The organism is Microcoleus sp. S28C3 (genome assembly GCF_036700785.1).
Classification (GTDB): Bacteria; Cyanobacteriota; Cyanobacteriia; order Cyanobacteriales; family Microcoleaceae; genus Microcoleus; species Microcoleus asticus.
On sequence record NZ_JAUBPO010000057.1, the window covers coordinates 1 to 48,932 of the forward strand.

A 48,932-nucleotide genomic window follows, 5' to 3' on the forward strand; every position below is an offset into this window, starting at 1 on the left:
TCTCTCGTCCCCTCGCTATCTCTGAACTCCTCACCTTTCGGGGGTTTCAATATCTCACTCCTTAAGAGAACAGTGTCCGCCATCCTTAAAAAATTTGGCTGGGAGCGAGAGTTTCGATCGATATCCAGTAAACGAGTTCGAGTTTGGTGCAAAACTCAACCCGAACCCGTCCCCCTCCCCGTCCCCGTCCCCGAACCCGAACCCGTCCCTGAATTTGAGGTTGATTCAATCCCTGTTGAGGCTGCTGATCGACCTCACTTTTTAGAAATCGACCAAAAAAATGAGGTCGATCGTAAGGTTGATCACCCTGCTACAGAAGCATTTGATCAACCTGATCAACCCGATCATCCTATTTCTGAAAAAATACTAAATTCTGATCTGACCTCCGATCCAACCTCCGATCCAAGCTCCGATCAGACTTCAGCTCCGACCGTAGATTGGATATCTGCTCTGGCAGCGAAGTCGTTAGCGCAACGCTTGAAAAATTCCACGGCAGCGAAAGATTTTCCCAGTTTGGGTGAGAAAGTCGATCACGTTGATCGCGTCGATCAATCCCTTGCACAGCAGGGTGATCAACCTAGCGATCGACCTCAAAATTTGGAGCCATTTTCAAAAAATGAGGTCGATCGGCAGCCTCAACAAAACGCCGAAACAGGGGATCTTGTCGAATATATTCGGCTAGCGATCGAAGCCGGCGATCGAGAAACAGCTCTTGATATTCAGACCATGCTCAAGGAAGTTTGCAGCAAAGGCGCAGCCGATCGCCAGAAAGTCTGGAACTCCCTTACCGCTGATGAAAAAACCGCTTTTAATGGATTGATTTCCCCAGACCCGACACCAACTCCGACACCGGAATCGACAATGCCAACAGCAGAACCGACAGCGGAGACAGTGGAGACAGTAGAGACTGTGGAGACACCCACAGCAGTCCCAACACCGGAACCAGCAGCTACCGCCGGGGCAATAGCAGATCCCAATAAGAGTGAAGGAATAGATGAGAAGGATGCCGAAAAACTGAGAGAGATAGCAACTATTTGGTGGGATGAATACTACCCAGAACAATTGCAAAACCTACTCACTCAGATGTATGGATGGAAAGCGCCAGGGACGAAATACTGCGGAGAAATCATCAATCAGTGGCTGGAAAAAGAAGATGATTTAGTTCGCGATCGAATCAATCAATTGATATCAACCAAAACTCAAAATCTGACTGAGGAAACACATGAAAAATGAGACAAGCCTCACAGTTGAGCAACAGTTCAAGCTCAAAGTTTATGCCAACCAAACCCTATCACTTTCTGCGAAAGAATCGCGCATTTTACTTGTGGAAATGATGCGCCAGAACATGATCCAAGACAACGAAATCAAAAATTTACTCAATCCAAATCCAAATGAATAATTTCTGCGATGCTAAAACTGCTTGTAAAATCCTCAATTGTAGCGATCGAACCCTTCTGCGATACAGAAACCAAAACAAACTTATAGAAGGGATTCACTGGGGTAGAAATCCTGGCGGAAAAGTTCTCTACAATCAACAACTGATTGAACAATTGATAACTTGTGGTGGGGATATCACTCATCCGGACCATCAGAAATTTATGGAGAGGTATCTCACTGATTTACCTCAAAATCAACATCAGAAACCGGGTCGAAAACAGGGAACAAATCTGGTAGTTTTGGCGGGTTGACCAGTCCGGCATAATTTTCATAAAGTGTTCTCACATCGTGACCGGTGAGGGCTGCGATCGAAACAGGATTCATGCCAGATTCCAAGCCATGCGAAATTAGCGTATGTCGGGTATTGTAAGGTTTTCGATAATCAATTTCAAGGGATGCAAGCGCAGGTTTCCAGTAGCGGTTGCAGAAATTTTTGGAATCGATCGCTCTACCTTCGATGCTGGTGAAAATTAAATCATCAGGTTGGAAGTCAGTCGATCGCCGGCTCAGTAATAACTGTTGCAGCCGTGGAGTTAGCGGCACCGTGCGGTCTTTATTCCGCTTGGCTGCTTTCCGATCACCGTTACTCAAACTTTCTCCGATCCAGATGCGATCGCAGTTGTGGGAACAATGTCGCCAGACGAGAGCTGCTGCTTCGCCGGTGCGAAGGCCGACGCCGAATTTGAATTCCACATAGTCCGCATAATGTTTCAGATTCTCGTTTGAGCGGAATTTTTGGACGATCGCGCTTATTTCTGTAAGCGTGAACGGTTCTGGGCGTTGTTTGGGAGCTACGTTCACCTTGACTTCCTCCCAAGGATTTTCGAGAACTAGCTTCTTTTTTCTGGCCCACTCCCAGCAAGCATTAAGCATGATAATCCGTTCCCTTACGGTACCGGGTTCAAGTTTCTGTGCCAGCCAATCTCTAAATTTTTCTGCAACAGTTTCAGAAACAGAAATTGTGCTTTTGTTTTTGAAAAACGCAGAAACGTGTTTCTCAAGTCCAAGATATTTAGCGAAAGTAGAAGGCTCAACTTTCCGGCGCTTGTACTCGATAAATTGGTGAAACAGGTCAGAAACAGAGATGGATTCTTGTTTCTGGGGTTTGTATTTTGCCAGAGACGGGTCAAAATTGCCACTGGTCATATCGAGTTCGATCGTCCGCGCTTTGATGCTAGCCGCTTTACGGTTGACTATCGAGTCTGGCAAACCGAGATATAGCCAGAAACGTTTACCTTGCCACGACCAGGCAAGTCGCAGCCGATCTTTGAAAACTTCTATATTTACTGAGCCTTTTGGCATACCCCAGATTTATCGCAGATTTATCGCAGTGATTGTCTGAGTATGTCATATTCTGTCACCCCTTATTGAGAATGGGTAAGGAACGATTTATCTAGTAAAAATAATGGAACCCTTATAAAATAAGGATTCCATCTATCGGAGCGGCGGGATTTGAACCCACGACCCCTACTACCCCAAAGTAGTGCGCTACCAAGCTGCGCTACGCCCCGACAGCTTTAATAGCTTAGCATGGAATTCTATAGAAAGTCAAAAAACTTTTAAAACTTTTGCGGCCTGCACCAAACTCGGAACCGCAGCCGCCGGCCAAAAACCCTCGCACCTCCGACCAGCATTTAAGATCAATTGCACGCTGTAACTTTCGGGATAACCTTCCACCTGCACCCACAGCAAGTCACTTTCGGCTTCAATGGCGATTTTTTCCTCGTCCATTAACTCAGAGGCCATGTGACTCATTGTGCCGGCTAATTGCCCCAACAATCGGCAAAAATCGTTCAACTCAGCCTCCGTAAGTTCGATCGCCCAACCGTCGCCAGCCACCAAACCCTGAAACTCCTCCGCCTCCGGGTTCCATCCCAAACGCCACCCAACACCCGTTTTAATTACACGTTCCACCATTGAGGAATTTTAGATTTTAGATTTTGGATTTTAGATTTGTAGAACTTACCCATAAATACGAAAGAAACCGGGTTTTTTACCATTGTTAAAGGCCGGGATGCAGTATTTCCCTAAAAAACCCGGTTTTTGCATCCATGAGTATTAAGGTGCCAGCAACTTCGCATCTCCCGGCTGCGGCTGCGGTATCTCCGGGGAATTCGATCGCCCTTGTGGTTTTTCCCCCGCCGCCGGTGTGCGCCCGCCCCCGGAACTCTCCGTAAAAACATCAACCAAAGCTTGAACCAAAGCATCCCGCTGCGATCTATTTAACCTTTGAATAGCAGCACGATCCTGTTCCATGGGATTTGAGCGCAAAACGTCGTTTCCCGGATACACGCTTTCTACCAAATAATCTGGAGTCGCCCCCAAATAGTCAGCTAAACTCAACTTCCAATCAAATCGGTAATTGGGCGGGCGTCCTTTGACAAATACGTGATATCGAATCAACCGCCCGACTAAAGTATTGGTAGGATCGACTTTTCCTGTTTCCTTAGAAATGTAGTTATTTTCGATCGGCAAATCCGGCAATTTTTCATACACCAATTTCCACGCATCTTGCACCCTCACTTGCAACGGCGCAGATTGTTGAGCCACCTGCTGCACGGACGCAGGCTCAGAACTCCGCAGCAGCGAAGGTTCCAAAGCCGACATACTCAATTCGCCCGATTCCAATACCCAACTCAAAAGCGTGAAAATCGCCACACTCAAAGTAACGCACAGAAAACTTAAGCCCTGCTTTAATTTATTCACGGTTTTGACACTTTTAAACATAGAAAAATTTCATAATCTTACGACCAGCAAAGTCCTACTTTCTAAGTTTATGAATTAGGAAAAGAAACCCGGTTGGCAGCATCCTGATTTTGTAAAAAGCGTTTTTTAGCAGTGCGAGCTTCCGGCTCAGTTGCTTATATAAAATAAACCGAGTTTTTCGCCTAGGCGCGCCAGTCTAGTTTAAAAAAGTTTTGGGTTTTGAGTTGACAAAAATTGCTTGCAACTCACCACTAAAACCCAAAACTCCCGAAGTCTAGATATCTCCGATTATTTCCGGCTGAGTCAGTTCGTCCGACATCTCAAATATCGCCCGCATTACAGGTTTCATTTGATGGTCGTCCATATTGTCAAAATCTTCATAGCGACGGCGTTTTGCGCGGTTCGCCACCTGTACCGTAATCCGATAGCGGTTGGATGCAGCACCGATCAACTCTTCCGCCCGACGGGTTAGCTGAGTTGAATCGAAGGTTGGACGCTTAACCATGAGACTACCTACTTTATGTAATGTTACATTCTAGTCTAGTATGTCAAGATTCATAATTTATTAACTGAGTATCATTGCTTATGCAGGCAGCAACAGCCTATTCCTTTGGTCACTTGCATCGGGGAAATTCTCATCCCCTCAAATTGGTTGCTTTCGGTGACAGCTTAATCTACGGTTTCGGCGACGGTGTAGGCGGTGGCTGGGTAGAAAGACTGCGCCGACAGTGGATGTTACCGGAGAGTGCAGGACACGTTTTATACAATTTGGGCGTTCGGGGCGATCGCACCTATCAAGTCTCCCAGCGCCTGGAAAACGAGTTTCGCCACCGTGGCGAGCTCAGAAACCGCGTCCCGGATGCGATTATTCTTTCCGTCGGCCTCAACGATTCGGCGAGAGTGCAGTCGCCTACCGGGCGCAGCTACACTGAGTTTGAACATTTTAAAAATGTTTTGGATAATTTATTAGACACTTCCAAACAACTTTGTCCGGTGATATTTGTCGGGATGGTGCCCGTGGATGAAAGTAAAATGCCTTTTCAAGATTGTTTGTATTACAGTCATGCCGACCAATATCGGTATAAGGAAGCAACAAAATTAGCTTGTCAGTTGCGGGGAATTCCCTATTTAGATATTTTTGATAAATGGATAAATCGGGGCAGTGATTGGTGGCGATCGCGCCTGATTGCAGACGGGCTACATCCCAATGCAGCGGGGTATAAATCTTTATTTGAAGATGCAACGAGTTGGGAACCGCTAGCCGCTATTAGTCATTAGTCATTAATCAAGTCGAGCGAGGGCGGGCACTCTTGGCACTGCCCCTACATAATACAGGTTCTGCATCCAGGACTGTATAAATTTAAGGTAGATAAGGGAGATAAGCAACATAAGGATTTTAAGGAATTTAAGCCTTTTATAATCCACACTAAGAATAAAAATATTTATTTTAAAAGACCGTATCTTCCCCCCACGAAAAATTAAAAGATTCAACAATGAGTACATAAGTGAGGGAAAGAGCAAGTTCGGCAGGAATCAATCAGCCTATTAACAGCTTGCTTGTCCTCAATAAAAAACTTGTGTAAATTGGAGAATCAAAAATGTCTGTATTACATCGCATAAAATCCGGTACATCTGTTTTATTAACATTGGGAACTGTTGCCGCAACCGCAGCGCCGATGCTAGCTCCCGCGCCTTCTTTTGCTCAAACAGCTTTTTCGGATGTTAATAATAACTACTGGGCAAAAGATTTTATTCAAGATTTGTCAGAAAGAGGAATTATCAAAGGATTTCCAGATGGCAGTTTTCGCCCGGATGCACCGGTAACGCGGGCTGAATTCGCGGCAATGATCCGTTCTGTGAAAAAGGCAAAAACCCGCGCAGCCGTGGGGTTTGCCGATGTTCCGTCTAATTTTTGGGCAAGCGGGGCGATCGCAGAAGCTTACGAAATGGGATGGATGTCTGGCTATCCCGGCAATGTTTTCAGACCGGCACAGCAGATTCCTCGCGTTCAAGTTGTAGTCGCTTTAAATAACGGCATGGGCTATGAGCCTACGTGCGATTTTCAAGATGTTCTCAGCTACTATAGCGATGCGGGTGAGATTCAAAGTTATGCTGTCAAAAGCGTTGCTGCTGCTACTGAAAAACAGTTAGTTGTCAGCTATCCCAATCCTAAATCTCTCAAACCGAACAAATCAGCAACGCGAGCTGAAGTAGCTGCTTTTATCTATCAAACATTAGTGAGTACCAATCAAGCAAGGGCAATTAATTCTCCTTACATTGCCAAGATTGATGTTAGCGAGTCTGTTGCTGTGAAAATTCCCAGCGGGGCGACTATTCCAGTCGAGTACGCAAAAGGTAAGATTTTGCTCGGCCCCAATGACAAGTCTCCGATTACGCTGACTGTAGCTGCGGATATCGCGGGCAATAATGGCCAAGTGCTGATACCCGAAGGCTCGAAAATTAGCGGCGAATTGCGATCGACTGCTTCGGGCGTTCAGTTTGTGGCTCAAGAATTAAGTATCATCAACGGCAGCAGAGTGCCTCTCAAAGCCACTTCGCAACTGATTACTAGGAAAGAAACTGTTACCAAGGGCGTTAATGTTGGTAATCTGGTTAAGAATACGGCGTTGGGTGCAGCAGCAGCGGCGGCGATCGCAGGTGTTACGGGCGATCGGGCGATCGCGACTGAAGAGGTGCTCGGCGGCGCGGGAATCGGGACTTTGATCGGGGTGTTTTTGGGGAGAGATAAAGTCGATTTGTATGCTGTTAATCCCGACACCGATTTAGATTTGCAGTTGGATTCCGAGTTGGTAGTTGGTACTACCACCACAGGCATTTGTAGCGCTCGATAGAGCCGATACTTGGAAATTTCCTCAAACCCCTCGCCTTGCAGGAGAGGGGCTTTAATGTTTGTATTTTACCTCGCTACAAGTGCATCTAATCAAACAATTATTCAGAAAAATTTTAACTTGTTAATTTCTACGGACATCCCAAACTTTCTCGGGTAGAAACTCCCGTCACGGGATTGACACCATTTGCTTTCTCGCACAGGATATTCACTTGATAAGCGTCGATAATCGCGTCAGTAAAATCAGCACCGGAAATTGCAGCATCATAAAACCGAGTTCGAGTCATAATTGCCTCGGAAAAATTAGCATTCGTCAAATTAGCGCCGTCGAATGTAACTCTATCTACCAAAGCACCGGAGAGGTTTGCACCTGACAAGTTGGCCTTCAGCAAAACTCCCTTAGTCAAAATCGCATTAGTTAAATCAGCACCTTGAAAATTTGTTCCCCGCATTTGGGCCGCGACAAATGTTCCCCCCGCTAAATCCGAGTTGGAAAAATCGCGATCGGACAAATTAATATTTGTGTAATTAATATTTTTTTTAGGCAGCGCAAATGCCGGAGTAGCACTCAGCAGCACCCACCCACAAGCCAACACTAAACTTAAAATCAGGCTCAGGAAAATTCGGAAGACACTTTTCATGATGATGGGAATGGGGAATTGGGCATTGGGCATTGGGAATGGGGCATTGGGAATGGGGCATTGTTGACTGTTGACTGTTGACTGTTGACTGTTGACAACTAACAACTAACAACTAACAACTAACAACTAACAACTAACAACTAACAACTGACAACTGACAACTGACTAATTAAAATCGCTTTACCCAATCTTCGCCAACGCGAAGTGTCAAGTCAGAATTGATTTCACCCGTAGAAGATGCTTCAATTTTACCGCCGCCTAACTCTTTTTGCAGTAGATTCGCTGCCTCTAAATCGCCTTGCTGAACAATAATTTGACTTTGACGCTCCTTCTGGGGCGAATCCTGCACTACAGATACATTAAAAAAGCCCTTTTTTCTGAGAAATTCAGCAACAGTTTTTGCGGTTGCTGGTTTATTAGAAGCGTTTTGGACAGCTATTTTGAGGTTTTTGGGCAAAACAGACTCGGTTGGATTGCGAAATCGTCCTTGTGCAAAATCCGGCACGCTCTGGTTGAAATATTGTGTCATAATGCGATCGACCTTGAGCGCATCTAAAATCCAATAACTCCTCAAATCCCCTTGTTTTGAGCTAGAACTTCCAGGCAACATTACCATTTTAAAAGTATCTCGCTCTAATTGCAAACCGAAATTTGCCAGCGTCAATATTTCCTCATAATTGAGGTTTGTATCCACATATTTTTGCATCAATCGAACAATTTGTGGCAAGCGTACCAATACTGATGGACTTGTGAGGCGGTTCCGAATAACTTGAATTAAAGATTGCTGCCGCTGAATGCGACCAATATCTCCTAAACCGTCGTTGCGAAATCGAGCAAATTGTTCTGCTTGTTCTCCGTTGAGAGTTTGCCATCCCTGGGCTAAGTTTATTTTTAACTTTTGGGCAGTATCTGTATAGGACATCGCGCGAGGTACAAACACCTCAACTCCGCCCAACAAATCGACTAATTCCCGAAACGCACTGCTGCTGACTCGCACGTATCGTTCAATCCTCGTATTGTTCAGCATACTGCTAACCAATCGCGTCGCCAAAGCTGCTCCTCCCGTCGCATTGGCTTCGCTAATTTTGCTGAATCTAATTCCGGGAACATCGACTTTAGTATCTCGCGGAACAGACAGCAAACTAATAGATTTCTCTCTAGGATCGAGGTGCAATAAGAGTATTGTATCGCTGCGACCCTCAAAAATCTTAGGGCTATTGGCTGCAGCTTCCGGCACGCGGTCAATTCCCAATATCAAGATATTAACTGGGCGCGATAGGCGGTATCCAGAGTTTGATGATGTATAGTTAAAGCCCGTAGCCTCTAATACTCTACTGATAATTGGCGGTTCCACGGGGGCTAACAGGGCGGTAATTGCCCCGATTGTGGCGGAGATGGCGGCTGTGAAAACTAGGAAAAATAGCCCCACTATATACAGGAAGAATTTAGGCTTTTTTCGAGATTCTCGATCGACTGGTTTAACAAAGTTTCTTTTAAAGATTGACAAGTTTTTCATTGACTTGCTGTTGATTATTGCATTTTTTCAGCTTTGCAGTAAAACTTGGGCGGTGCTTCTCGAAAATATTTGAACAAAGCCGGACACAGCCAGCCTTCGAGATTTTTCGATTCCCACCGATACCAGTTACCGCCGTATTCTTCTTTCAACCACAGCATTTCTGCTTGATATCCGGGAAATGGATTGGCTGAAAATAAGAGTCGGAAACCTTGAGCGGCATTGGGAATGTCTGCGACAAGCGCGTTAATCATTTCCGGGACGCCCTGAACAAATGGTTCTCGGACAAGTCCGACTCGCTCGTCGTCAAAAACCCAGGTGTAGTGTTCGCGATAGGGATAAATTACCATCATGGCATTGGACATGGTATTTTCCTCTTTTCATTTCATTTCTTTTATCTGCGAAAATGTAAGTATTGATACATTATATTCTGTTGCGCGGAAGTTGTGCACTATCGGATTTTACCACCCTATTTTAACTTAGGAAATTTCGCTGGTTATTTACCAATTTTTTTCGTCTGTTGCGGGCGAACTCTAGATTTATCGGGATTTATAGCTGTTTTTTTTACTTGTTATTTCTAGATAAGTAATAACAACTTTCTTGAAAGTTAAAGAAAAATTATTGCATATTTTTTGTCGGGTTGTGCCTATTTTTATAACCAATATTACCTTGGTAAGAATGACGAATAGTCTTTATTCACCCAAACTATTAGAACCGAAACCCAAACTACAAACCTATAACTGTTTGTAGTTTGGTGTTATGTTTTTTTTGAAGATACCGTTCAAATTCTAGTCAGCTCAACCAGCGCCTTAGCCAAATATTGATACTGCGGCAAAGTATTGTATAACTGAGCCGAAATCCTCACCAACTGCTTACTAGCATCCGGCCAAGGAATCACCGGAACTTCTATTTTAAAAATCTCCCACAGCGCCTCTTGCAAAGGTGGAATTCCTCCTTTTGCAACCACATCAGACTGGGAGTCTGCCAGTGGCACAACTGCCATCGAACCCACCATTTCATCGGGACAAGGCAGTGGCAAACCTAATTTGTCCGCCAATATTTTTCTCCCCGCCAACGCCAAAGCATGATTTTTGGCCCTCAATTCCGGCCAGCCACCGCTCAATAAAGAACCCATAAAATCAATAGCTACAGGCACGCACAAATAGGGGCTAGGATCGACTGTTCCCATCCAGTCAAATTCTAGTTGAAAGCGCGATTTATCAGCGCGGGGCGAGTTAGCACCGTGACTGATCGTAGTTGGGCGAATAGCATCTTGCTTGTCGCGCCGCACGTATAAAAAGCCCGCACCTTTCGGCGCGCAGAGCCATTTGTGGCAATTTCCCGTATAGTAAGCCGCGCCAATTTCATCTAAATTCAGTGCTACCATTCCCGGCGCGTGAGCTCCGTCTACTAATACATCCACGCCACGGTTAGCTAACTCGCCAACTAACTGTTTGATGGGAAATATTAAACCTGTTTGGCTCACAACGTGGTCTAATAAGGCTAACTTTGTTTGCGGTGAAACGCGCTTAATTATTGCTTCAATAATTTGTTCGGGTGACTCAATTGGAAATGGGACTTCTGCTACTATTACTTTAGCGCCTGTACGCTCGGCTACAAAATTAAGTGTGTTGCGGCAAGCGTTGTATTCCTGATTTGTAGTTAGCAATTCGTCTCCTGGAGAAAAAAAGAGCGATCGCAAAACTGCATTTACTCCCGTCGTCGCATTCGGGACAAATGCCAAGTCATCCTCACTCGCACCTATAAATGCGGCTAACTGATTTCTCGCATTATCCAACAAAGGCTCAAATTCCCGCATTAAAAAGCGCAAAGGTTCTCTTTCCAGTTGTTCCCGAAAAGCGGTTTGCGCTTCCAGTACGGGAATCGGACAAGCCCCAAAAGAGCCGTGATTGAGGAAAGTTATATGGCGATCGAGCAACCAATATTCGTTAATCATTAGTAATTAGTCAGTAGTCATTAGTCAGTAGTCAGTAGTCATTAGTCAGTTAACTGTCAACTGTCAACCGTTAACCATTTTATCTTTTAAGTGCTCAAACTCTTCTAATGTATTGCAATTCGATAACATTACTGCTTCTCGTTCTCCGACAGGTAGAGGGATTGCGGGGATTTGATTTAGCCACACTTGAAAGGAACGTCCACCTCGGTCAATAAAACTTTGCAAACTGGGCAGAGCTTTTTGGCGGTAGAAGCCGCACAAAGGCTCCCAGCGCGAATTTTGATAAGGCACAACTGCTAAAGTTGATTGGGGAAACTCTGTTAACTGACTCGCCCACTTCTGAATAATCTGGGCATCCAACAAAGGCAAATCGCAAGCTAACAGTAAAATCCACTCGGCGGCAATTTCTGTCAATCCCTGAGTCAATGCAACCAAGGGCCCGGAGCCCGGATTGTACTCTACCAGAAATTGGGATGTTTCGGTTAAGGTCGATCGATAGCGATCGGGCCAAGCAGTCAGAACATAAACTGCTGGCGTTAGAACTGCGGCAACTTCCAACGCCCGCTGCAATAGGGATTTGCCCTCAATTTCCAGCAGAGCTTTATCCCTACCCATCCGCGAACTTTGACCGCCGGCAAGCACAATTACAGCAATTTTATGATTAGTCATTGGGAAGAAGGAAGAGGGAAGAAGGAAGAAGGAAGTTCGGCAACGGATTATGTAACGGATGTAACGGATGTCAGGAAGAAGGAATAGGGAAGAAGGAATAGGGAAGAAGGAAGAAAAATTTCTCTCGGTAGGGTGCTGTGTACAAAGCCTGCTCAATGTAGCGTACCCACTGCACACACAACCTGATTAATCATTCTCAACTCAAAACACTAACTGCTTTGCTAACTTCCTCAAGTTTTTGCACGACTTGACCGCTGCTCAATAAAGTTTCTGCCTCAATTAAACCCGAACTCATATCCAAACAAACTCCGCTGCGCCACAGATAAAAGCCGCCGTTCCAGATAGCGGACTGCATCAATTCCGATGGTTTACCCAGCAACACTTCCTGCATTTGTTTTAATAACTCAGAGGCTGATTCCAAGGCAGGATTTGTGCTGCTAAAACCGTAATCTCCGTGAGCTAAAAGCACTCGCTCGAATTCCGCATCCGGCTTAGCAATGCCAATAATCGCAGTCCGATCGCGCGGCAAATCGCAGCTTCCCTCCAATCCTTTGACTGTGGTATAATTTTTGATTCCGCGCAACTCAAAGGCTTTTTGAAACATACCTTCTGTCGGCGGGTGGACGTAGCCGGAGATGACGTTAACGTCGCCAACATAGGGACACCACATCAACTCCATTGTCGAAAAAGGCGGCCGTTTGCCGATTTCGCGGCGGTAGGGTACTAAAGCGGCGGCTTGAGGAAAATGCTTGGGAAGGTAAACAAAACCTAAACCCGTACTGTCAAAAACTTGCTGAACTTTTTCTAAACGGAGTTTCCTCCAGTCAACTCCCAAACCGCGCCAAATTTCAATCAAGGGAATGCCTTCCTTGGTTGGCATGGTATCGCCCCCGTGCATGATGGTTGGGACGCCAGAGGCGGCTAAAATTAGGGCTGTTAAAGGGCTAATTGGAGCCGTGCGCGATCGCCCGTCGTAAGCAACGCCAAACACGGCGACGGTAGAGACGGAAAACCCTTTTTCTCGGTTTGGGGGGGCAAGCATAGGCCCCAATTCTTCATAACCATCGAGCATTCCGGCTAATTCTTCGCCGGTGGGCCGTTTAATGCGGTGGGCAATCATAAAAGCTCCGATTTGAGCCGGTGTTGCTTCTCCCAGCAGCATCATCCGCGTGGCTGCTGCTGCTTCGGAGCGAGTTAAGTTTTCTCCTGTGTGTACTCCGCTGCCAATTTTTCGCAGCAATTCTCTAAATGCGTCACTCATAACTTTTGAAGTTGGTAATTGGTAGTTGGTAATTGGTAGTATTTAAACCGTTTTAAATTTAAATTTCAGAACTATCTATTCAAAATAATCGAATTATACCATTTTCCAAAAAGAAGGCAATTGTTGGAAATATCCAAACCCTTATTTCATCAGTCATTCCCAATCTAAAATCTAAAATATAAAATCTAAAATGGTATTAACTGCCTGATTTTTCTAGCTTTATGACATCAAAAGGCGGCACAAATTCGCGTACCAGATTCCAGAAATGGGCGATCGGCGGAATTTGCATTCGATCGTGTGTTGTCACCAACACCACTTCGCGAGTCCAGGGCGGATCGATCGCCGATTGACCGATCGCCGAAACCTTGGAATTTGGGCGCTCTTGGGCGATCGACCGAACTGCTAAAGTGCGATCGGTTTTCGCCTCCACCAAAGCTGAATGCGGCAGCAAAGCAATCAATTCTCCCTGTCGCACCACACCCCGAAAAGCATCAAGAGTGTTGAGTTCCAAAACAGCATGAAGTTTAGCACCGATGCGTCCAAATTGTTCTTGCACCATCCGCTGCATTCCGTACCCATCCTTAAACACCACTTGCGGGTAACAAATCAATTCCGGCCAAGGTACTCGATCGTACTGGGCCAAGGGATGACCCGCCGCCATCAACACCTCGATCGGCTCATTGTAGAGCACCTCAACCAACATTTCCGGGGCTTGAGTAAAATAGCGGTTGTTCATCACCACCGCTATGTCCACCAAACCGTCTTTGAGGACTTTTAGGGCTCGATCGCTCCCGAGGGAAGTCACCCGCAACTGCACCTCTGGATAGTCGCGGCAAAACTTTTGCAGCACAGGCGGCAAATAAGCAGCGCAAACCGAGTGAATCGCAGCCACGCAAAGTTCCGGCTGCTTTCCCGCCAGTAACTCTCCCAATTCTTCTGCTGCATTTCGCCAAGTCTGACAGATTTTGCGAGCGTGAGGCAGCAGGCGTTCCCCTCCCACAGTCAGCTTCGCGTGGGCCGTGCGGTGAAACAGCGACAAACCCACTTCTGCTTCGAGTCCCTGCACTTGACGGCTAATAGTCGATTGGGTAACGCCGCACTTCCGGGCAGCTTGCTGAAAGCTACCGGTTTCAGCAACTGAAAGAAATGCTTGAAGCTGCTCTAAGCGCATGGATGTTTAATTCGAGATGGTTTCAGAAATTTTACGGGAAGATAATCTGTGACATTAACCGATTTAGTAGAAGAATTTAGTAGACTTTGATACAGGTACAGATTAGTTTTGATTCCGGGGCTAGACGCGGGGATGCTTGGCTCTACGAATCAATTTCCTCGGGTAGGATTTATAAGTCCTCAAGTAGAGGTCGATTCTTCAATATAGAAGGGATTTCTGAATCTGCAAAATCATCAAAAAATGGATATAATAAAGATAAATTCATCGAATTTTGCAGGCTTGTAGCTCAAAGTTTTGAAGGAAATCCCCAGTCATAATCGCTTCATAAAATGCGCTAAATTGCTTGGTTTCTCCCTATGCTTTGGACTTTAAAACTCGCCTTGAATTTCTTACCTCCTCGGGCATTATAATACCTGACTGTCCCTAAATATCTCAATAAATGTACGAATATTGCAGGTCGGTTAAAACCAGCCGTGAACTTTGATCCCCGGACTAAAGCCACTGTTGTTTTCTGTTTTTTTTTGTATAAACTAGGAATTAGCGGGTCAGCAACACAAGTGCAAGTAGGATCGATCGCACAGGAAAGCAGAAATACTGCAATTTCTTAAGATTATGTCATTTAACCACAATTTTATTCCGCAAGGTGGATGTTGCCAGTGGCAACCCCAGTTGATGGGACTGCACGCGGTCAGCGATTTATTAATTGCCTTGGCTTATTATTCAATTCCAGCAATTCTGACATACTTTGCCCGGAAGCAGCGGGACGTGCCTTTGAGCAAGGGGTTACTCCTATTGGGAGCCTGGTTTTTCTGCGGCGGGACAACTCACTTGATGCAAGTTTGGATGCTGGTGCATCCCAGCTACTGGCTGTCAAGTTCGATCGCGGCCGTTACCGCTATCATCTCTCTGTGGGCTGTAGCGTCCCTGATACCCTCGGTTTCTCAAGTGTTGGCTTTGGTTGGGGCGGTCTCTTTAGCAGGAAATACGGTGCTGGGAACTGAAAAGGTCGATCGACGGCAAGCCGACTCTGCCATTAAAAATTCCGTCGCATTCCCCACAACCGAACTCCAGCAAATTAACCAGCAATTGCTCGCAGAAATAACGCAGCGCGAGCGAGTCGAGGAACTCCTGCTTGACGCTTTAGGCAAGCTGCAAGAAAGCGAAGAACGCTTCCGCGTTTTTCAGGAATTATCTCTAGACGGATTTAACGTGTTTCGCAGCATTCGCGACGAATCGACAATTGTGGATTTTGAATGGGAATACGTCAATCCCGCAGCGGCAAAAATTCAGCAGAGTACCGCTGAAGAATTAATCGGCAAGCGATTGCTAGAAGTGCGGCCCGGTCATAAAGATAGCGGTTTGTTCGATCGTTTCGTGCAAGTTGTAGAAACAGGAATTACCCTGGATACCGAGATTTATTACAACAGCGAAGGAATTGTCGGCTGGTTTCGGATGATGACTGTTAAATTGGGCGACGGCATTGCTATTTCTTTTAGCGATATTACTGGGCGCAAGCAAGTAGAAGCCTCCCTGCGCAACGCGCTGCAAAAACTCACTTCTCATTTTGAAAATACTCCTCTAGCGGTGATTGAGTGGGATGAAAACTTTCGGATCAGCGGCTGGTCGCCGGCGGCCCAGAAGATTTTTGGGTGGAAGGAAACAGAAGTTTTAGGCAAGCATTTTAGCGAATGGAAATTTATTCCTCAGGGTGATTTTGAAAAGGTTCAATCAGAAATTTATAGTTTAAAAAGCTCCGACCGTCGCTGCAATATTGTTCGCAACAGCAATTATAATAAGGGTGGTTCGTTGGTGCATTGCGAGTGGTACAATTCGGCTTTTTACAGCGATTCTGGACAGTTAATATCGGTGCTGTCTCTGGTTTTGGATGTGACGGAACGCTTTAATTTTCTGGAAGTGCTGCGACAGTCTGAAGAGCGGTTTCGGATTGCTGCAGAAAGTGCCAGCGATTTGATTTACGAATGGGATATCGAGACCGGCATCGTGCTGTGGTTCGGTCACGTAGACAAACATTTGGAGTACGAAAAAGGCGGATTTCCGAGGACAAGAGCAGCTTGGAATAATATCTTGCACCCGATCGACCGCGATCGAGTCCTGGCGGCGGTCGATCGGTATTTGAGTGCGCCAGACAGTTCTGCCGCCCCATTTTTTCAGGAATACCGCGTTCAGTCCCAGAGGGGCGGCGTGCTCCACTGGATCGATCGGGGCAAAGCAGTGCTTGACAAACAAGGCAATCCCTACAAATGGATCGGCGTGATTAGCGACATCAGCGATCGCAAACAGGCCGAAGAACAGCGGAATCTAGCTTTGGCGCGGGAAAAGGCCGCCCGCCGCGAAGCCGAAGCCAGCGAACTGCTTTACCGCGTCCTCGCTGAAGCCATCCCGCAAATCGTTTGGACTGCCAGACCCGACGGCTGGGTGGACTACTACAACCAGCGCTGGTTTGAATATACTGGCTTGACGCTGGAGGAAACTCAAGGCTGGGGGTGGCAGCTAACCCTGCATCCAGATGACGCGGAAGATTCTGTAGAACGCTGGAATAGCTCCGTACAGACGGGGATGACTTACGAGGTGGAATACCGCTTTAAACGGGCATCTGACGGGGCTTACCGCTGGCATCTGGGCAGGGCATTGCCCGTGCGGGACGCTGAGGGGAAAATTCTCAAATGGTTCGGGACTTGTACGGATATTGACGATCGCCAGCGATCGGCCCAAACAGCCTATTTTCGCGCTAGAGCTTTGGCTTTACTGTCGTCGGCTTCCCTGGATTACGAGGAGGCGCTGCAAGGTTTGGCAGATTTAACAGTACCGGCGCTGGGGGATTGGTGCTGCGTGCATTTGGTCGAGGCCGACGGCTCGATCCGCTTGCACGCAGTTGCTCACTCTGATCCGAGCAAAGTCGCTATGCTGTGGCAAATCGACCGGCGCTTGCCGCTAGACCCCCAGGGACGGCACGGAGTAGCAAAGGTGCTGCGGACTGGGGAGTCGAAGCTCTACGCAGAAATACCGGAATGGGTGATCGAGGCGATTGTGCCGGACAGGGAACTGCTGTCCGTGCTGCGATCGCAGGCGCTGTCGGCAATCTGCGTGCCGCTGATCGCTCGCGGGCGGACGCTGGGAGCGATTTCGCTGCTGTGCGGCGAGTCCGGCCGCCGCTGCGGGGAGGGGGATTTGCTGTTGCTGGAGGATTTGGCGCGGGATGCGGCGGTGGCGATCGACAATGCGCGGCTTTACCGGGAAGCAGCGGAGGCCAACCGGATTAAAGACCAGTTTTTGGGAACGCTTTCTCACGAGTTGCGGACGCCTCTGAACGCGATTTTGGGCTGGGCCCAAATGCTGCGGCAGCGCCAGATGAGTGCCGAAAAAACGGCTGTAGGTTTGGAGACTATTGAGCGAAACGCGCGGTTGCAGACTCAGATGATTGAGGATTTGCTGGACGTTTCCCGGATTGTGAGCGGCAAAGTGTGTTTGAAGCTGTTCCCGGTGGATTTGGTGCGGATTGTAGAAACGGCCGTGAAGGCGCTCAGCCCTGATGCTGAAGCTCGGGGAATTGAATTGGCGAGTTTTTGCGGCGAAGGGGTGGTGGGCTTGGTGAGGGGCGATGCTACTCGTTTGCAGCAGGTGGTGTCTAATTTGCTCTCGAATGCGATTAAGTTTACGCCGCCGTCGGGTCGCGTGGAAATAAGGCTCTCGCAGGATGGGGAACCGGGAGCAGGGGGTGGCGCTATGTTGTCTGGGCCGTCTCCGGTTCACTCTGTTTCGATCGTTGTCAGCGATACGGGAATTGGCATTAGCAAGGAGTTTTTGCCGTTTGTGTTCGATCGCTTCCGCCAAGCTGACAGCACTTCTACGCGCAATTACGGCGGGCTGGGACTGGGATTGGCGATCGTCCGCCATCTCGTGGAACTCCACGGCGGCAGTGTCTGGGCCGAAAGTCCTGGGGAAGGACTCGGCTCGACTTTCGGAGTGCGGCTGCCAATTGAGCAGAGGTAAAGTTTGGATTTTTAATAAGTTATTGAGTTCAAAATTCAATATTTAAGTTCTGCGTAAGGTGCTTATGGCGCACCCTAAAATAACAGCGGTTTCCGCTATTATGCAGTACAATTAATAACAATGAGATATCACTGGGTAGTCACAGCTAATGAAAGCATATTCGCTCGATAATAGCTGCTCTTAGTCAGGATGATGAAATTGTTCATGCTTTCACGACTTTTGCAGTGAATTTAGCATGGATTTTTTTAGCATACAGTTCAATGCTGACTATTTTTCGCCACGATTAAATGCTGTATTTGCTAACAATAACCAATTTGGGTATTGCGATTGGTGCTTTGTGGGAAGTTGCCGAATGGACGGCTGGTATTGTTCTCTCAACCGAAGTAATTGAGAGCCTGAATGATACGATTATTGATTTGATTATCGATAGTTTGGGAGCTGCAATAGCAGCCCTAACTAGCTTCTGGACGTTGCAAGAATGGATGCGCTCCAGTGCGGCAGTTGGGAATCAAGCATCTATCGCCAATGGTTCGAGCGATCGCACTTAACTGAAAGCATTATCATAAGTTTTTCCTCAATCATCTTCCATCAGGTGGATATTTTTTTATGGCATTAGACAGATGACAAGGTTGGGCGAGTTAGATTAAATTAAAATAGAAGGCAGATATTGAAATAATGTTGAAAAGGGCAAATAGACCTTTTACCTAACTCAAATTCTAAGATTTTCAATTCCCATTGTTGCAATTGTTGCAAGAAGTTGATGGTTCAGAACCGGGAGGATTTTAGGAAAATTAAATCAACCACAACGGCAGTTGCTGTGTTGAGTTCAACCTTTTATTTACCGGAGATTGCTCAAATCAGTTCCCAAACATCCGGCATCCTGCCTGTGCTGAACTGAGTTTTCTGGATAAGTCTCATAGCTAACCACAAGGCGATCGCTTGCGATAGGAAGACAAGCAGAACCTCTTTCTTACCTCGTTTATTTTGACGATCAATTCAGCAATAAGGTGTATATAATGAATCAACCAGAATCCTTGTCCCAACCGCTGACCCAAAGCGAATTCGTCGCAACTTTTCGCTTGTTCAGTCGATTTAGCTTCTGGATACAGTTATTCTTGGGTGCTGTTTCCGGCATTGTTTTATTATTTGCGATGTTGGGTCGCAACATGAGCGAACAAACCAATAATAATGCAGGTATTGGTTTCGGGGTATTTTTAGCGATACTTGGTCTTTTATTGCTGTGCTTTAGAATTTATTGGGATTTTCGCTACAGGCTTTTAGGCAGACTTTTGCACGCGGAAAATTCCGAGGTATATCCCAGCAAAGAACATATTACTCACACCTTACGGATAGGATTAATTTCTAGTTTGGTGGGGGTATTAATCGCGTTTGTCGCTTCAGAAGAAACAGTTGCTGTAGTCCTAGCGAAAACTCTCAGTCAACCGCAAGCGATGGCAGCTTATGCGCCAGAAAATGTGATTCGTTCCCTAGATATTTTTGTGACTATGGCAAACGTCAATCTGATTGGCGCTCACTTTTTTGGAGCTGTTACTTCTCTTGGGTTGCTCAATTGGGTAGAAGAGTAATTGGCAGCATTAGCGATCGCTAAAGGCCAACACAGCTCCTATGTTGTTAGGACTGACAAGGGCTGGCACATTTAACTAAGGTTTGTAGTTTTGCACAATCTTGGCGAAAGAGAGCGAAGACTGTGCAGCTACAAGCTAAACAAATTGGCTATTTGGATGAACATCTAATCTGGAATTGGTAGCGATCGCTCCTGCTAATGGTAATCGGCCCGCTCCACCGTTTTTAAATTTTAAAAATGTAATTATATTAATTATATTGAAAGATATTTCATCTACCTTGAAATAGATAGATTTTGAACCATACCAAACAGGACTTAGGCTCATATTCCGAAAGATCAGCTATATCCGTGGAATTCAGCTTCCTAAATCACCCTCCGCAAATCCTCTCGCTCTTAATTCTCCGGCCATTCTTGCAGGGCGATCGCAATTCCCTGTTTTAATCTTGGTTCCAGACTCTCTTGGTTAACTAAAATTTCTAATTGCTGTCTGGCCTCAATCGCATTTAGCTGCTTTAGCGCAGCCGTACAGTGCAGCCTGATGCTGTTATCGGCATCTGCTAACAGTTGAATCAGCACATCTAGCGCTCTAATATCTCCTAATTGCCCTAACCCTAAAGCTAAAGATTGTTTGATTGCCGCGGACTGCACGGCGGGATGATTGCTTTCGAGTAAATCGAGCATAATTTCAGCAGCTTTGGCTTTTAATTCCGGCTTTTCCACTCGCCCTAAAACAGTGATAATCTCTTGACAAATAGGAGAGTTTGTGTTAGTCAATTCGGCAATTAAGGTTTGCTGCAAATATTCTAAAGCGACTGCGGTTTCGCTCCAGCTTAGGGCGCGCACAGTTTCGATTTGCAATTCAACCGGAGTTGTGGGCGATCGCAGCAATTCAAATAAAGCAGCCGCAGCAGCATCGGTTTTCACTCGCCCGATCGCGATCGCCGCCAGCTTGCAAACTTCTAATCGGATGTCCGAAAGCAAAGGTTTGAGCAAGTTAACTAAATCTAATTCTGCATCTAAATAGGCGCGCGCGCCGAGAGCACGCACGGCTTCTTTTCTGACTGCTGTCGCCGGATCTTTGAGTGCTGCTACCAGTACCGGCGGGATGCGGGAGTCGCGAAAGCTGCTCAGGGCCTCGATTGCGGCGGCCCGCACCGCAACTTGAGAGTCTCCGACTACGCTCAACAGCGGTGGGATGGTTTCGGTGCGCCGAATTTGGGCGAGTGCTGCTGTTGCAAACTGTCGCGAGTCTTCTTGGAGTAGGAGAGTTGCGAGGGATTCTATGGCTGTCGGGCCGAAATTCCCTAGGGTTTCGGCGGCGATTTGGCTCAATTCTTCGTCGGAATTTTTGACCAATTCTACTAAAGCTTGAATCACTTCCGGGCGATCGAAGTTTCCGAGGATGCGGGCGGCAAACCACCGGGGCTCTGTGTCTGCGTCTGCGTCTTCGAGCACGGCAATTAAAGGTGCGATCGCGCCATTTCCCAGATTGGGCAATACTTTAGCAATTTCCCAACGGTCTTGAAAATCGCCCCATTCTAAGGCTTGTATTGCTAAACTGACAGCTCGATCTAAAATGTGTTGTTCCTGCGGCTTGCTGCCCTTGGCTGTCACTTGCTGCAAGCATTCGACTAACCCAGGCCAGTTTTGGCGATCGGCAGCGACTTGCCCTTGTTCTAAAAAATTAGACATAATTTTAGTTTTACTTCGATCCAGAAGCGAGATTGTTTGCTGCTAGCCCAGAGCCGGAGGTATTTTTTAGGAATCTTTGGCTACAATTATCCCTTTTTTGACATTTTTGTCAATCCATCATAATCGGTAAAATATAAATAAAGCATTAATTTCATAAAGTTAAGCTATCAAGCTATACTTTTTGTAATTAAAAATCCTCAACCAATTAAAAATCAACAAATGAAGAAAGCTCTACTTTTAGTAAACCAGCACTCCCGAAAAGGGCAAAAGTTATCATCTCAAGCCACTGTAGAATTGCAAGCACTGGGTTTTGAGTTAATTGTAGAATCTACCGACCACGCCAGCGAAATTCCCGACACAATTCGGCGCTACGAAAATCAAGTCGAATTAGTAATAATCGGCGGTGGCGACGGCACTCTCAACGCCGCCATAGAAGGTTTGATAGACACCAAGTTACCCTTGGGTATTTTGCCGATGGGAACTGCTAACGACCTAGCTCGCACTCTGGGCATTCCTACAGATTTATCCGCAGCTTGTCAAGTAATTGCCAGCCAGAAAGTTCGGTTAATAGACTTGGGTTGGGTGAACGGCAAGCATTTTTTAAATGTGGCGAGTTTGGGATTGAGCGTGCAAATTAGCCAGCGGCTGACTAAAGACGTAAAGCAGCGCTGGGGAGTTTTCGCGTATGCTTTTACTGCTTTGCAGACTATTTTGTCAGCGCGACCGTTCCGAGCAGAAATTAAGGTAAACGACCAATCTTTTAATGTTAAAACTATTCAAATTGCCATTGGCAATGGTCGCTATTACGGCGGCGGCATGACAGTTGCCGAAGATGCCACAATCGACGACAAGCGACTGGATTTGTACAGTTTGGAAATAAAAAACTGGTGGGAAATCATTGCTTTGCTGCCAGCTATGAGGCAAGGAAATCATACCAGTTGGCCTAACGTTCGTGCCTTGCACGCTCAAGAATTTGAGGTTAATACTAGCAAACGCCGTCCGATTAATACAGACGGTGAAATCACCACTCACACGCCTGCAACATTCCGAGTGATTCCCCAAGCTTTAGCAGTTATAGCTCCTTCATAACTCATAACTAATATATCACTTAACTGGTTCCCAGGCTGGAGCCGGGGAACCCATATCTAGAGGCTCTGCCTCGGTGCCGAAAATGGAGGCAGAGCCTCCGGATCTGCGTTACCAGGCTCCAGCCTGGTAACGAGTAATTTTCTTGTGCAACAGGTCGGAGAGCCTGTTCACTTAATAATCGCCTCCAGCGCCGTATTGCCACGCTTCAACTAATCGGTGAAAATAGTATTGCTGCTCCGGCGCTAAATTCTTCACCTGCGGTTCTACGGCTTTCCCCAAAGGCTGCAATCCCGTATAAAGACCTAAATTTATATAATGAACCATCCAATCGAGCAAATTAGCTATTCCAACCTGCGGGATAATTTTTATCACTAATCCGGGATGGCTAATTGCTGTTTTAAACAGGGTTTTTGACAAAGCCGGAAACAGCACGATATCCTGAAGAAACGGTTTGAGTACCGGTTCTCCCAACTCTTCCATTACCTGAAATACGGCAGCCAAAAGTTGATTGATTTGATTGGGGTCTATTCTTTGATTCATCGCAGCACTCATCGAACGCTGAAACAACCAGGTAACTGATAGATTCGGCTGATATGGTTGCAAAAGTGCGAGGGAATTGTTGCTGAGACTGTCGCTTGTCAAAGCTTCGTCAATTCCTAGAGTCAAGCGTTTGAGGTGGCGCACCATTGCCCCGAAACCGCCGAAGCTGAGGGGAGATTGGCTACCGCTGCTGTCTCCGACTGGGAGTATGCGATTCCAAGGCGTTTTTAGAGGACTTTGGCGATAGCAGGGGAAGAATCCGTAGAGTGCTCTTTGGAATTTTAACTGTTCGAGTTCGACGTTTTGATATTGGGGAAGCAACCGCAGATACTCTTCAAATAAGGTTTCTAAACTGAATCTTTCTGTGTCGGCGTCTATGTAGGTAAATAAGTAGGTGGTGCGGCCGTCTCTAGCTGGAAATGCTTCCCAAAAATATTGGCACTGATTTTGCATTGGGGTGAAGGATGCAAATATGTCGCCGGTGTCGTTTTTGGGGAATCCTTGAGCGCAACTGCCGACTACTAAACATACGGCGTCGGGTTTTTTGCCTTGTCTTGCTTGGCGGACAATGGGGGAGAAATGTCCCATTGCGTCTAATAATAATCGGCTTTTAAATAAGTTTTTAGCAGGTTTTGAAGCGGTATTTTCTGATTCAATAAGAACGCCATTTGGGTGAATTGTGGCTGTTTTAAATGGTGTATTTTCATATAAATTGCCTCCAGCTTCTAGGAATCGCTGCTTGAGGGTTTCTAGGAGGTAAACTGGGTCTATTCCGATGTTTAGTACGTCGCGCACCCAAATGTCTGGGGTGTTGGCAAAGCTGATGCGGGCTGGGTTGTATTCGGTGGCTATGGCCTTTTCAATCTCTTCAACAGATAGCAGATTTAGTTCTAAGAATGCGTCTAATTCTTTGCGAGAAATGTTCCATTCTTGATCGCGTCCTCGCAGGATGCCGCGTTCGAGCAGGGCTACTCGCCAACCCCGCACGGCTAAGGCTGTACCGATTAATATTCCTAGGGTTCCGCCGCCGATAACTATGTCGAAGTCCAGGGTATCCAGGGGTTGTTGGCTGTGTTTGATTACTTCGGGTGCTGGTGCGGTGTTTTGTTTGAGGTTTTCCCAGAGTCGATCGACTTTTCTCAGGCCTCCGAGGGCGTCTGCTGGCAGTTGGGAGAGGATTTGTTCGGTGAGGGACATCGGGTTTTAGTATTAAACAGTGGCTGATTTTTTATAATTTAGCTTAGATCAACGTTTCCGACAGTTTCAGGGTTTAAGCATGAGGTGGTGAGAAACCCGGTTTCTACGAATTTGGGGCTTATACCAATTCACTAGGAAGGTACACTAAATACAGGCTAAAAGTAGAGGAGGGCAAAGATCGCCAACAAACTTAAGGTAGAAAGCCCGGAAACAGTTGAGCAACTAGAGCATCGGCTCGATCGGGCTAGCACAGCCGCTAGTAAAGAAAAAATGCTGTTACTATACTGGATTGCTACCCAAAAAATATCGAAAGAAGTAATTCTTGCATGGAAAGGTGTAAAAGTATCGTTAAAATTTTTGAAAGAACTTTATCTCATGCTACAATAGAAATTAACCTTTGTTTTGTGAGGCTGATGCTGAAAAGATTAGTGGCGATCGCCTAAGCTCACTCTAGATCCCAAATGAGTCCTATAAGTCCTTACAACAATCCCAATATTTTCTATTCAATCTCAGGAATTGTAAGATCGGCAGTCTTAGCAATCTCTTGATATCGCTCCATCGCTGCACTTAATACTGAGCTGCTATAAAAGGAGGGTTTTGCGAGAATTCCTTCTAACAGTTTACGCCACATAGGATATTTCTCCTCTGGCATCACAATTTCTTGTAATAATTTATTCCAAGCCGCCTCTTCTTCATCTGTTTTGGGTTGCTTTAAGTTATCCCAGATTAGATTTCGGTAATTGACATCCTCAACCGGATAGTTTGACGACAAAGTAAGAAGAGTAATACCTATCAGACGAGGTTTGCTGTCGTCGTCATTAATAAAACTCATTCCTAAACTTGAATCTACCCGAATAGATTTTAACCCTTTAAATTGGTTTTTTATATGACCAGGATAGGGATTTATTGAGTCTATAAGAGCTTTCAAAAGAAGTGCGCTTCCTACACGAACAGCTTCTTCCGGGTGCTGCGTTAACGATTGCAGTACGGATAGATATTTGGGATAAGATTCACCGGAAATAGCACGAATAGGCCTAGGTATTCTAAATTCAAAAAGTTTAGTAAGTGGCAGAATTGTAAACAAACGAGGTGCTATTTCTTGTATATGAGTGTCATAAACCAACAACTTGAGGAAGAGAGTAGCACTTAGCTCGGTAATGGAAAATTCTGAAGATTCCGAGTAATTGTCAAGAATTACTTCTAAGAGTTGTCGTGCTTGTCCTATTACAGCTAAATCAGACGGCCAGGGAAATTCAAAGATAAACCACAACGATCTCTTTGGTTTATCACCCTGTTTTATGGCATCTGTGGCAGTAGTCAGTAACTTTTTAATTTGGTCAATGGTATATTTATTTTGCCGAGAACCTGGGTACCCATAGTCAGCGTAAACGGGAATGTATGCTCCTACCAACTCGTCAACAGTTAGATCCATAGGTTCGGCTAACTGCTTTAATCCAGGTAAGATTTCCTCTAATCCAACTTGCTCTCGTAGTGCCATGAAAAATAGTTGTTTTTGCGTCTCATCTGATTGTTTAAAATACTCTTGAATTGTATCTACTACTTGACCAGCAATAGATATCTGAGTCTCACCATCCAAGAAGGGTAGCAACCGATTAGCAGCATCCTGCCCTTTAACTTTTTGTCGCTCGACAGCGAGAGCTAAAAGAGGCCAGGTTTCTCTTAAGCCAGAATAGACCAAGAATTCTATTAAAAGTGCTACGCTTTGTTCAATTGAACGGATACTCTCAATAAAGCTAGATCCATTTGCTTGATTAGGCTTATTAATTAGCCATAAAATTGTTTCCAAACTTACTCGAAGTTCTGGTATTAAGTCCGAATGCTGCAACAGACGCTCCACAGTTCCACCAGTATCATCAGGAACAAAGAGAACAGATGATTGATGGTTTTCTCTTGTTCGCCTACGTATTGCCAATGAAAGGACAGCATCGCCCTCATCTATCCTGATGTCTAAGCGGTTACTACGTACTTTCATCCTAAGGAAGGGTATTATACGGAGACACCTCAACATTAGTATTAATTGATCCGAAAGTGTCTTTAGTTCTGGCCAATTCCATACAAGTTCCTTAGTAGAATGAAAAGGCTCATATCTCCAAAGACTATCAAAAATTGTTTGAGCTAGTTCTGTAGCTTCAGCTTTAGAAATATCCCAAGCATTCAACAATTTTTCAGCATATTTGTGTGAACGGAAAAATACCGAAGGTATGTCTTTTTTCCAGTATGACCAGTGACTTTGCAGTCGCTCCACCATCCATGAAGGCTCAGATTCATAGCGCAGCGCAAGGTTTAATGCAGAAAGCACAAAATTTTTCTGTTGAAGTTCAAGCAAAGCATCAATTTTATTCTGAAAGAATTGTGTAGACCCAAAATGCTGAGCATAGAGATTCAAAGAAACTTCCCAACAGGTTTCTGGTAAATCCTTCGAGCTAAGTTTACCTTCTAGAGAGGGGCGGAGAAGGTCGCGCTTGTCACTTTCAGACAGTTGCGCTGTCAAGGAACTTAGTTTACGCTGCTGTCCCTCTGTTAGCCCTGTTTCCAAAACCTCTAGACCATACTCAATAGCTTCACGCTGAAGGTCACGGTATTCCTTACTGAGAGACCCATCTGCTGCAACTTCCAGAGCAAATCCTGAGCCAGGTCGTAAGTAGTGATTTGCAACTTCTCCATCTCTAGGTTTATCTACTTCACGACAGACAGATCTAACAATACCATCTGCCTCCTCATCGCCCAATTCGCGAACAATGCGACCAGCTAGGAACAAAGCAACATAGCGCCAGTGTTGGGAACAAACAATAGACTTCAAATTTTCAAAACGTTTTGGTTTCTTAAATAAGTAAACGGCAGCAAAAAACTCTTGAAAAGAACGCAATTCAAATCCAAATAAGCCGGGTTGAGGTGAAACAATTAATACCAGTCTATCTTTGGCATCGGTGATAAACTGCTTTACTCTTAAATTAAGATCTTTTGGCGATGATTGACTATCTCTTTTTCGCAAAAACTTAAAGATTGATTCCTTGAATTCTTCTTCGGACAAAAGAGATTGAACGTTTTGATTAGAAGCACGACAGTGTAGTAAATAACCGAAGTAGGCATGAAGATTTAGCAAGGTATTCTCATCACTCTTGATAATATCCTTGTCCTTACTTTTTTCTCGTTTAAGTATGGTATCCCAATATTTATCGAATAAATATTCTCTTTCGCCTGGGGGACGACCACCATTTTTGATAATCAGTAAGATGATAGTTACTTGTAAGGGAGTTTTTAATAAGGTAGATATCCTTTCATCTTGCTGACATTCTGCTAGTGTACGAATTATCCTATCTCGTTCTTCTTTACGCAAATTTCTTGTCTCTACCCACTTTTCAGCATATTTTTTGACCTGCTTCGATGACAGAGGTAATAATTCCAAATGTAGAAAGCTTTTAGGGTCAAATTGGTCTTCGTATATATTGGGGCGGGAAGTCGTTACGACTTTTAGGTTAACATTTAAATTTTCGGCCCACTCGAGAAAACTATAAATGCGTTGAAGCATTCGCTCTTGTAAATTAGGATCTACAACCTCATCCAAGCCATCTAAAATCAGGAGGCATTCTTTACACTGAAAAATCTCTTGGATATCTTTAGGAGATATATCCCCTGGTTGCAAAGCCATATCGCCCATGTCCTTAGCTAGATAAGCTTCTAGGCTATCAAAATTAGGCTCAGAATCAGGTTTGTTAGCCAGCCACTGGGCAAAATACTTCAGTACAACTCTAAAAGGAATGCGTCCAACATTAATCTGATCCGCAAAATCATAAGATTTACCGAGCCATTTGGCACGATACACTTGAACAATTTGCTGTCCTAAAGTGGACTTGCCCTGACCAGGGCCACCAATAATTACAACTTTAAGCACTTTCTCCTTAAGGAGACATTTCATTGCAGAAGAATTATCACTTCCCTCAACCAAGAAGTCATCACGATCAAGTAAAGAAACTCTACTCCCTGACTGTGCAAATTTTTCTAGACTCCAATCACGGGGGTTTATCCTCTCACAAACTTTAACCTCAAGGTCAATAAAAACTTGTTTGAGCTCTGTGCGACGCTCTCCACCTGTTTCCGGTTCGCCAGCTTGATCTAATTCAGCAAATTTATCAGCACTAAAAGATTTAGAAAGATAAGTTCTTATCGTGGACTCAAGTTGTGGAGCTAGTTCTTTTTTAGCAAGATCAGATTTCGGTGGAATGCTTACTGATGCGGTTTTGTCAGTTTTAGACTTTTCTGATTTGGGGCGGTTTCTCCAGGCTAACTCCAACTGTCTCAAATTATGCTCTACATTACTTGCGTGCCAAAGGATAAACGTGAAAGTCCGTATCCCCTTGCTTTTTTCACCAGGCGGGCTGTTCTCCCGCACAAGGTCTAATTCTTTGAGGTAGTCAATTGTACTCTGAATTTCAGGTTTTTCTTCCTTTGCCTTGGGGTCACGATTTGAATTGATGCGTTCAGGGTAAAGCAGCCATGCCAGATCCAACAGAGTTGTCCTTACGTCTAACTCAGGGCGAACACTGTTTTCATTTCGCGCCTCTACGGACAAATGGTTCCGACTGTGATTGTTATAAGACACTAGAAACTTTATTAGATGCTTCGCCCGCTTCAGCGGCGCGTCTCCCCAGTTATCCGTCCGTCCCATAGATTTAATTACTTACAGAAGTTTTCTGAACTGGTTTGGGTTAACCCAAGCCTACCCCAAACTGCATATACCCATTCTAAGGAATTTATACAAAAAACGTTTGGGGTAGACCCAAACGCTTCCCAAGCTACATAGCCAGATTTGATAGGACTTTCAGGCTTTATTGAGCCCCTCTAGGCTTGGGGTACTAAGTGGAGATTACTCTGGGTTCAGTAAGTTAAAGAACCAAGAGGGTTTAAATATGACATCACTGATTGACTGCATACAGGTAGCTAAAGACTTTGCTGATTCTTACGGTGTCGATCGCCTGGATCGTCTAATGACCTTAGCTCAGGTCGAGCCGAATTCTGCCAAGACTCAATCAGTTCCTGCAAGCGATCGCCATAATACCATTTTGCAAGAAGTAGAAGCAGCCGGATTCAAATTGAATCCCTGGCTCAAAAACTTGCTCCTCACTACCAACGTTGAGGTGGTACGGGATGCAATGGCGGTTGTTGAAGAAAATCAGCAGCGGGGAACGGTGCGGAACCCCGAAGGACTTTTGTTTAAAGCTATCGAGAATCAATGGAAGCCTAATCTCTGGGCCTAAACCTTTCTCTTCGGGACTTATGCAGCATCTCCATAGGTAGTGTTATGGTTTGCAAGCTGCATAAGTCCTGAATTACCCGATGTCAAATACTCTCTATATCTGCCGACCTATAGTCCCGAGTTAAATCCAATTGAGAGATTGTGGGAATATGTAAAACCAGACATAACATGGGAAAACTATTCTGGGTTAGATCAACTTAAACAAAAGGTGGATGTAATTATCAAATCTTTGATAATCGAAGAGGTTTTCTCTCTTTGTGGTTGGGATTATATCCTTGAGGCTATATGTAAGTAAGTGCAACTTCCCAGTTAATTGGTATAAGTAACGAGAAATATACGAATCAACCGGGTTTCTGATGTCGCGAGTGCGATCGGGAACGGAGTTTTTTTTATCATCACACAGAGAAACCCGGTTTCTCAAAAAAAAACCGGGTTTATACCCTTCGTCGGTAAGTCTGGGGAATTATCTTTAATCAGCCGTGCTTAACTCTTCAACTCGCAGCCGATCGCACAAAATGCCTTCGCACACAATAGCACCGCTCTCCGCACTCCTGCAAACTTCTAACTGAGCTTCCGGCAGCGCTTCAAACAAAAAACGTTCCCCGGGAAACACCGTCCGCTCAAAATACCAATTAGGAATATTTGTAATCCGAGCGATTTGCACTTGACTGGTAGTATTCAGATACCAACACAAAATGCGCGCATGACGTTCGGAAATTACCTCATTCAGTGTCAAATTCATATTTTTAACTTGTTTGTGAAACTGTGCGATCCATCGGCGACTGGCCTAAACTTAATATACCATATCACCCGTGACAAAAAAAAATTTTCAACATTTCTTAGGTTAATTAATAAAGGCCCCTGGGGAAACTTTGGCGCATTCCACGTCTTCCCAAGAAGCTGCAAAAGCTGGCATTGCTAAAGTGCAAGATTTCCATTCTCCCCGAACAGGTGCGTTGAACAATTCACAGTGACCTACGGAACCTCTTTGCAGTTTATAGTGACCGCAAAAATTACACTTAGAAGCCGGATTTAAGCCACGCTCGCTAATTACCTGATTGGGATTGCTGTGGATGTTGTTGCGTTCTAAAGTTAGAGTTTCCATTAAGGTATTTTTTAAATGTTGTCTCTTAAGTATGACAGCCAGATTCCAGTCGTGGCGTCTATCTCAAGGCTTAGTTCGCCTTTTAAGTTTTGTTTAGGGATCGATAGAAAACAGGTTATTTTTGACATTCTAAAGCTAGGGAGCAATTTAATTTTCTTCCTGCCGAACTGGCAGACCGCGCTTTACTGCTGAGCGGCTTCCCTGGAGATGTACTTCCTTAGACAGAGCTAATTATCCTCGCCTAGCTTGCTAAACAAATCGGCTAAAATAGTATTAGAAAATAAAAAACCTTCGGGATCGCTCAACCTCAAATTGCCCGAAAGCGGCAGTTTCGCACCCTCGCCTAAAGTTGCGTGAAGCGGAGCTATCCCGTAGTGAATCGCCTTATCCTCCGTCATAATTTCCACCCATCCTTGCCGCCAGTATGGTTGCAAACAATGCCAAATTTTATCAACCGTTTGCTGCGTAAACTTTTCAGTCAGCGCCGACAGGCTAACTCCTTCTGCTAAACGCAAACCTAGCATCAGCGTTTCTAACAAAACGTCATTTTCTGATACTTGTTGAAAATTTTGCTCAATTTCTCGATCCATCTCTGGCTGGGTTTCCCCTCCAAGTTTTGGGGTAGCAGGGGAATTGAGGCGAGACATCGATCGCACCCACTGATAATATTCTTGAGTTTTGCGAGGCCTTGTTAGCCTCCGGCCTTCCACGTAACTCGCCGCCCCCATTCCCAAGCCGTAATAAGGGCGATTTTCCCAATAAACGCGGTTGTGGCGACACTGATAGCCCGATCGAGCGTAATTAGAAATTTCGTAATGTTCGTATCCAGCACCGGTCAGAATTTCCCGCGCTAAACGGTACATTTGAGCAGCGGTTTCATCTGCTGGTAGCGGCTGCGCGCCTGCTTCAAAGTAGCGCCCGAAAGCAGTTCCCTGCTCAACAATTAAGTCGTAACTCGACAGGTGAGTCGGGCTAATTTCCACCGCCGATTTCAGGGAAGCTTCCCACTGTTCTAAAGTTTGGTGCGGCAGTCCCGAAATCAGGTCTAAACTGAAATTGACAATACCAGCCGATCGCACTATTTCTACTGCTTCAAAAATATCAGCGACAGAGTGCGATCGTCCACAAACTTGCAGCAATTCATCCTGAAAAGCTTGCACTCCCAAACTAACTCGATTTACTCCCGCCGCTGCATATCCCCGCAACTGTTCTAAAGTAAACGTACCCGGGTCTATTTCTATAGAAATTTCCGCCCCAGCAGCAATCCCAAATTTGCCGTCGAGAGTCTCTAAAATATTGCTCAACTGACTGACAGAAAGCAGCGAAGGCGTGCCACCACCAAAAAAAACTGTTTCCAGAGATGCCCCTAAATTTGGAGTTTCTTGAATTTCTTGACACAGTACAGCAACGTATTGCACGATTGTGCCGGAATTCTCGCCATTTTTGCGATCGCCCACCACAAAAACCGGAAAATCGCAGTAGTAACAGCGGCGCCGACAAAAAGGTACGTGCAGGTAAGCCGAACTGGGAATGCCGGAATTTGTCGCTTGCACACTTTTTTTAAATTCAAATGTTAAATAATCTGTGGCAGGGTTCATTACATCTCAAGCCGAAAGCGCAACTTCAAATCTAAAATTTTAATTAAACAATCATGAATAATTATGTATATTATGACATTTTCTTACCAAAAAAGCCCTGCGAACGATCGGCTCTTTTAATTTAACCTCGTACCAGTTTCGATCTGCTACAATTCCCGAACAGCACGCAGGGCGCTCTATTCGCACTTCGTGCCTGCTTTCGGCGGGGCGCGGTAAATGCCGAGCAACTCACTGGTTGAACCCCCAAAGGGTACAACCGCGAAATATAAGTTTATGAAAATCCTTGAATAAATATAGCGATATCCGACCACAGCATAAAAACAAGTATCAGCACTGGAAAGATATAATGTGAATAAATTCATTAACCTAGAACTAATGCTAGACGCAATCATAATAATCTCATTCATAATCGCAGGCGGAGGCATAGGCTATTACGGAGTCGAACTCCTGCCGAGCAATCTGCTGCTGCAAGTTACAAATATACAAGGTTTAAGTTCTGTACTAGGCTCGTTTGGAGCATTAATCGGCTTCGTGCTGGGATTAGTGGCTCAAACAACCTACCGGCGCCTGGAAAAACAAGTTCGCGATATGCCAGTGGAGATGCTGCTGACGCGGGCGATCGGCTTAATCATCGGACTGCTAGTAGCTAACTTAATGCTGGCTCCGCTGTTCCTGCTGCCAATTCCCCGCGAGTTCGGCTTCATCAAACCTCTAGTCGCAGTCTTGGGAAGCCTCATGTTCGGCTTCACAGGCGTCAGTTTGACCGACACCCACGGCCGCGCTTTCTTGCGGCTGATCAACCCGAAAACCTTAGACACTGTGTTGGTAGCCGAAGGTACTTTCAAACCAGCAAGTGCCAAAGTTGTCGATACTAGCTGCATTATTGACGGCAGGATTGAAAACCTGCTAGAAACAGGTTTCCTCGAAGGTCAAATTATCGTGCCGCAATTCGTGCTCCAAGAACTGCAACTGGTAGCTGATTCCGCCAACGATCAAAAGCGAGTGCGCGGGCGCCGCGGCTTAGATGTACTCAACCGCATCAAAGAAACATATCCAGAACGGATTCAAATTCACTCGGCTGACTACGAAGATCTTGCCACAGTCGATGCGAAATTAGTCCGCTTCGCTTTGGATATCGACGGCATTTTGCTCACCAACGATTACAACTTGTCGAAAGTAGCTACCGTCCAAAAACTGCCGGTTTTGAATATCAACGATTTGACTCATGCGGTGCGGCCAACTTATTTGCCGGGAGATACGATCGAACTAAAAATCCGCAAAGAAGGCAAAGAACCCTCTCAGGGAATCGGTTACTTGGATGACGGCACAATGGTTGTCGTAGAAGCAGGAAGCAGCTATGTCGGCGGCGAAGCCCGAGTCGTAGTTACCAGCGCCCTGCAAACCAGCGCCGGCCGCATGATATTCGCCCGCCCTCAAGAGTCCGTTATTGTTTGAAACTGAGTAACAATGGCCAGGGCAATCAGAATCAAATATTGCGATCGCTGTTCCCAATCTGCCCCGACTCTCTACCGCGCCCGGTATGACGAGTCGGGGCAGTGGTTTTTTTTGTGTCTTAAATGTTGGGAATCGGTAAGTATAGCAACCGCCCCGGCGGTTAGGACGTAGCGCTCTTTCATCACTCTCTGATAAATTGGCGATTTTTCGAGGATACAGCCCATGAAGATTCAAGGTTTCACCCCAAAGTGACAAAAGAGGGATATAAGCCGAATGGCAGTCACAAATAGGGGAGCAAGGAGACAGAAAGAAAAGCGTTTTATTGATTTTCCATAGTATTATCTTATTAAAAATTGTGTAAGAAATTTATGAGAAAGATGAAAGCCGCTGTTTTTGTAGAAAAAGGGCGAATCGAGATTCAAGAAAAACCAATTCCTGAGATTGGGCCTACTGATGCACTGATGAAAATCACCACGACGACAATCTGTGGCACAGATGTTCATATACTCAAAGGTGAAGTACCCGTCCAGCCTGGACGGACACTAGGACATGAACCAGTTGGCGTCATTGCAGAACTCGGCGCAGGAGTTCACGGCTATGAAATAGGACAGCGTATTCTTGTTGGTGCTATAACTCCTTGTGGTCAGTGCAATTTCTGTCTTGACGGCTACCAAGCGCAGTGCGGCGGTAAGCCAATGGGTGGTTGGCGCTTCGGCAATACCATTGATGGTTCTCAGGCGGAATACATGCTAGTGCCGAACGCAATGGCAAATTTGACTCCCATACCTGACGAATTAACCGACGAACAGGTGCTCATGTGTCCCGATGTTATGAGTACGGGTTTCAGTGGTGCCGAAAGCGGAAATATCAAGATTGGTGATACAGTCGCCATATTTGCCCAAGGACCAATTGGTATGAGCGCCACTGTCGGTGCCAGACTCAGAGGTGCTTCCAAAATCATTGCCGTCAGCAGCAATCCAGCACGCCTGGAAATGTCCCAAATGCTTGGCTCCGACATTGTTTTAAACTATAAAAAGTGCAATCCAGTCGAAGCGATCCTGGATTTGACTGATGGTCGAGGTGTAGATGTAGCGATTGAAGCACTCGGTATTCAGGAAACCTTTGAAGCCTGTTTGCGTGTAGTTAAACCAGGCGGAATTGTATCGAGTCTAGGAGTCTATTCTGGAAAACTTTCCATTCCTGTAGATGCCTTTGCCGCCGGTATTGGAGATAAGAAAATTGTTACCACCCTGTGCCCCGGTGGAAAAGAACGTATGCGGCGGCTGATAAATGTCATACAGTCCACTCGTGCCGACCTGAGACCTATGATCACACACAGGTTTAAGCTAGATCAAATAAAAGAAGCGTATGAATTATTCGGCAATCAACGAGATGGTGTCATAAAAGTTGCCATCAACCCATAAATCCATGATTGAACGGCAGCATTTTTGTCTCGTTCATCACAAATCACCGCTACATCGGGATAGTAAAAAAAATTAGGTGTATCGAGCATAACTTTCATATCTGCCATGTAAGGCATACAACCACTTCCCCGAAGATAGTTCCTCAAAAGTACAGATACGTTCCCCGTGATAATGGCATGAGGTTTGCTTGTCCCTGCCATTGCATAGATTTCACCTTGCCTGTACTCGTGTTTTATGGGGCAGACTTTCTCGGTTTATAAATAGTCTTCGGGGGAGATAGAGGTGTAGCTTTTACTTGCAGTCATCTAAATTTTAGGTTGGTGAGGATTAAACAATTATAGTCGTAGCTTGCGGGGCGGGACGCCATCGCCCTTTTTCAGCTTTCCCCCAAAGTTTCAACGACGGCGCGGGGCCGGAAGCCTCGCGCTATTGCCATTTTGCGGTTGCGGTTTTTCTTGCAGCTTCATTGTCAAACTAACCCGCTTTAACTTCTCATTCACCTCCAAAACCCGTACTTTCACAACTTGTCCGACTTTAACAATCTGTTTGGGGTCATCTACGAATCGATCGGCTAATTGAGAAATGTGAACCAAACCATCTTGGTGCACTCCTACATCAACAAAAGCTCCAAAGTTAGCTACATTCGTGATTATGCCTTCTAATTCCATGCCAACTTGCAAATCGGAGATTTCTTTGATTCCTGCTTGGAAAGTGGCATATTTAAACTCGGCGCGCGGGTCTCTTCCCGGTTTTTCTAGTTCGGAAATAATGTCTCGGAGTGTTGGTTCTCCGACTTTCTCTGTGACATATTTCTTGATGTTTACAGTCTTGATTTTTTCCGATATTTGTGTTATTCCTGTCAGCGGCAAGTCTAAATCTTTGGCGATCGCCTGCACTACAGGATAACTTTCCGGATGAACTGCTGTATTGTCCAGGGGGTTTTCGCCACCGCGAATGCGGAGAAACCCGGCTGCTTGTTCAAAAGCTTTTGGCCCGAGTTTCGGAACTTTCAGGAGTTGGCGGCGATTTTTAAAGGCGCCGTTTTCGTTGCGGTAATTGACGATATTTTTGGCAACTGTTGCCGTCATTCCTGACACAAATGTTAGCAGTTCTTTGGAGGCTGTGTTTAAGTCAACTCCGACATAATTAACGCAGCTTTCGACAGTTTCGTCTAGTTTCTTCTTGAGCAGTTTTTGGTCAACGTCGTGCTGGTATTGGCCGACTCCTATTGATTTCGGGTCGATTTTCACGAGTTCGGCGAGGGGGTCTTGCAAGCGCCGTCCGATGCTGACTGCGCCGCGGACGGTGATGTCGAGGTCGGGAAATTCGGCGATCGCCACTTCGCTTGCGGAATAAATCGATGCACCGGATTCATTCACCATGACTTTAATCGGTTTCCTGTCCATTTCTGCCAAAACTTCCGAAACAAATTCGTCTGTTTCTCGGGAAGCTGTACCGTTGCCGATCGCGATTAATTCAATTTTATATTTTTCAATTAAATGCTTGACAATTTTACCAGCTTGCTGTCGCTGAGCGGCCGCTTGGTGGGGAAAAATTGCTTGATATTCTAAAAATTGCCCGGTTTCATCGAGGGCGGAAACTTTGCAGCCCGTGCGAAATCCCGGATCGATCGCCAGTGTCGGTTTCATTCCAGCCGGCGCCGACAGCAGCAACTCGCGGAGGTTGGTTTCAAAAGTGGCGATCGACTCGATATCAGCGGCGGCTTTGTTGTGCGATCGCACTTCTGTAATTAACGAAGTCTTCATCAGTCGGTTGAAGGCATCCTTCAAAGTCGATCGATAAAACTCTTTAACTTCCGGTATCCTAGTTCTAATTTCCTGAGCTTCCAAATAAGCCATCACTGCGGATTCATCAAACGCCAGTTCCAAATCTAAGACTCCTTCCGTTTCCCCCCGAAACAGCGCTAACATATTGTGCGACTGAACGCTTCTCGCTGCAACTTGGTAATTGCGGTACATTTCAAATTTAGTGGTTCCTTCCGGAAAATCCTCTTTAATTTTCGAGACAAAGACTCCGGTTTTCATTAAAAACTCTCGTAAATAAGCCCGCAATTCTGCTTTTTCCGAAACCGCCTCTGCCAAAATATCCGCAGCACCTTTGAGAGCTTCTTCTGCTGTTTTAACTCCCTTTTCTTCCGAAATGTATTTAGCTGCTTCCGCCTCAAAGTCTGCTGGTTTAGCCGTCGGTAAGTTCAGAGACTTGATAAATTCTGCCAGCGGTTCCAAACCTTTTTCTCTAGCAATTGTCGCTCGCGTCCGCCTCTTGGGCTTGTAAGGCAGATAAAGGTCTTCTAGTTCGTTTTTTTGCAAACACGATTCGATTTTAGCTTGCAGTTCTTCAGTGAGTTTTCCCTGAGAGCTAATCGTATCTAAAATCGACTTTTTGCGCTCTTCTATTTCAGTCAAATAGGTGAAGCGATCGGAGATATCCCGCAACTGAATTTCATTCAGTAAATCCGTGCGTTCTTTGCGGTAGCGGGCAATAAACGGAATAGTTGCTCCCTCGGCGAAAAGTTCTAGAGCATTATTGACTTGAGACAGATTAATGGAAAGTTCTTGAGCAATCAGTTGAGGAATGTCGATCATAGTGCAGAATGTCGGGTCAATTGCTGGCGGTTAATAAATTATTTAGGATTTGTGGGAATTAAGAGGGAAATGAACTGCAGAGGATACAGAGCAGGAAATCAGATAAATAAGACTTTTAGAGAGTTTTATCGATTGTCCTAGCAGTGTTAACATGATGTTAGCATAAATGCCGTAATTTTTCAATATTGCCATAGAGACTACAGAAATCATGACTGCAAATCTGTTTGCAGTCAGGATTTTAGTTTTTTTATTCAAAATAAGACTGAAATCATCACTACAAACAGCCTTTAAGATTTGACAAAAACTTGATTGGTTTCCGCTGGTTTGTCGCTGGTACTCTTTGCGGTCAATTCGTCCGCCTAGGGAGATTGATGCAGATAAGCTTTACCGGCAGAACCGAAAAGTTGCAGTTTGTCAGAAATGACCGATCGCATGGCATCGATCGCCTTTTCCATTACTTCCAACAAATCTGGATCTGACAAAGAACTGCTAGTTTTTAAAACGTCCATATAAGCTTCGCGAACTTCCGTATTCACATTAAATTTAGATACTCCTAATTTAATAGATTGATTAATCATTGATTCCGGCAAACCGCTAGCACCGTGCAGCACTAACGGCACAGGAACAGAAGCGCGGATTTTTGCCAAACGCGGGAAATCGAGTTTTGGTTCGCTGAAATATTTGCCGTGAACGTTGCCAATTGTTACTGCTAAAAAATCTACCTGAGTTTCTTTGATAAACTCTACTGCTTCCAATGGATCTGTCATTTTTGCAGCTTTTTCTTCGATTGTCAAACCGTCTTCAGTGCCGCTAATTCTGCCGATTTCTGCTTCAACTACCGCACCGTTAGCGTGGGATAATTTAGTCATTTCGCGCGTAAATATTAAGTTTTGTTCGTAGGGCAAAGGAGAACCGTCTGCCATAATTGATTTGATGCCGGCGTCTAGGGCGAGATGAATGTCTTTTTCTGAGGTGCTGTGATCTAAGTGTACTGCGATCGGCACTAAAGATTTGCGCGCGGCTTCCATGCAAAGCGCGACTAAGGGCGATTTTCCGTATTTGAGGGCGCTGGGGTGAAGTTGCAGCATAGCAGGACTTTGCAGCGCTTCCGCGGCATCGATGACGGCTTTTACTCCTTCGAGGTTGTAGACGTTAAAAGCGCCGATCGCATAAGCGTTTCTCCGGGCCGTGTTCAGCAATTCGCTAGTTGAGGCGAGCATAAGTACCTGGCTTAAAAACTGTTCTGAATGTCGATCATCCTATCAAAGTTCGGTTGCAAGCTCATCTTAATTTTTATTTTTTGTAATTGCGAATTCTTGCGTAAGGTGCGGATTGCGTACCCTACTATTTGTTGGGTACGCATTTATTATCCGTTTGGCGCCCGTTGCACACCCTACGACTAATTCATTTACTGTTTCTGTGCGTTACCAGCGTGCAAACCGCACTCTTTTAGTGTCGCTTCTTCCCACCACCAGCGACCTTCGCGTTCGTGTTGGTTCGGCAATACCGGCTTCGTACAAGGTTCGCAACCAATGCTTACAAAACCGCGTTCGTGCAACTTGTTGTAAGGCACTTCCAAAGCGCGAATGTAATCCCAAACCTCTGCCGAAGACCAGTTTGCTAAGGGGTTGAATTTAATTAATTCACGATCGGGAGTTGAGAATGCAGTGTCAACTTCAATGACCGGAATACCGTTGCGGGTACTGGGACTTTGGTCTTTGCGCTGACCGGTAATCCAAGCATCGAGAGTATTCAGTTTGCGGCGCAGCGGCTTGACTTTCCGCACGCCGCAGCATTCTTTGTGACCGTCTTGATAAAAACTAAACAATCCCTTTTCATCTACTAGGGCTTGTACTTCTGCCGCATCGGGAAACATTACTTCTAGTTTAATGCCGTAATGTTTTCTGACTTGCTCCAAAAACTGATATGTTTCTGAGTGCAATCTGCCAGTATCTAGGGTAAAAACGCGGAAATTTTTGGTAATTTTTGAGGCTAGATCGATCAGAACTACGTCCTCGGCACCGCTGAAAGAAATTGAGATATTTTCAAAGTTTTCTAGGGCAAATTTGAGAATTTCTCGCGGTGTTTTTTGACTGTATTCTGCTTCTAGGGCGGCAATGTTGAGATTGTTCTGGATGGCAACCATTATTTTCGGGTGATCGGTGTTCTTTTCCTCTAAACCTTTATTATAGCCGATCGCCGTCTCTCTATCACCGATGAATTTGACTGCATTTTGCAGCAGTCTTTTCGGCTGGACCCACAATCAAGCTCGAGGATGGCGATCGCCCGCTTCTTCAAGTTTTGGTGAACCCAACACTCCTCTACTTTAGAAGTAGCTCAAGGCTTATTTGACATGACATTGCTGCAACCCGAAGAGCCTCCCCCCGAACTTTTCGGGGGCTACGAGCGCAACAGCCAGATCGATCGCTCCGTGCAGTATTTTTCAACTGCTGCAAACGATCTTAAATCTAGTATCATCTGCTACCAAAAAATAGCGATATATTATCGATTATACCACATTATAATCGATTTAAAAACTGTCGATAAATAACTTCCGAGTATGCTCAACTTGGCTCGATTGGCAATTTGATACATCCGGTTCATCAACTGCTTGTCGGCTTACTAAAAAGCGAGGCAATTTGCGAGTAATTCTCGAAGCTTAAATTTTGGGAATTGGGAATTGCTAATTGATGAGGTCATTGTTCGCGGTGCGTTAACTTTCGCGAACCGAAGGAAAGCAATCGCAAGCTTGGAGGTTGTTTAGCTCATCGCGAGCAATTACAATTATATCGGTCGGAAAAAAGCTAAAATCCAATCCTAGAAAATCAGATTTTTATATCCATATCGCTCGTTATAATAATAGCTGTTGGTTTCAACAAAGCCAATTACCAATTACTACTTACAGATTAATTTATTCAGGGTGATTCCGTGAGCGAAGTAAATTTTTATCGCTTTTTATCGCTGACAGCCAACCTTCAGCCATGCGATCGGCTATATTGTCTTTAGAAGTACATTAATTTGTTCGCAAAGCGGAATAGTCTCACCGCCGCCGCGCCAGCTTCTGAATAAACATAGTCTGCTGTCAATAACAGCAAGGAAGTGTGGAATCATGTCAAAAGTTTTAGTAGTAGACGACGTAAAGACCGAACTAGAAATCATTTGCCGCATTCTTCAAGATGCCGGACTGGAAGTGATCCGCGCTAACGACGGCGAAGAGGCACTCGCCCTGATCCAAAAAAAGTGTCCTTCTTTGGTCGTTTTAGACGTAGTGATGCCGCGAATGAACGGGTTTGAATTGATCAGAGAATTGCGGGGCCATCGCGCAACTGCAAACTTGCCCGTAGTATTTTGTACTCATAAAAACACCGAGATCGATAAAGCTTGGGGAACCGATTTAGGCGCCGACGCTTACGTCAGCAAACCCTTTGAACCTCAGCAACTCGTCAACATCGTGCAGCGCCTGCTTTCCGCGTAAACAAAATATCAAGCGATCGGCAGCTTCTCAAAAAACATTATACCGACAAATCCCGTTTTTTTTAATAAACTGGGTTTTTGAAACCCCTAAAAGTTTTATGTTTAATGATAGCGACCTGCTTATTTGCAAAATCCGCGATTTATTTAGCGGAAACATTTTATGCACCAAAAATGATGCTGAAAAACTCGATCTGCGGTCGGTTTTTAGACCAAAGCAAAACCATAATTTGTAAGCTACACTAAAAACAAAAAATAAGCAATGAAAACAACTGCTCCCCGGGCGGGCAATCAGACAAGTGGAACAAAGCAATTTCTCCTGTTCGGTCAAGGAGGCAGTCTGTTCGCCATAGAATTAGAGGCAGTGCGGGAAGTCCTTTCGCTCAAGGAACAACCGATTTCCCCGGTTCCCAACACCCTGCCATTTTTGCTGGGATTAACCAACTTGCGGGGCGAAATCTTAGCAGCAGCAGACTTCGGACGGTTTGCAGGCATCGAGCCGGTTGATACCTACCACCCAAGCAGCCGCATCTTAGTGGTAGAAGCGCCCGATCCGCGAGACGTGAGATTGTCGAGAATGCGTATAGGATTAGCCGTCTCCCGCGTCGAAGGAGTTTTATCTCTAAATCCCGATCGCACTGTCTCAGCGATAGATGTCAGTCCCGACTTAGCACCTTTTTTAAAAGGTCTGTACAATTCCGAAGGACGCTTGCTAATGATTGTCGATGTAGAAGCGATCGCCCATTCGGAACGCTGGTAAAAATCAAGAATACAGATAAATCAGCAACTGCTTTCCATCAATAAATTTAACTAACGATCGCCGGCATCCGATTTGCCCCTCCTTAATTTTATGATCGAACTTCTCTATACCTGGATCGCAACGACTTTCACCCTGACATTGCCTGACTTCTCCGCATCGGTAGTAGCTGGGGCTGCTAACTGCATCATTTGTGCGTGTTACTTTGCCATCGCCTGGCTGATCACCTTAGGTTTGTGGCGAAACCGTCAATTCGGGTTCGACATCTTCGCCACAGTCACAGCAGGCATATTTTGGAGCTGCGCTTTCGGTCACAGCGGCCACGCCGCCGAATACCTGGGACTGCCGCACTCCCCGGTGGTGCAAACAGTGTCGGATTGGATAACTGTAATTCCGGCGATCGCTTTTTTGAGTTTGTCCAACCGCTACGACTTCTTAGTAGGTTCCACCCAAATCCTTAACTCTAAAAAAGAAACAGAACAAGCACTGAGCGAAACTAACCAGCGATTTCACGCAATCTTCGACCAAGCTTTTCAAGCGATCGCATTATTGGAGCCAGACGGTACTCTGATCGAAGCAAATCAGACAGCGCTAAAATTGGGCGATTTCCAAGCATCAGAAGTGCTGGGGCTGAAATTTTGGCTCACACCTTTGTGGGCATCATCTCCAACCAACCAGCAGCGCCTAAAAACGAACATTAAACAAGTCTCGATCGGCAATTTAGTCCGGGAAGAATACGAAATCACCGGCCCCAACAACGATGTGATAGTAATGGACGTGTCGTTTAAGCCACTTTTCAATAAAACAGGAGAAGTATTTCAAATCCTCGCCGAAGGCCGCGACATTACCCACCGCAAACAGACAGAAGTGGCATTGCAGCAGATAACCGCAGAGCTAGAGCAGCGAGTGAATGAAAGAACCGAGCAGATCCTGCAAACAAACGCACAATTGGAACAGGAAATTCGCGATCGCACCGCAGTCCAAGAGCAATTAAAAGCCTCTGAACAATTCTTAAATAACATCCTCAACAGCATCTCAGACCCGATTTACGTCAAAGACGAACAGCACCGCTGGATAACATTAAACGATGCTTTTTGTCAATACATAGGTCACCGCAGATCGGAACTAATTGGCAAATCCTACGACGACTTCTTGCCCAAAGACCAAGCAGACACATATAGAGCAACAGACGAATTAGTTTTCTTGACAAATACCAGCAGAGAAAGCCAAAAAATCCACACAGACTCAGCAGGAAACACCTGCTATTTCTCCGCCAAAAAATCTACCTTTGTAGATGCCGACGGCAGAAAATTTCTCGTTTCCGCAATTAGAGATATCACCAAGCGCGTGCAAATGGAAGAACAACTGCGGCACACGCTCGCAGAAGCAGAAAGCTCCCAAAACTTGCTGCGGACAGTCATTGACGCTACGCCAGACTGCATCTTCGTCAAAGATCGAAACTCGCGCTACACCCTAGTCAATGCAGGTTTCGCCGCCGCCTTCGGCAAAACTCAAGCCGAAATTATCGGCAAAGATGACGCAGAAATCGGCATATCGGTCGATCGAATCTTTGGCAGCTTCCAGGCCCAAACCGATTCCCAGAACCAAATCCAAAACTTCCGGGCAGGCAACCAGGTAGCGCCGGACTCCAACGACTTAGCCACCTTAGCCGACGGCAAAGTACACAGCTTCGACACGCTGAAATTGCCCCTCAAAGACGCAGAAGGCAACATTTTAGGAATGCTCGGCTTCGCGCGCGACATCACAGAGAGCCGCAAATCCGAACAAGAACTATTGCGGTTCAAAGCAATTTTAGAAACCACAACAGACTGGGTAGCCATAGCCGACACCCAACAGCGCACCATTTATCTCAACCGCGCCGCCAGAGAAATGTTGAGAGTTGGCGAAAACGCAGATTTAGCCGGAATCAACATTTCTGAGATGATATCCCCCAAAAGTATCGACACTATTGTCAACGTCGCCATCCCCGCAGCTTGTCGGGACGGGGTGTGGAGTGGCGAGACAGTTTGGCAGAGTTTAGACGGCGAAGAACTACCTGTTTCTCAAGTAATAGTGGCCCACAAATCTGAGAATTCAGAAGTTGGATTTATTTCAACGATCGCCCGCAACATTAAAGAACGCAAGTGCGTAGAACAAGCCTTGGAGCAGAACTTGCAAATGCTCGACCTGGCGAGCGACGCTTTGATCGTTCGGGATATTGACGGCACGATTAATTATTGGAATCAAGGAGCCGAACGGATGTACGGCTGGACAAAAAAAGAAGCCTTGGGAAAACTCACCCATACTCTATGGCACACCATTTTTTCCCAGCCTTTAGCAGATATCTGGGTACAGTTAGAAGCGCAGGATTATTGGGAAGGAGAACTAATTCACACCACCAATTACGACACCCAAATCACCGTATTCAGTCGCTGGAATTTGCAGAGAGACGAACAGGGAAAACCCAAAGCAATTTTAGAAACTAACAACGACATCACGGGGCGCAAACAAGCCGAAATCGAAAAGCAAAGATTGATTTCTATCGTAGAAAGCAGCTCGGATTTTATGGGCACGGCTACCCTGGAGGGAGACGCAACGTACCTGAATGCCGCTGGTATTAAACTAGCCGGATTGCAAAATATTGAAGAAGTCAAAACCAAAACTATATATGACTTCCTAACACCAGAAGATGCTAAAAGCTTAAAAGAAGAAATCCTGCCGGCTACTGTGCGAGACGGTTTTTGGCAGGGCGAATTCCGCTTGAGGAACTTTCAAACCGGCCAAAACTTTCCGGTTGACTTCACCATATTTACAGTCAAACACCCAGAAACCGGCGAGCCTATGGGCCTAGCTACAGTTACTCGCGACATCAGCGATCGCAAACGCTCAGAAGAGATGCTGCGCGATCGCGAAAGACTGTTCCGAGCCATTTTCGACCAATCGTTCCAATTCATAGCTCTGCTCAAACCGGACGGCACCGTTTTGGAAGCCAATCAAACAGCCCTCGCCACAGCAGACTTGCTGCTAGAAGACATAGTAGGCACCCCGTTTTCGGAAATCCTGTGGTGGCAGATTTCCCCAGCAGCCAAGCAACAGATACGAGAAGCGATCGTCTCTGCCGCGGCCGGCGAGGTAGTCCGCTACGAAGTGGATGTGCTAGTTGCCGGCGGTGCCGTGGCGACCGTTGACTTCTCCATCAAACCCATCAAAGACGACAGCGGCAAAGTCTTGCTGCTAATTCCAGAAGGCCGCGACATCACCGATCGCAAAGCCTTAGAACGAGAATTAGTTTTGCGTCAAACCCGCTTTGACGCATTTTTCACAGCCGCCCCGGCCTCAATGTTTATTTTTGACGACCAGTTGCGCTTCGTGCAAGTCAACGAGAAATTAGCGCAAACCACCGGCACCTCAGTTGCCGAACACCTCGGTAAGACGGTGAGGGAAGTTCTACCTGAAATGATCGATACCCTACAGCCGATGTTGGAGCAGGTTCTCGCCACCAACCAACCGTTTTTAAATATTGAGGTGTCGGGTTCAACCTTCAACCAACCGGGCGTCGTGCGAGATTGGCTGGCGTCATACTTTCCTTTGCCCGGATCTGACGGCAAACCCATCGGCGTTGGGGGAGTAGCAGTAGAAATTACCGATCGCAAAAAAGCAGAAGTAGAGCGCGATCGATTTTTTATCCTTTCCCTAGACTTGGTTTGTATTATAGATTTTGAAGGGAAATTCAAGCGCCTCAATCCCGCTTGGGAAACAACCCTCGGCTACACCCTAGAAGAAGTGGAAAACCAACCTTTTATCAATTTCGTCCATCCAGACGATCGCGAAGAAACCACAGCCGAAGCGGAAAAAATATCCGATGGCGCCGAAGTACAGTTGTTTGAAAATCGCTACCGCTGCAAAGATGGTTCCTACAAGTGGCTGTCGTGGAAAGTGCGACCTGAAACCGAACAAAAGCTCATGTATGCAGTCGCTCGCGACATTACCGAAAGCAAACAGGCGATGGTGCAACTGCAACAAACAACAGCCCAATTAGCCCGTTCCGAAGACCAATTTCGGCAGCAAACCAATCTCTTGCAACTGTTAATAAACAGCATTGGCGACGGCATAATTGCTGCCGACGAAAATAGCAATTTTATTTTGTTCAACCCCGCCGCCGAAGATATCTTTGGGGCGGGTTCGACAGATACTCTTCCCAACGAATGGTCTGCAAAATACGGTTTATTCTTGCCCGATACCGTAACTCCCTATCCCCCAGCCGACATACCTTTAGCGCGCACGGTTCGAGGAGAAGCCTTTGACGACTTAGACCTTTTCACCCGCCACGCAGGCAAGCCAGAAGGCCTGTGGGTGAAAGTTAACGGCCGGCCGCTCAAAGACGAAACGGGGGCGCTTAAAGGCGGCGTAATAGTTTGCCGCAACGTCACCCAGGAAAAAGCATCCCAGCAGCGAATGCAGCAGTTGGCAGAGGCACAGGAACGCTTGGTGCAAGAACTCAAAACGCGGCAAAATGCTCTCGACGAATCGGCGATCGTCAGCGAAACTGACCCCAAAGGAACGATTACCTACGTCAACGACAGATTTATTGAAATATCCGGTTACAGCATGGGAGAACTCCTGCACCGCAACCACCGCCTGATCAATTCCGGCTACCATCCCAAATCATTTTTTCCAGAAATGTGGGTGACAATTTCTCGCGGTTTGGTGTGGAAAGGGGAAATCAAAAACCGACGCAAAGATGGCTCGTTTTACTGGGTAGATTCGACGATCTCCCCCATCTTTGATACCAGCGGCACAATCATCAAATATATCGCCATTCGCTTTGACATCACCGAGCGTAAAGAGGCAGAAGAACGACTGGAAAAATTGGCAGCAGAACGCAAAGCTGAAGCTGATTCTCTGACGCAGCAAGTCCTCAAATTGTTGGGAGAAATTAAAGGTGCTGCTCAAGGCGACTTGACAGTCAGGGCGGAAGTGACTAACGACGTTTTAGGTGCTGTCGCCGACTCTTTCAACTTCTTAATCGGTTCTCTGCGGAAGGTGGTAACGGGAATTCAAACTTTAGCCGAAGAGGTAACATCTGCCACCGGCGAGTCAATTAACAATACCAGCCAACTCACCCAACAGGCGGAAATTCAAGCCGCAAAAATATCTGCCATCATGCGGGAAATCGAGCGGATCGTGCATTCGATCCGCGACGTGCGAGATGTTTCGGTGCGCGCCGAAACAGTTGCCCAGCAGTCTTCTCACACGGCTGAAGCAGGCGGTGTGGCGGTCGATCGAGCTGTCGAAGGCATTAACGGGCTCCGGTTGACGATCGCCTCTACCTCAAAAATGATGAAGCGTTTGGGCGAATCTTCGCAGCAAATTGGCAAAATTGTGACTTCGATTTCTCAACTTGCTTCGCAAACTAATTTATTAGCTCTGAATGCTACTATTGAGGCGGCGCGAGCCGGCGAACAAGGTTTAGGCTTTGCAGTTGTCGCCGAAGAAGTGCGGAAATTAGCAGAAAGATCGGCTGGCGCTACTGAGGAAATCTCCGAAATTGTCGCTACTATTCAAGAAGAAATCAGCCGCGTGATGAAGGCAATGGAATCGGGGACGCTGGAGGTAGTGGAAGGCACTAAGCTGGCAAGCGAAGCTAAAACTCACCTCAATGCCATCATCGAAGTTAGTCGAGAAATGAATGCTTTGGTGGAAAATATTACTCGCGCATCTGCTAAGCAAACTGTTTCGGCTGAGGAAGTTTCTAGTAGTATGCAGCAAGTCAATGAGATTGCTAATACAACAGCACAAAAAGGTGCAGATGTCAAGGCTTCTTTGGACGATCTGTCTGGTTCTGTCAGCAAATTGCAAAAGTCGGTGGCGAATTTCCGCAGTTAGTCAGTTGACTGTTGACTGTTGACTGTTGACTGTTATACGACTCACTAATAACTATCGTTGTTGTCGGGGCGGGTTGACAAATATCCTGAATGCGAATTTATAGATAATCGTTAACCCACCCTGGCAACAATTACAGTTAAATAACGGGACATCATATATAAAAAAACTGCCAACAGACAACAGACAACAGTTAACTGTCAACAGACAACAGACTAATATGAATGATGACGATTTAAACGAATTAATAGATGCTTATAATGCAGAATGCGAAGAGTTTCTCCAGTTAATGGAGACGAACCTGCTGGCGATGGAAGCTGCGGGGTTGAAAGAGCGAGAAGCGGCAGTTAAAGAAATGTTTCGGGCGGCTCACTCGATTAAAGGTGCGGGTTCGATGTTGGGCTTTCAAAACGTATCGGCGGCGGCTCACACGCTGGAGGACTGTTTTGTCATTTTGCGCGATCGCACAGACTTGTCGGCCCTGGAACCGACTACTGTGAGTGTTTTGCTGCAAGGCGTGGATGCTCTCAAAAAGATTGCCCTCGAATCAATTCAACACTCCGATGTCACAACTCCCGATCAAACAGAAAACTTGGAGGTGATCGCCCAAATTTTCGCTCAGTTCGAGGCCAAGTACGGCAAGTCAGAAGAGTCGCCAGTCCCCGCAGCCAGCCAATCGCCCGCCCCGGAAACTCTGAAACTGATTTTTGAACACGAAGTGCCGCCACTCTTCAATCGCCTAGAAACCGAGCTTTCCCAAGCTTCCGAGGCAGATTTGGCAAAAAGCGTCACCGCCCTTCACAAGGTTTACTACCAACTCTCGGGTTTGGCTGGAATGCTGCAATTGCCGGATTTTGGGAAAGTCGCCGCACCCCTGAGAGATTTGATCGACTCTCCAGACTTGACTCTACAACGGTTGCAATCCGAGGGTTGGGCGATCGCCCAAAACTTGCAAACTGCACGCCAACAAATATTGGAAGGAAGGGCGATCGACATCCCCGAAATCTCCCCCTCCCCCACACCCCCCGACTCCCCCACACC

General features: G+C 45.9%; 37 protein-coding genes and 1 tRNA gene. 16 read left to right on the plus strand and 22 right to left on the minus strand.

Going from position 1 to position 48,932, the window contains the following annotated elements; all coding sequences use genetic code 11:
- The first annotated feature begins 72 nt into the window (after window positions 1-72).
- Together QUA13_RS17760 and QUA13_RS17765 are read left to right on the plus strand one after the other, a co-directional pair.
- The gene (locus tag QUA13_RS17760; RefSeq protein WP_333200545.1) at window positions 73-1,233 is read left to right on the plus strand and encodes a hypothetical protein; all 1,161 of its coding nucleotides are present in this window, start codon (window positions 73-75) and stop codon (window positions 1,231-1,233) included.
- A complete protein-coding gene (locus QUA13_RS17765; RefSeq protein ID WP_333200547.1) occupies window positions 1,223-1,399 on the plus strand; it encodes an NblA/ycf18 family protein in 177 nt (58 codons plus the stop codon). Before QUA13_RS17760 ends, QUA13_RS17765 begins: the two co-directional genes overlap by 11 nt.
- A gap of 212 nt (window positions 1,400-1,611) precedes the next feature.
- Here the strand turns inward: QUA13_RS17765 and QUA13_RS17770 are convergent, their stop codons facing one another.
- From QUA13_RS17770 to QUA13_RS17790, 5 genes are all read right to left on the minus strand, one after another.
- The gene (locus QUA13_RS17770; protein WP_333200549.1) at window positions 1,612-2,739 is read right to left on the minus strand and encodes a tyrosine-type recombinase/integrase; all 1,128 of its coding nucleotides are present in this window, start codon (window positions 2,737-2,739) and stop codon (window positions 1,612-1,614) included.
- Between the two features lie 135 nt (window positions 2,740-2,874).
- Window positions 2,875-2,948, minus strand: a tRNA-Pro gene (locus tag QUA13_RS17775).
- Between the two features lie 37 nt (window positions 2,949-2,985).
- Window positions 2,986-3,354 carry a DUF1818 family protein gene (locus tag QUA13_RS17780; RefSeq protein ID WP_333200551.1) on the minus strand — a complete coding sequence of 123 codons (369 nt, stop codon included), beginning with the start codon at window positions 3,352-3,354 and terminating at the stop codon, window positions 2,986-2,988.
- A gap of 141 nt (window positions 3,355-3,495) precedes the next feature.
- Window positions 3,496-4,143: a hypothetical protein gene (locus QUA13_RS17785; RefSeq protein WP_333200553.1), complete on the minus strand. Its 648-nt coding sequence runs from the start codon at window positions 4,141-4,143 to the stop codon at window positions 3,496-3,498.
- 274 nt (window positions 4,144-4,417) lie between these two features.
- On the minus strand, window positions 4,418-4,648 hold the full coding sequence (locus QUA13_RS17790; protein ID WP_172188796.1) for a DNA-directed RNA polymerase subunit omega: 231 nt from the start codon (window positions 4,646-4,648) through the stop codon (window positions 4,418-4,420).
- A gap of 80 nt (window positions 4,649-4,728) precedes the next feature.
- Here QUA13_RS17790 and QUA13_RS17795 point away from each other — a divergent pair, with 80 nt between their 5' ends.
- Window positions 4,729-5,421, plus strand: coding sequence for a GDSL-type esterase/lipase family protein (locus QUA13_RS17795; RefSeq protein ID WP_333200555.1), 693 nt, complete (start codon window positions 4,729-4,731; stop codon window positions 5,419-5,421).
- A gap of 320 nt (window positions 5,422-5,741) precedes the next feature.
- Window positions 5,742-6,995 (plus strand): S-layer homology domain-containing protein, encoded by a 1,254-nt coding sequence (locus tag QUA13_RS17800; RefSeq protein ID WP_333200557.1) that lies wholly within the window; start codon window positions 5,742-5,744, stop codon window positions 6,993-6,995.
- A gap of 127 nt (window positions 6,996-7,122) precedes the next feature.
- Here QUA13_RS17800 and QUA13_RS17805 read toward each other — a convergent pair whose 3' ends face one another.
- The 7 genes from QUA13_RS17805 to QUA13_RS17835 all read right to left on the minus strand — a co-directional run bounded on the left by QUA13_RS17805 (window position 7,123) and on the right by QUA13_RS17835 (window position 14,203).
- Window positions 7,123-7,665: a pentapeptide repeat-containing protein gene (locus tag QUA13_RS17805; RefSeq protein ID WP_445242722.1), complete on the minus strand. Its 543-nt coding sequence runs from the start codon at window positions 7,663-7,665 to the stop codon at window positions 7,123-7,125.
- 136 nt (window positions 7,666-7,801) lie between these two features.
- Entirely contained in the window at window positions 7,802-9,148 is a 1,347-nt protein-coding gene (locus QUA13_RS17810) for an LCP family protein (protein WP_333200559.1), read from the minus strand.
- 14 nt (window positions 9,149-9,162) lie between these two features.
- On the minus strand, window positions 9,163-9,510 hold the full coding sequence (locus QUA13_RS17815; RefSeq protein WP_333200561.1) for a DUF6717 family protein: 348 nt from the start codon (window positions 9,508-9,510) through the stop codon (window positions 9,163-9,165).
- A 416-nt stretch (window positions 9,511-9,926) separates the two neighbouring features.
- Window positions 9,927-11,102 (minus strand): aminotransferase class V-fold PLP-dependent enzyme, encoded by a 1,176-nt coding sequence (locus QUA13_RS17820; RefSeq protein WP_333200563.1) that lies wholly within the window; start codon window positions 11,100-11,102, stop codon window positions 9,927-9,929.
- 63 nt (window positions 11,103-11,165) lie between these two features.
- Window positions 11,166-11,771: a molybdenum cofactor guanylyltransferase gene (locus QUA13_RS17825; protein ID WP_333200565.1), complete on the minus strand. Its 606-nt coding sequence runs from the start codon at window positions 11,769-11,771 to the stop codon at window positions 11,166-11,168.
- 196 nt (window positions 11,772-11,967) lie between these two features.
- Window positions 11,968-13,032, minus strand: a complete 1,065-nt coding sequence (locus QUA13_RS17830; RefSeq protein ID WP_333200567.1) for an anthranilate phosphoribosyltransferase family protein — start codon at window positions 13,030-13,032, stop codon at window positions 11,968-11,970.
- Between the two features lie 196 nt (window positions 13,033-13,228).
- Window positions 13,229-14,203 carry a LysR family transcriptional regulator gene (locus QUA13_RS17835; protein WP_333200569.1) on the minus strand — a complete coding sequence of 325 codons (975 nt, stop codon included), beginning with the start codon at window positions 14,201-14,203 and terminating at the stop codon, window positions 13,229-13,231.
- Between the two features lie 612 nt (window positions 14,204-14,815).
- Here QUA13_RS17835 and QUA13_RS17840 point away from each other — a divergent pair.
- The 3 genes from QUA13_RS17840 to QUA13_RS17850 all read left to right on the plus strand — a co-directional run bounded on the left by QUA13_RS17840 (window position 14,816) and on the right by QUA13_RS17850 (window position 19,800).
- On the plus strand, window positions 14,816-18,214 hold the full coding sequence (locus tag QUA13_RS17840) for a PAS domain S-box protein (RefSeq protein ID WP_333200570.1): 3,399 nt from the start codon (window positions 14,816-14,818) through the stop codon (window positions 18,212-18,214).
- Window positions 18,215-18,510: 296 nt separating this feature from the next.
- Window positions 18,511-18,762: a hypothetical protein gene (locus QUA13_RS17845; RefSeq protein WP_333200572.1), complete on the plus strand. Its 252-nt coding sequence runs from the start codon at window positions 18,511-18,513 to the stop codon at window positions 18,760-18,762.
- A gap of 468 nt (window positions 18,763-19,230) precedes the next feature.
- The gene (locus tag QUA13_RS17850) at window positions 19,231-19,800 is read left to right on the plus strand and encodes a DUF3611 family protein (RefSeq protein WP_333193200.1); all 570 of its coding nucleotides are present in this window, start codon (window positions 19,231-19,233) and stop codon (window positions 19,798-19,800) included.
- A 392-nt stretch (window positions 19,801-20,192) separates the two neighbouring features.
- On the opposite strand, the gene QUA13_RS17855 is transcribed toward QUA13_RS17850, so the two are convergent.
- On the minus strand, window positions 20,193-21,491 hold the full coding sequence (locus QUA13_RS17855) for a HEAT repeat domain-containing protein (protein WP_333200574.1): 1,299 nt from the start codon (window positions 21,489-21,491) through the stop codon (window positions 20,193-20,195).
- A 219-nt stretch (window positions 21,492-21,710) separates the two neighbouring features.
- On the opposite strand from QUA13_RS17855, the gene QUA13_RS17860 reads away from it, so the two are divergent.
- The gene (locus QUA13_RS17860; protein WP_333200576.1) at window positions 21,711-22,580 is read left to right on the plus strand and encodes a lipid kinase; all 870 of its coding nucleotides are present in this window, start codon (window positions 21,711-21,713) and stop codon (window positions 22,578-22,580) included.
- Window positions 22,581-22,751: 171 nt separating this feature from the next.
- Here QUA13_RS17860 and QUA13_RS17865 read toward each other — a convergent pair whose 3' ends face one another.
- Window positions 22,752-24,317, minus strand: coding sequence for an FAD-dependent oxidoreductase (locus QUA13_RS17865; protein ID WP_333200578.1), 1,566 nt, complete (start codon window positions 24,315-24,317; stop codon window positions 22,752-22,754).
- A 499-nt stretch (window positions 24,318-24,816) separates the two neighbouring features.
- Window positions 24,817-29,004, minus strand: coding sequence for an NACHT domain-containing protein (locus tag QUA13_RS17870; protein WP_333200580.1), 4,188 nt, complete (start codon window positions 29,002-29,004; stop codon window positions 24,817-24,819).
- Window positions 29,005-29,245: 241 nt separating this feature from the next.
- On the opposite strand from QUA13_RS17870, the gene QUA13_RS17875 reads away from it, so the two are divergent.
- The gene (locus QUA13_RS17875; RefSeq protein ID WP_333200581.1) at window positions 29,246-29,593 is read left to right on the plus strand and encodes a hypothetical protein; all 348 of its coding nucleotides are present in this window, start codon (window positions 29,246-29,248) and stop codon (window positions 29,591-29,593) included.
- Window positions 29,594-29,632: 39 nt separating this feature from the next.
- Window positions 29,633-29,887, plus strand: a complete 255-nt coding sequence (locus QUA13_RS32805) for a transposase (protein WP_445242723.1) — start codon at window positions 29,633-29,635, stop codon at window positions 29,885-29,887.
- 174 nt (window positions 29,888-30,061) lie between these two features.
- On the opposite strand, the gene QUA13_RS17880 is transcribed toward QUA13_RS32805, so the two are convergent.
- The 3 genes from QUA13_RS17880 to hemW all read right to left on the minus strand — a co-directional run bounded on the left by QUA13_RS17880 (window position 30,062) and on the right by hemW (window position 32,295).
- Window positions 30,062-30,334, minus strand: coding sequence for a DUF1830 domain-containing protein (locus QUA13_RS17880; protein WP_172188826.1), 273 nt, complete (start codon window positions 30,332-30,334; stop codon window positions 30,062-30,064).
- Between the two features lie 102 nt (window positions 30,335-30,436).
- Window positions 30,437-30,697, minus strand: coding sequence for a hypothetical protein (locus tag QUA13_RS17885; RefSeq protein WP_333191038.1), 261 nt, complete (start codon window positions 30,695-30,697; stop codon window positions 30,437-30,439).
- 227 nt (window positions 30,698-30,924) lie between these two features.
- On the minus strand, window positions 30,925-32,295 hold the full coding sequence (hemW, locus tag QUA13_RS17890) for a radical SAM family heme chaperone HemW (RefSeq protein ID WP_333200583.1): 1,371 nt from the start codon (window positions 32,293-32,295) through the stop codon (window positions 30,925-30,927).
- Between the two features lie 375 nt (window positions 32,296-32,670).
- On the opposite strand from hemW, the gene QUA13_RS17895 reads away from it, so the two are divergent.
- On the plus strand, window positions 32,671-33,750 hold the full coding sequence (locus tag QUA13_RS17895; protein ID WP_333200585.1) for a PIN/TRAM domain-containing protein: 1,080 nt from the start codon (window positions 32,671-32,673) through the stop codon (window positions 33,748-33,750).
- Window positions 33,751-34,127: 377 nt separating this feature from the next.
- Window positions 34,128-35,174: an NAD(P)-dependent alcohol dehydrogenase gene (locus QUA13_RS17900; RefSeq protein ID WP_333200587.1), complete on the plus strand. Its 1,047-nt coding sequence runs from the start codon at window positions 34,128-34,130 to the stop codon at window positions 35,172-35,174.
- On the opposite strand, the gene QUA13_RS17905 is transcribed toward QUA13_RS17900, so the two are convergent.
- The 4 genes from QUA13_RS17905 to QUA13_RS17920 all read right to left on the minus strand — a co-directional run bounded on the left by QUA13_RS17905 (window position 35,135) and on the right by QUA13_RS17920 (window position 40,043).
- On the minus strand, window positions 35,135-35,410 hold the full coding sequence (locus tag QUA13_RS17905; RefSeq protein WP_333200603.1) for a Uma2 family endonuclease: 276 nt from the start codon (window positions 35,408-35,410) through the stop codon (window positions 35,135-35,137). The genes QUA13_RS17900 and QUA13_RS17905 overlap by 40 nt on opposite strands.
- Window positions 35,411-35,569: 159 nt before the next feature.
- Window positions 35,570-37,780, minus strand: coding sequence for a Tex family protein (locus QUA13_RS17910; RefSeq protein WP_333200589.1), 2,211 nt, complete (start codon window positions 37,778-37,780; stop codon window positions 35,570-35,572).
- Between the two features lie 359 nt (window positions 37,781-38,139).
- Window positions 38,140-39,000: a class II fructose-bisphosphate aldolase gene (locus tag QUA13_RS17915; protein WP_333200591.1), complete on the minus strand. Its 861-nt coding sequence runs from the start codon at window positions 38,998-39,000 to the stop codon at window positions 38,140-38,142.
- Between the two features lie 188 nt (window positions 39,001-39,188).
- Window positions 39,189-40,043 carry a phosphoadenylyl-sulfate reductase gene (locus QUA13_RS17920; RefSeq protein ID WP_333200593.1) on the minus strand — a complete coding sequence of 285 codons (855 nt, stop codon included), beginning with the start codon at window positions 40,041-40,043 and terminating at the stop codon, window positions 39,189-39,191.
- Between the two features lie 846 nt (window positions 40,044-40,889).
- On the opposite strand from QUA13_RS17920, the gene QUA13_RS17925 reads away from it, so the two are divergent.
- From QUA13_RS17925 to QUA13_RS17940, 4 genes are all read left to right on the plus strand, one after another.
- Window positions 40,890-41,255 (plus strand): response regulator, encoded by a 366-nt coding sequence (locus QUA13_RS17925; RefSeq protein ID WP_333200595.1) that lies wholly within the window; start codon window positions 40,890-40,892, stop codon window positions 41,253-41,255.
- Window positions 41,256-41,513: 258 nt separating this feature from the next.
- Window positions 41,514-42,011 (plus strand): chemotaxis protein CheW, encoded by a 498-nt coding sequence (locus tag QUA13_RS17930; RefSeq protein WP_172188842.1) that lies wholly within the window; start codon window positions 41,514-41,516, stop codon window positions 42,009-42,011.
- Between the two features lie 90 nt (window positions 42,012-42,101).
- Window positions 42,102-47,894 (plus strand): PAS domain S-box protein, encoded by a 5,793-nt coding sequence (locus QUA13_RS17935; RefSeq protein WP_333200597.1) that lies wholly within the window; start codon window positions 42,102-42,104, stop codon window positions 47,892-47,894.
- Window positions 47,895-48,111: 217 nt separating this feature from the next.
- A partial coding sequence (locus tag QUA13_RS17940) for an Hpt domain-containing protein (protein ID WP_333200599.1) occupies window positions 48,112-48,932 on the plus strand: 821 nt, incomplete at its 3' end.

Bases quoted from the DNA above. Each gene is read 5' to 3' on its own strand.
- QUA13_RS17815 (WP_333200561.1), bottom strand. From the start codon at position 9,510: ATGTCCAATGCCATGATGGTAATTTATCCCTATCGCGAACACTACACC.
- QUA13_RS17860 (WP_333200576.1), top strand. From the start codon at position 21,711: ATGAAGAAAGCTCTACTTTTAGTAAACCAGCACTCCCGAAAAGGGCAA.
- QUA13_RS17910 (WP_333200589.1), bottom strand. From the start codon at position 37,780: ATGATCGACATTCCTCAACTGATTGCTCAAGAACTTTCCATTAATCTG.
- QUA13_RS17850 (WP_333193200.1), top strand. From the start codon at position 19,231: ATGAATCAACCAGAATCCTTGTCCCAACCGCTGACCCAAAGCGAATTC.
- QUA13_RS17780 (WP_333200551.1), bottom strand. From the start codon at position 3,354: ATGGTGGAACGTGTAATTAAAACGGGTGTTGGGTGGCGTTTGGGATGG.
- QUA13_RS17865 (WP_333200578.1), bottom strand. From the start codon at position 24,317: ATGTCCCTCACCGAACAAATCCTCTCCCAACTGCCAGCAGACGCCCTC.
- QUA13_RS17930 (WP_172188842.1), top strand. From the start codon at position 41,514: ATGAAAACAACTGCTCCCCGGGCGGGCAATCAGACAAGTGGAACAAAG.
- QUA13_RS17805 (WP_445242722.1), bottom strand. From the start codon at position 7,665: ATGCCCAATGCCCAATTCCCCATTCCCATCATCATGAAAAGTGTCTTC.
- QUA13_RS17840 (WP_333200570.1), top strand. From the start codon at position 14,816: ATGTCATTTAACCACAATTTTATTCCGCAAGGTGGATGTTGCCAGTGG.
- QUA13_RS17870 (WP_333200580.1), bottom strand. From the start codon at position 29,004: ATGGGACGGACGGATAACTGGGGAGACGCGCCGCTGAAGCGGGCGAAG.
- QUA13_RS17935 (WP_333200597.1), top strand. From the start codon at position 42,102: ATGATCGAACTTCTCTATACCTGGATCGCAACGACTTTCACCCTGACA.
- QUA13_RS17800 (WP_333200557.1), top strand. From the start codon at position 5,742: ATGTCTGTATTACATCGCATAAAATCCGGTACATCTGTTTTATTAACA.
- QUA13_RS17875 (WP_333200581.1), top strand. From the start codon at position 29,246: ATGACATCACTGATTGACTGCATACAGGTAGCTAAAGACTTTGCTGAT.
- QUA13_RS17770 (WP_333200549.1), bottom strand. From the start codon at position 2,739: ATGCCAAAAGGCTCAGTAAATATAGAAGTTTTCAAAGATCGGCTGCGA.
- QUA13_RS17835 (WP_333200569.1), bottom strand. From the start codon at position 14,203: ATGCGCTTAGAGCAGCTTCAAGCATTTCTTTCAGTTGCTGAAACCGGT.
- QUA13_RS17900 (WP_333200587.1), top strand. From the start codon at position 34,128: ATGAAAGCCGCTGTTTTTGTAGAAAAAGGGCGAATCGAGATTCAAGAA.
- QUA13_RS17765 (WP_333200547.1), top strand. From the start codon at position 1,223: ATGAAAAATGAGACAAGCCTCACAGTTGAGCAACAGTTCAAGCTCAAA.
- QUA13_RS17925 (WP_333200595.1), top strand. From the start codon at position 40,890: ATGTCAAAAGTTTTAGTAGTAGACGACGTAAAGACCGAACTAGAAATC.
- QUA13_RS17830 (WP_333200567.1), bottom strand. From the start codon at position 13,032: ATGAGTGACGCATTTAGAGAATTGCTGCGAAAAATTGGCAGCGGAGTA.
- QUA13_RS17790 (WP_172188796.1), bottom strand. From the start codon at position 4,648: ATGGTTAAGCGTCCAACCTTCGATTCAACTCAGCTAACCCGTCGGGCG.
- QUA13_RS17795 (WP_333200555.1), top strand. From the start codon at position 4,729: ATGCAGGCAGCAACAGCCTATTCCTTTGGTCACTTGCATCGGGGAAAT.
- QUA13_RS17825 (WP_333200565.1), bottom strand. From the start codon at position 11,771: ATGACTAATCATAAAATTGCTGTAATTGTGCTTGCCGGCGGTCAAAGT.
- QUA13_RS17915 (WP_333200591.1), bottom strand. From the start codon at position 39,000: ATGCTCGCCTCAACTAGCGAATTGCTGAACACGGCCCGGAGAAACGCT.
- QUA13_RS17855 (WP_333200574.1), bottom strand. From the start codon at position 21,491: ATGTCTAATTTTTTAGAACAAGGGCAAGTCGCTGCCGATCGCCAAAAC.
- QUA13_RS17895 (WP_333200585.1), top strand. From the start codon at position 32,671: ATGCTAGACGCAATCATAATAATCTCATTCATAATCGCAGGCGGAGGC.
- QUA13_RS17880 (WP_172188826.1), bottom strand. From the start codon at position 30,334: ATGAATTTGACACTGAATGAGGTAATTTCCGAACGTCATGCGCGCATT.
- hemW (WP_333200583.1), bottom strand. From the start codon at position 32,295: ATGAACCCTGCCACAGATTATTTAACATTTGAATTTAAAAAAAGTGTG.
- QUA13_RS17820 (WP_333200563.1), bottom strand. From the start codon at position 11,102: ATGATTAACGAATATTGGTTGCTCGATCGCCATATAACTTTCCTCAAT.
- QUA13_RS17885 (WP_333191038.1), bottom strand. From the start codon at position 30,697: ATGGAAACTCTAACTTTAGAACGCAACAACATCCACAGCAATCCCAAT.
- QUA13_RS17810 (WP_333200559.1), bottom strand. From the start codon at position 9,148: ATGAAAAACTTGTCAATCTTTAAAAGAAACTTTGTTAAACCAGTCGAT.